Raw genomic sequence first — 57457 nt, forward strand, 5'->3', positions numbered from 1 at the left:
AAAGATGAAGCAGGAACTATCGATTCCATTGATCACGACCAATCGTATCAATACGCCAGAGGTTGCGGAGCAGGTGCTGGCTGATGGCCATGCGGATATGGTTTCAATGGCGCGCCCCTTCCTAGCAGATCCGGCGTTTGTCAGCAAGGCTGCAGAAAATCGCGCTGATGAGATCAATACCTGTATCGGTTGTAACCAGGCCTGTCTGGATCACACTTTCCAGATGAAACTGACCTCTTGTCTGGTCAACCCCCGTGCCTGCCATGAAACAGAAGTTGTCGTGGAGCCCGCTCAGCAAGTTAAAACCGTTGCTGTTGTCGGTGCCGGTCCTGCCGGTTTGTCAGCGGCCACTACGGCGGCAGAGCGCGGCCATAGTGTGACTCTGTTCGATTCAAAAGCCGAAATTGGCGGTCAATTTAATTACGCCAAACAGATACCGGGTAAAGAAGAGTTTTTTGAAACCCTGCGCTACTTTAAGCGTCGTATCGATGTTACAGGCGTCGAGCTAAAACTGAATACCCGAGTTGCAGCGGATGATTTAAAAGATTTTGATGAGGTGATTTTAGCCACAGGGATTACTCCAAGAACGCCAGATATTGAAGGTATTAACCATCCTAAAGTGATGACCTATATTGAAGCGATCACTGGAGCGAAGCCTGTCGGCCAAAAAGTAGCGGTGATGGGTGCTGGTGGTATCGGTTTTGATGTGTCTGAGTTAATGACGCAAAAAGGCCCGTCGGCTAGTCTGGATATCGATGAATTTATGCGTGAGTGGGGTGTGGATCTTACGGTTCAGCATCGAGCAGGAATTGAAGGGGTTGAAGCCCATAACCCTGAGCCTGCCCGTGAGGTCTGGTTGATGCAGCGTAAAGCCAGCAAGCTAGGTAAAGGTCTGGGTAAAACCACCGGCTGGATTCATCGAGCTGCTTTACAGAAGCGCCATGTTCATATGCTGTCAGGCTGCGAATACCTAAAAATTGATGATGCCGGTTTGCATCTAACCATCAACGGTGAGCAAGATATTCTGCCCGTGGATAATATTATTATCTGTGCAGGCCAAACGCCCTGTCGTGAATTAGAAGAGGGTTTAAAAGCTTTAGGTCAGCAGCCTCATTTGATCGGTGGTGCTGATGTTGCCGCTGAACTGGATGCTAAGCGAGCTATTGATCAAGGTTTGCGTTTAGCGGTGACTTTATAGCCGACTCACTCAAAGGGTATTTATTAGATTTAGTTTATTAGATTGAAAGGGTGAATTAGGTTTAAAAAAGAGTAATGGGGGAGCTTTGGCTCCCCTTTTTTTTGGCTGCTGTTTTATAATGCACGGCTCGTGAAGAAGTGCTATCGATTCAAGCAAGAAACGCTACCGATTAAAACAAGAAGCACTATCGATTAGAACAAGAAGCACTATCGACTAACACATACCTAAAAGGCCATATTATGCAGATCTGGGTTGATGCGGATGCCTGTCCCAAAGTGATTAAAGATATTTTATTTCGTGCCTCGCAGCGCCTAGAGCTTCCTATGATTCTGGTCGCTAATCAGCCGCTATCCGTGCCGCCAAATTGTAAGATTCGTGCGGTACAGGTACCGCCAGGTTTTGATGTGGCTGATAATTATATCGTGCAAAATCTAAGCGCCGGTGATCTAGTGATTACAGCTGATATTCCTTTGGCGGCAGAGGTGATTGATGAAGGCGGCCATGCACTTAACCCCCGTGGAGAGCTGTACACCAAAAATAATATCCGTGAGCGTCTTATGATGCGAGACTTTATGTCGGATTTACGCAGTAGTGGTGTGCAAACGGGAGGTCCTGCAACGCTGAATCAACGGGATCGACAGGAGTTCGGTAATGCATTGGATAAATTCTTAGCTAAGCACCATAGCGCTTAGGGGGATGATCCTACAGATGGATGCGTTTCAATACTGGATGGATCAACTTAAGCCTGCACCACTGCAAACGGTTGATCACCCTTTGCTAGTAGAAAAAGCCATCGAGCTAAAAATCTTGCGTACCGATCTGGTGCATCCCATTATCTCCGGCAATAAAAGCTATAAGCTGAAATACAACTTGAAAGCGGCCTTAAATCAGGCCGCTGCCGGAGTCCTCTCCTTTGGTGGCGCTTGGTCTAACCATCTTCATGCGCTGGCTTACTCCTGTTATCTGTTGCAACGGCCTTGTGTGGCGGTTATTCGTGGTGAGCCAGAACTTATTGCCAAAAGTGCCATGCTGCAGGATATTCAAAACTGGGGGACAACGCTGCATTTCGTTACCCGCAAAGATTATCGGCTGCGGGATGAATCTGAGTGGTTGGCGCAGCTTGCTGTTCAATACCCTAATTATTATTGTGTACCGGAAGGGGGCAGTAGCGCCTTAGCCCAGCCCGGTGTGATAACCCTTGCCCAGCAACTGGAGCAAGCCTGTAGTGAACAGCACTGGCAACCGAATCAAGTTTGGTGTGCTGTGGGTACGGGAGGCACTTTGGCGGGGCTTATTACAGGTCGAACCGGTAATTATCAGATAATCGGTGTTCCTGTATTGAAGGGGGCTGAATTCTTGTATCGGGTTATTAAGGAGCGGTTGTCTGCGGATCAGAAAAAAAGCACAAGGCTAGAAAACCGCTGGCAGTTACAGCTAGAGGGGCATTTTGGTGGTTATGGTAAAGTTTCACCGTGGCTGCTTGATAACATTGAAGAGCTACAAAACCAGCTTTTTTGCTCCTGTCCTGACAACGCGCTTCTGCTTGATCCTGTTTATACGGGTAAGCTGTTTAGTCACTTTTGGCAAAAGTTAGAGGCCGGAGATATTACGCCAAATAGCCGCGTTATCTTAGTTCATTCTGGTGGGCTGCAAGGGCGGCGGGGTTACGGTTTAGATATGGCACGCTGAATGCTCTATCTGAAATAACAACGCTGGGAAGAAATTAATGCGCTGATCACGTTCGATGCAGCGAGTGCCGTGAACTAATGGCATAATAACCGTTGGTTCAATCACAGGAGAAGGGCTGTTTTATGCAGGATCATATATTGAAGAACGTTCAATCGGGTATTTTGGCAGAATCGAATCAGTACGGTTATTACATTACTTACACGCTAAATTCTGATGATGATCTTTTGCCTTTAGTGCGAGATATGATTGCGCGTTTTCCTGCGATGATTGATGAATGCGCCCGTGTGTTTGAAGTACCGACGTTAAATGGCGTGGTAGCTATTGGCGCTAACGGCTGGGATCGACTCTATCCCGAACGCCGCCCCGCAGCTCTAAAATCTTTCCCTGAAATGAAGCAAGGCTTGCGAGCTGCTCCCGAAACGCCCTGTGATCTATATTTCCAAATTCGTTCTGACCGTCACGATATTAACTTTGTGGTTGCCCGTCGCATCGATGGCATGTTGGGTGAAATTGCCACTTTGCAAGAAGCGATACCGACTTTTCGTTATTTAGACTCCCGTGATTTAACCGGATTTGTTGATGGCACCGAAAACCCTACAGGCGAACATCGTGCAAAAGTGGCGCTTGTTGGCCATGAAGATGATGCTTTTTCTGGTGGTAGTTATGTGCATATTCAACGTTATATCCATAATTTGCCGGTATGGAATAGCGTACCTGTGAAAGACCAGGAACAAGTATTTGGTCGTACCAAATCGGATAACATTGAATTTGAGGGTGATGAAAAACCGCTAACATCCCATATCAAACGTGCGGGTATTAAAGATGAAGAAGGGGATGCCGTTGAGATTTTACGCCAGAGCATGCCCTACGGCACATTAAGTGAGCAAGGGTTGTATTTTGTGTCTTATAGCCGCTTCGCTGATAATTTCACTCGTATGCTAGCCAGTATGATCTATAGCGATGTCCACGGGCATTTCGATCATATGTTGAAGTACACCGAGGCGGTGACGGGAGCGGCTCTTTTTGCGCCTTCCCGTGAATTCTTAGCTAAATATGTAGGGGCTGCGGCAGAAGCTGAGCAGTTGAAAAGAGAGAGAATCGCCGCTAATACTGAGCGGCTAGCAGAAGCAGAGGCTGAGTTAAACTCTACACGTTCAGAGCTGCAATATACGCCGCTAAGTGACGCGATTGTCAAGCCTGATGCACTGAATCCGGTTGACCCTGAGCTTCTTAAGGAGCCAGAGGCTAAAGATAGAGGTGCAGACGCGGAGTCAAACCCAACACCAGAAGTTAAGACTGTACAGCCGACCAATACTGGAGGCCGCCGGTACTCCGCCAGTTTTTATCAAGCTATGCTGGAAGATGACGAAGAAGAGAAACAACAGCAACAACAGGTTAAAGGCGAAAGTAAGAATTTGAAAGAGAAGCCGGGCCTGCCGTGGACCTTAACCGAAGAAGGCAAAAAAGGTCGACAAGACGATTAACCGTTTTTTGAAAGAAAAGAAACGTGTCTTGATTGAAGCTTATGTTGATCGAATGCTGTGTTGATTAAATATCATGTTGATTGAAACCTGTTCTGGTTTTAATTCAAACCCTGTTCCTTTTATTTAGGGCTGTATTTTTGCTGAATGTTGCTAATACAGTCTTAAATATCAAATATTGAGAGCGTTAATGTTTTCTATTTTCCGTACCGACAAGCGTTTAACCGCTGAACTACAAGCTAAAATTGATACTAAAACTAAACCGCTAGGCGCACTAGGCCAGTTGGAAGATGTGGCGCTTAAAGTGGGGCTAATTCAGCAGAGTTTAGAGCCGGTGCTTAATAAGCCTCATATGCTGGTTTTTGCAGGTGATCATGGGATTGTTGAAGAAGGTGTTAGCCCTTTTCCGCAAGAAGTAACGCCACAAATGGTCTTGAATTTTCTGAATGGTGGCGCGGCTATTAACGTATTTTGTCGCCAGAACAATATTAACCTAGAAGTGGTTAATGCTGGTGTTGCTAGCGATTTACCCGAGCATCCAAAATTGTTTGATGCTTGTATCGCTAAGGGAACCCAAAGCTACCTAACAAAGGCTGCCATGACGGACGAGCAAGTTAAGTCAGCTTTTATTCGCGGTGGTGAACAGGTTAAGCGAGTGGCTAAAGGTGGCTGTAACGTTATCGGCTTTGGTGAGATGGGAATTGGCAATACTTCATCGGCAGCCTTGCTGATGCACCGTATTACAGGGGTTCCACTGGTCGAGTGCGTAGGCCGTGGTACGGGCTTGGATGAAAAAGGTGTGCTGAAAAAACTGTCGATTTTACAGCAAGCGGCTGCGAATCATCCAGATGATCATAACCCATTGCATACGCTTGCCCGCTTTGGTGGCTTTGAAATTGCAATGATCTGCGGTGCAATGCTGAAAGCGGCAGAGCTAAAGATGTTGGTTTTGATCGATGGCTTTATCGCAACCAGCGCTTTGCTCGTGGCCCATGCATTGTATCCTGAAGTATTGGATTATTGTGTGTTTACCCATCAATCTGATGAAAGCGGCCATCGTCACATGTTGAATTATTTAAACGTGCAGCCCTTGTTACAGCTAGATTTGCGTTTAGGTGAAGGTAGTGGTGTTGCGGTGGCCTATCCGTTGGTGGCTTCTTCCGTTGCCTTCCTAAATGAGATGGCCTCCTTTGCGGATGCAGGCGTTAGTACGGATGAAGATTAGTCATTTTTGGCAAGAGCAGTGGTACTTGCTACTGGCGGCTATTATCTTTTTTACCCGTATTCCGGTTAAAACTCAGGTACCTGATCAGGCATTACAGTTAAACCGAGCCGCGCGTTTTTTGCCTGTTATCGGCTTGATCGTTGGTGGGCTAAGTGCCGTCGCTTTTGTCGGTTTTTATGCGCTTTGGCAGAGTAGTTGGCTGGCGCTTTTGCTGAGTACCGTGGTAGGCGTGTTGCTCACTGGTGCTTTCCATGAAGACGGTTTTGCTGATTCCTGCGATGGTTTTGGCGGAGGTTGGCAGAAAGACCAAGTCCTAAGCATTATGAAAGACTCTCGGCTAGGTACTTATGGCGCTGTGGGATTAGGTTTGATGATGGCGATTAAGTTATCAGCACTGTTTCTGTTATCTGTGGAGATAATTCCTTGGGCGTTACTGCTGGGGCATAGTTTAAGTCGAAGCTTCTCCGCTAGTTTTATGTATACCCTTAATTATGTCCGTGATGAGGTCGACCGGAAGTTTTCTGGCCATAGCGAGCGTATTACAAAGGGAGAGCTGGCTTTTATTGCGGCTACGGGCCTATCCGGTATGCTGTTTCTTTCTCTTGGTACTGGAATCGCTATTTTATTGGTGCTGTTTGCCTTGCATCGATTGCTTACTTGGTACTGGCTAAAAAGAATTGGCGGCTATACAGGGGATTGCCTTGGTGGTGCTCAGCAGCTAGCAGAGGTGTTTATTTATCTGGTGCTTTGCGCCGTCCCTTTAAGTTTGAGCTGAAAATTGGGTATTAAAAAAAGATTAAGTAGTAAAGTATTAAGTAGTAAAAGCTTGAATAGTAAAAAGATTGACTAGTAAAAAAATGGAGCATGAAAAAAGGTGAATCATTAACATGCCGCTCAAGCAGTGTGATTATTTTCTAGTCCGTCATTTAAAGCCGAATGTTGCCTCTGGTACCTGCTATGGCAGAAGTGACTTGCTCGCCGATGAGCCTCCTGATCCTTGCTGGCAGAGGTTTAATCAACTCCCTCAACCTATTTTAACCAGCCCTTTACAGCGAGCATCCCGGCTTGCGGAACATTTAGAGCTCTCTTTGGAACTCTCTTCAGAAGGCCCTCAGACATTGTCATCTTCTATTCGCTCTTCTTCTTTTATTGAGATAGATCCTTGCTGGCAGGAGCTGGATTTTGGACGATGGGAAGGACTGCCTTGGGAGAGCATCAGTGAGCAGAGCATCGTGCAGTGGCAGCAAAATTTATTAGATTTCACCTTTCCTGAGGGAGAATCTGCTCGTCAGATGCAGCAGCGGGTACTAAGCGGTTGGCAACGATGGAAGCAGCGGCAAACAGGGGGCACTTTGATCTCCCATTTAGGTGTGATTCGTATGTTACTCGGTGACGTATTAGCGATACCTTTTCAACAGCAGTTGATTGTGCAAATTGATACTCAGCATACTCTGTGGTTGCGTCAAAGCTGGATGGAAAATGATCAGGGCGATCAGATCCCAGAATCTGAAGTGTGGCAGTTAAAGGGGCTCAATTTATCCCCCGAGGCTTTGTTAGCTGCTTGGTCGTGAACAGCATCATATATAAAAAAGCACATCTAAAAAGCACATCAAAGGAGCGCGTATGACCGAACAAGAAGGCGTTATTAAGTACCGGCTGGATTACCGATTAAGCCCCGCGTGTGATGAGGCTTTGTTAGAGAGTCTTCAGCAGTGGCGTTTAACACTAAACCAGTTGGGTTTGATTGGTCAGGATGACCGACGCTACGGTGGTCTGGGTTACGGAAATATCAGCATTCGCCATAAAGATGGGTTTATTATTAGCGGCACTCAGACGGGGCACTTAGATCGACTGACTCCAGAGCATTACGCCTTTGTTGAAACCTGTGACCCTAAGGTTAATCATATTGTCGCATCTGGCCCTGTAAAGCCTTCTTCTGAGGCGTTAACCCACGGGGCTGTTTATCAGCTAGATGATACGATACAGGCAGTTATCCATGTCCATAGCCCTGAAATTTGGTCGTTAAGTGATCGCTTATTTCTTCCTGCTACTCCGGTCGATGTGCCCTACGGCACGCCGGAAATGGCGGCTGCGGTGGCCCAGTTATGGTGTGATGATCGGTTAACGCTTAGCCCTGTGTTTACCATGGCGGGGCATCAAGATGGTGTTGTTAGTTTTGGACGAGATATGACAGAGGCTGGGATGGCACTATTAAATACGTTCCAGTGGGCGCGAGCTTTTGAACTTAATGATGCACTTGAGGTGGATGATGCTCATTAGCCTCATCCACCTCAAGTGGCTGTTGTTTGTTTTTGAATAATAAGCTTGAACGATCAGCTTGAAGGAACCGTTTGAAGGTTTAGTTTGAATAGACGACTGCGGCCATAATTGATGATTAGCAGTGCTAGAATGAGAGCGGATGTGAGCATAATCCCGTGAGGTAATAGATGCTGACTGGCGGCTAACTGCACTTTAATATCAATTGCGAAGGTCGCCACTAAAGCGTTTGTGATTAAGCCCGCAGCAAAAGCGACGCTCAATACGCCCGCAAGATAACAGGCGACAGCTCGTGTACCTAGCTCCCGCTTAACAATGCCGATTGTTGCCATATTGGTTGCAGGCCCTGCTAACATAAAGACTAAAACCGCTCCAGGTGAGATGCCTGACAATAGTAAGCCTGCGGCAATAGGTGTAGAGGCCGTGGCACAGATATACATCGGAACCCCAACTAAAGCCATGACTAACATAGCGCTAAAACCATCACCCCACTGTATTAGAAAGCTTTCAGGTACCCATGTCAGGGTCATCGCCGCTAGTAGTAGTCCTACCAGTAACCAGCCTGCCATATCATTAAAAATATCGACAAAAGCATAGCGTTGCCCCTGAATAAATCGATCAAATATGCTGGGGGTGGCATCGGCCTTTTGCGTTGCACTCGAACCGCAGCTTTTTTTACTGCAACAGCTGCTGGCTTCAGTATTGTTTTCTGTTGTATTGCTTTCTGTATCTACGGATGAGTTTATCTCTGAATATAAGGGATCGTTTTGAAACGTCTTTTCTTTAAAGATAAGGGTTAATATACCGGCGGCAATCGCACTTAGTATCGCAGAAATAGGCCGAATAATAGCCATAAAAGGGCCAAGTAAGGCATAAGAGACGGCAATGGAATCCGCGCCCGTTTCTGGGGTTGAAACTAGAAATGAAACGGTAGCACTACGGGAAGCTCCGTTGCGGCGTAGGCTAATAGCGGCAGGGATAACACTGCAAGAACATAGCGGTAGCGGCGCGCCAAACACGGCTGCTTTCGTTATGGCTAGAAGGCTATCTTGTCCTAGATGCTTGGCTAATGTTTCTGTGGCAATAAAGCTATGAATCAAACCTGCGATAACCAAACCGCCCAGCAGCCAAGGCGCGGCATCTAAAAATAAGTCGTAGAAATTATCCAGCAGTAACATGAGTTGACTCCTCTTCGGTATTACCTTCAGCAAGGGCGCTTAGAATGGTGCAATGGCTCGCAGGCAAGGAGCCGCCACAGCAAGCGTCCGTTATTTGCTTTAGGGCGTTACGCATCTGTTCTAGCTCTTTAATTTTCGCTTCGATATCGGCGAGTTTCTCTTCCGCAAAGTTTTTTACGGTCTTGCAGGTTTCCTGATCACGGTTGACCTCAAGGGCTAACAGGCCAGAAATATCCTTTAGCGAAAACCCCACTTCTTTTGCTCGTAGGATAAAAGCGACCTGATTTAGGGCGATGGTGGGATAGAGACGATAACCGGCCTCTGAACGGTGTGGCCTAGGAATTAACCCCTGTTTTTCATAAAAACGCAGGGTTTCAACTGTAACGCCAGTCTCTTTAGCGAGAGTGCCTATCTTGTAAAAGTCAGACATTTTTCTGTTTCCGATAGTGGTGATACCTATATTGTAAAGCCTGTAGTTAACTTTAGGGTCAAGAGTGAATTGTGAGATAACAAGATATAATGATCTGCTTATTCTGTTTTAAGGCGAACGTGTGTCGGCTTAAAATTATGTTAATCTATCCGTCAATAGACAGATTTTTTCTGTCAGAGAGTCACATTTCTAATGATCAGCACTTACAACAGAGGTTAACTGATGAAAAAGCGTACCCTTGCCAGCGCTTTGGCCGTAATGGCTGCACTCGCTTCTATCCCTTCCGAAGCCGCTCCAGTTTATAGTCAAACCCGTGATAGCGCTCAGCGAGTCAATGTTTATCAGCAGTTATACACGTATGCTGCCATCGATATGATGAACTGGACTTATAGCACCAGTACGACGGCTGCTGATGGTACTGTAACAACGGGTTCTGAGTCAGGTAAGTCAACTCGATTAACATTTGGTCAGCGCTTTGATGAGTTTGTTGCCGCAGAAGCCCAGTTTGCACTGGGTGGTGATGAGCATGAGTATACGGTTGGTGTTTATGCTCGCTGGGGTTTGCCTTTGGATCGAATCCAAATTAAAGGCTTAGTGGGGGTTGCAGCGTCACAATTTGATAATGCTGGCACTATTGAAAGTGATACCAGTATCTCTTTTGGCGGTGGTGCAGAGTTAACCCTTTGGCGTGATTGGTATTTTAATGCCGATTATATGAATTATGGCTCTGATTTAGATTCAATCAATATTGGTATCGGCAACCGATTCTAATTAAGAGTCGCTGCCCAAATCAAAAGTCAGCCTTGCTGGCTTTTGTCGTTTCTGGGCTAATATTAATAAGTCAGTACAAACAAGTATAAGTAAGTATAAATAAATAGGAGTGACGGATGGTCGCGACAGATTTTTTCCAATACTGGCCAGAGTTTTTAACGGTCGTGGTTATTCATTTTTTGGCCGTGGCAAGCCCCGGCCCTGATTTTGCGGTTATTTTACGACAGAGTTTATGTGCGGGTAGTCGTTCGGGTGTTTGGACGGGGATCGGCATTGGTAGCGGTATCCTTGTGCATGCCACGTATTCACTGTTAGGTTTAGGTTTATTGATCGCTCAATCGACAACGGCTTTTACCCTTTTGAAAATATTGGGAGCAGCGTACCTCTTATGGGTGGGCTGGCAGTGTCTTAAAGCTAAGCCCGATAATGGCAAAGAGATAGATCTAACACAGGAAGTGAGCCATTCAGGAACGGCATGGAAAGCATGGCGGCTGGGTTTTTTAACCAATGTGTTGAATGCCAAAGCAACGTTATTTTTTGTCTCTTTATTTTCAGTGGTGATTAGCCCGACAACACCGATTCTTGTTCAAGGTTTTTATGGTCTCTGGATGACGGTTATTACCGGTGCTTGGTTTGTGGGTTTGGCCTTATTTTTATCTCGACCACAGGTTCGGACTTTTTTCCGTAAAATTAGTCACTGGATTGAACGCGTTACCGGAGTTGCTTTAATTGCATTAGCGGGAAAACTTGCTACGGCTTCACAAAGTTAAACCAATAGGCTTTGTATCTTGTTTAAATAATTTCAGTAAGCGTATAAGCTTTTTTATGTATCAAACATGCTTTTCAGCGATTTCTGAAAGCTATCAATCCACACCAACTGAAAGATAAGACGGCAGATGGAACAATTTAAAAATATTGGCCTAATTGGGCGACTGGGTAGTACCAAGGTTGTGGATACTATGAAGCGGTTAATCCGTTATCTTCAGGATCGCAACTTGCATATTATCTTGGAAGATCAAATTGGTGAGGTGATGCCGGGGCACGGTTTACAGGAAGCCAGTCGTAAATTAATTGGCGAAGTGAGTGATCTGGTTATTGTTGTCGGTGGTGACGGTAGCCTATTAGGCGCTGCCCGCGCAATTGCCAAATATAATACCCCTGTATTAGGCGTTAATCGTGGCCGCTTAGGCTTCTTGACCGACATTTCACCAAGCGAGCTTGAAGAGCGTGTAGGTGAGGTTTTGGATGGTAAGTACATCACCGAAACGCGCTTTATGTTGGATGCCGAGGTGTATCGTAATGGTGAGCCTGTAGGTAATGCTGTTGGCTTAAATGATGTGGTTTTGCACCCAGGTAAATCGGCTCGTATGATCGAGTTTGATCTTTATATTGAAGGTCAGTATGTCTACAACCAACGTTCTGATGGCTTGATTGTATCCACACCGACTGGCTCAACGGCTTATTCTCTTTCAGGTGGCGGGCCTATTATGCATCCTAAACTGGATGCGATCGTATTAGTACCGATGTTCCCGCACACCCTGAGTAGCCGTCCTATTGTGGTGGATGGTAATAGTGAGGTGAAGATTATTATCGCAAAAGATAATGATGCCTACCCTCATGTTAGCTGTGATGGGCAAACGCACCTAGTAACCAAGCCTGGTGATGTACTGTACGTGAAAAAACGTCCTTATAAACTGCGTTTAATCCATCCGGTTGATCATAACTTTTATGAAATTTGCCGAACAAAGTTGGGCTGGAGTAGTAGTTTTGGCGACCAATAAGCCTTTTCAAAGCCAGTTGCCTGAGGCCGCTGGCTACGACCTTATCGGTGATATTCACGGTTGCGCCCATACACTGAAGCGCCTGCTGTTTCAGATGGACTATCGCAAGAGCAATGGTGTTTGGCGGCACCCTGAACGTAAGGTTATCTTTTTAGGGGATATCGTTGATCGAGGCCCTAGAATTCGTGAATCCTTAGAGCTGGTGTATAGCATGGTTCAAGCGGGTGAAGCAGTTTGTATCATGGGTAACCATGAACATAATGCATTAACCTATTGTACCCCCGCGCCAGAGGGTTTTGCCGATGACTATTTACGCAGTCATAATCCACGGCATACTCGTCTTATTAAAGAGACGTTAGAGCAGTTTGAGACCGCTCAAGATGAGTGGGCGATCTATCTTGACTGGTTTAAGACATTACCTCTGTATCTTGAAACGGATCAATTCCGAGTGGTACATGCAACTTGGAATGACCGTTTTATTCGCACCTTACAGGAACACTATCAAACCGATACGCTGACCGATGAGCTTTTAATCGAATCGGTTCAGCCTGAAAGTTTTGGTTTCAGGCTGATGGAGCACTTAACCCGAGGTAGTCATATTCGATTGCCTGATGGCGTGCAAATCTACGGCGGCGATGGCTTTAGTCGACGAACGTTCCGCACGCATTTTTGGGCAGAAGATCCAGCAACTTACGGTGATGTGATTTTCCAGCCAGATAATCTTCCTGGTTGTTTGGAGGATCAACCGTTAACGGCTCTTGAAAAAGAACAGCTGCTGTATTATTCCCGCCATGATCGTCCATTATTTATTGGCCACTACTGGTGTGAAGGGGTTCCAGCTTTGGTGACACCCAATATCGCCTGTTTAGACTACAGTGCGGTGAAGTATGGCAAATTAGCCTGCTATCGGTTTAGTGGGGAAACCCAGTTGGATGCAAGTAATTTTGTTTGGATCTCGGTTGATCGAGATTGGACCTCTAACGATACCTCTGTCTGAGAGGTGGTGGCGGAATGATTTGAACAGACTAAAGCGACCAGCCTGAAACGTTGTTTTATGAAATTTTATCGTAGCCCCCTTGGAACTTTATAAAATGGACGCATACTAATAAGTAAGGTTATTCGTGGCGAGTCGGTTGTCCACGAAGCCTACTGGTTAATTTACTGGTTTAAAAAGTCTACTGGCTCTAAATATATTATTCAGGTGTGCTAACAGTAGATAGCGAGTGAATCCGGCAGCACGTACCATGCTGCCGGATTTTTTTTGCCTTATTTTATTCAGAAGGTTAAATGTGAGCCATGATAAAAGTTTTAGAGCTGCCGCATAATAAAGACCTGTCAGAACTAAGCCATGAACTTTGGGCGAGAAAGATAGGGCATCAGATTCGCCAGAGTAAAGATAGCCAAGAGATTTGGCTGGCCAATCCTAAAGATTATCCAGCGTTACTGGTCATGGTTGAGGAGTGGCAGCGGGGTGAGCTAGCCTACACTGTTGATTCTGAACCGCCCTCTTTTGACGGTATCAAAAATGGTCTTACCGATGCTTTACGTTGGCCGTTGACCTTTGTATTGTTGCTTATTAGCGCACTGATAACCGCTTTGATCAGTTTTGATAGCCAGTCCCATATTCTAAGTGCATTAAGCATTGTTCCCTTTCACCAGGTTCCTCAAGGACTCTCTTATCTGCCTTTAGAGCAAGCACTTAAAGCCGGTGATATTTGGCGGCTGTTAACACCAACATTTTTACATTTTGGGCTTTTGCATCTGATTTTTAATGGTCTTTGGGTGTGGGAACTCGGCCGAATGATTGAGAAAAGGCAGTCGACAATCCAGTTGGCGGTGCTTTTTTTGATCAGTGCTATAGGTGCTAATCTGACTCAGTACATGATGGGCGATATTCTGTTTGGTGGTCTATCGGGTGTGGTTTATGCCTTGCTAGGTTACTGCTGGTTCTGGGATCGTCTGGCCCATCCGCCTATTTTTTATATTCGTAAGCCCGTTTTTATTCTGCTTCTCGTTTGGCTGGTGTTCTGTCTGGTGGGTGGCTCTAGTCTGCTAGGTTTTGGTAATGTCGCTAACGCTGCTCATATTGCGGGTTTGGTCTCTGGTAGCCTATGGGCGTTTATTTTGGTCAAGTTCAAAGGGGAAGGTAAGAGAGCCTCTAAATCGGTATAATCTCTTCTTGCCTGGGTTCACGCCTAAATACTTATCGTAATGGCCGTCTTAATAGTAATGGCAGCCTTAATAGCAATGACTGTCTTAACCGGAGGTCCTATGACCCTGCAAGAATTGATTCAGAATATGACACCTGATATTTATTCTAACTTACGCCAAGCGGTTGAACTGCGTAAATGGCCAAATGGTATTCGTTTAACCGAAGAGCAAGTTGAGCTTTGCATGGAAGCCGTGATTCGCTTTGAGATTCAGCATGATATGCCGGCAGAAGATCGTGTTGGCTTTATGGAAGAACAGTGTGAGAGCGATAAAGATCACGCCGATATTATTAAAATAATGCACTGATTGCTGGAGCCTTCATGACGGTATTTTCCGGTCAGCTACACAAGATGTTTACCCAGGATACGCAACCCGTTAGTTATCAGCTTGAACTGGCGGGTCAGAAGATTACGTTAAATGATCTTATCGGTAAAACATTAAAATTCAGTTTTCATGGCGCAATTAACTGCAGCCACTGTGGGCGTAAAACCAAGAAAAGTTACTCTCAAGGCTTTTGTTACCCTTGTTTTAAGGCGTTAGCCCAGTGTGATTTATGTATCATGAGTCCAGAAAAATGCCACTATCATTTAGGCACTTGCCGTGACTCTGAGTGGGGGGAGCAGTTTTGTTTTCAGGATCATATTGTCTACTTAGCAAACTCTTCTGGTTTAAAAGTAGGCATCACACGGGAAACTCAGGTTCCGACACGCTGGATGGATCAAGGCGCTTTAACAGCCCTGCCTATTTTTCGTGTGAAGACGCGTTTGCAGTCTGGCCTTGTTGAAGATGCAATACGTCAACATACCTCTGACCGAACCAACTGGCGCAATATGCTAAAGGGTATTAGCCCCGATATTAATTTGTTAGACGAACGTGATCGCCTATTAGAGCTGGCCAAAGATGATATCGCTCAACTACAACAGCAGTTTGGTTTGGATGCTATTTATCCATTGCTTGATGCGCGTCCTTATCAGTTTACCTATCCCGTAGAGCAACATCCTGAAAAAGTAGTCGCTCATAATTTGGATAAAACGCCAGAAGTTGAAGGTATTTTGAAGGGAATAAAAGGCCAGTATTTGATTCTTGATAGCGGTGTTCTAAATATCCGAAAATTCAGCGCTTACCATGTTGATCTTCACGTTATGCCTTAACCATTACATACTTTAACTGTTTTTGTTATAGCCGCCTGAGTATTGTCTCAAGGCGGCGATGGTATTCTGTGGCTAAGACGCGCATCAGCTCGGCGATTTAGTTTGATTGGGAATAATTTTGTGCCCAGCTGATAAAGTTCTCTTGCGATAGGGGGGCTGTATAGAGGTAGCCTTGGGCCATTTGACATTGACTGCGAATGAGAAGCTCTGCTTGATATTCTGTTTCCACACCCTCCGCAATAACCTCAAGAGCTAAGCTATTCGCTAGGCCGATAACGGAAGAAATAAGAGCAAGGTCGTTTTGGTCTTTGGCGCTTTCAGGCATAAAGCTACGATCAATTTTTAGACGATCTACTGGTAAACTTTGTAGACGCCCTAGGGATGAATAGCCGGTGCCAAAGTCATCAATAGCGATCTGAATCCCCATCCCTCGGAACTGCTGTAGCACTTGAACCACCTGATCATTTTCCTTCATTAATGATGTTTCGGTGATTTCAATTTCCAATGCTTGAGCAGGCATTCCGGTCTGCTGCAACGTATCTAAAACATCCTGATAGAAGTCGCTACGAAGTAGTTGAACCATAGAGACGTTAACGCAGACACGTTCGATACCCATGCCCATTTCTTGCCAGATCAAAAAATCGATACAGGATTGTTTTAGAACTTTTAAGCCCAGCTGGATAATAAGCCCTGTGGCTTCTGCTGCAGGAATAAAGTGATCAGGGCCGATTCGATGGCCATCTTTATGTTCCCAGCGTACAAGCGCTTCAGCACTGCATACCTTGCCGGTGCAAAGATCGATTTGTGGCTGATAAAAAACAACAAATTCTTGTGGGGACTCTGTAATAGCTCGGCGTAGATCCAGCTCTACTTCCATTTTTTGGATGGCGTTACTCGTTAATTGAGAGGTATAGAACTGAAAATTATTTTTCCCGGTATCCTTCGCACGATAAAGCGCGGTATCAGCATTACGCAGAAGTGTTGTACTGGCTGATCCATCATCTGGATAGCAGCAAAGGCCAATACTGGCGGTAATAAACAGCCGGTGAGTCTCAACATTAAAAGGCGCTTCAAAGGCGTTGAGCAGTGTTTGAGCGAATTGATGCATTTGGCCATTAGCGGCAAGATTACGACCTAATACAATAAACTCATCACCGCCTTGGCGAGCAATTAAATCATCGTCACCAATAATCTCGGTAAGACGCTGAGCAACAGCTTGTACGAGTAAATCGCCTACTTGGTGACCAAAACTGTCGTTAACGGCTTGAAAGTTATCCAAATCGATATAAGCGATGCAAAATAATTCATTGTTCTTTTCTGCTTTAGGGATAATGCTACTTAAACGATCCCGTAGCTGGGGTAAATTAGGTAGCTGAGTCAGGTCATCAAGTCCGGTATCTTTAAGGCTGTTGATTTCATACATCATCGATAAATATTTTTGTACATGGCCTGAGGCATCTTTCATCGCCATAATTTTTTGCCAAATATGCAGCTCTTTACCGGATTTGCTCAGATTTGTAACTTCTCCCTGCCATTGCCCACGTTTGAGCAACTGGTTCCAAAGCCCTTTGTAAAAATTGGCATCATGTTTACCTGATTGAAGAATACTGGGGGTTTTACCTTTAACATCTTCCAGTTCATAACCGGTTATACGGGTAAACGCAGGGTTGATATTTAAAATACGACTGTGCACATCGGTAATAAGATACGCTTCGTCGGACATTTCAAAGACAAGTGCCGCTTGGTCTATTTCCTCCTGCCTTTGCTGCTGCTGGCTGATATCATGTACTGCGGCAGTAATCGTATCGATTTGACCTGAGTCATCAAGAGTCACCGTCCAGTCGAAGTGCGCCGTAAAACTGTGGTTCTTCTTATGTTTTTGAGGTAATCGAATATGGCCCTCTAGCTGGTTTTCTGATGCCAGAGCTACAATATGGCTGGTGAGGTGTTTCGCATCCTCCGCCGATAAGCAGAGTTCTTGCAGATGACCGGGTAAGCCTTGATCATCATAACCAAAGACTTTGCAGGCCGCATGATTAGTGAATATTAACTGGCCATTGGCGCGATATTGCAAAATACCATGACTAACACTTTGCAGGACTTGCTGCAAAAATAACGAGTGTCGATCAAGTTTATTTTGCATCACATTACGTTGGCGTAATCCCTGTGCGGTTAGGGAGAAAATTAAAGCGCCAGAAATCAGTACAAAAAAGCTACCTTTGTATATCTGAATATCAGAAAGCAATACTGGGTTTGTGACTATACCTGACAAAATACGGTCTGAGAAATAGATCCACAGCAGAGAGAAAGAGACATAAACTGACGCTACCTTGAATGGCAGAGTCAGCTTAGAGTATTTTGTTCGTGATGGTGCTTGTTCCATGAATAATGTTTAGCCTATCTTCTGTTTGAGTGCATTTGCCGTGTTTACAGTGTAGCGTTAATTGAGATGGTGCGTTTATATCTGCTTTGATGTGTTATTTTTCATTAGAATAGTCTAAAAAAAGTCTCTAAAGCATACTAGTACAGCCTTTGGCTGAAGCCCTATTCATTGGGCACTCTAACGTCATTAATCTTGAGAGTCTAAAGCAATATCAAATATTGATATATATAATTTAAATCTAACTATAGTTTTGTAATGTGAGTGTGTTATGACACAGGTAAATAACGACGTAATTTATTTGAAAGACTATCTGTCCCCCGCTTTTTTAGTCCATTCCGTTGCGCTGACTTTTGACTTGGAGCCTCATCAAACTCGTGTTCATTCGCTGATTCAGTTTGAGCGTAATTCCAAACGTGAGGTAGGGCTACCATTAGTCTTGCATGGTGTTGATTTAAAACTCATATCGGTTGCGGTTAACGGTACGCCTTTGAGTGAGTCGGATTATCAGGTGACGGCTGAACAGCTTGTTATTACTCAAGTACCGAATGCCTTTGAGTTAGCGGTTGAGGTTGAGATTGATCCTGCTAATAACACGTCCTTAGAAGGCCTGTATCGCTCTAACACTATGTTCTGTACTCAGTGTGAGGCTGAAGGCTTTCGAAAAATCACTTATTACCCGGATCGTCCAGATGTGATGGCTGCGTTTACGACCAAGGTTATTGCCGATAAAACGGAATATCCTGTGCTGCTTTCTAATGGTAATCCGATTGATAAGGGAGAGCTGGACAACAACCGCCATTTTGTTACTTGGCAAGATCCTTTTGATAAGCCAGCTTATTTATTTGCTTTGGTGGCCGGTGATCTGCAAGTCGTGGAAGATAGTTTTATAACGATGAGTGGGCGCAAGGTTGCGCTGGAGATTTGGGTAGAGCCTGAGAATATTACTAAATGTGATCATGCTATGGCTTCTTTGAAAGCCGCGATGACATGGGATGAAGAGGTCTATGGTCGTGAGTACGACCTTGATATCTACATGATCGTCGCAGTGAATGATTTCAATATGGGCGCTATGGAAAATAAAGGGCTAAATATCTTTAACTCCTCCTGTGTGCTAGCGCGACCTGATACGGCTACGGATGGGGCTTTTCAGCGTATTGAAGGTGTGGTTGCTCATGAATACTTCCATAACTGGTCAGGCAATCGTGTGACCTGTCGTGATTGGTTTCAACTATCACTAAAAGAAGGTTTTACGGTCTACCGTGATCAGTGTTTCTCCGCAGATATGAACGATGAGGCGGTTAAGCGTATCGAAGATGTTGCTATGCTGCGTACAGCGCAGTTTGCCGAGGATGCTGGCCCTACCGCGCACCCTGTACGTCCAGATCACTTTATTGAGATTTCCAACTTTTACACACTAACGATCTACGAGAAAGGTTCTGAAATTGTCCGTATGATCGCTAATCTACTGGGGCCAGATCTGTTCCGTAAAGGAAGCGACCTTTACTTTGAACGTCATGACGGGCAAGCGGTAACCGTAGAAGATTTTATTGCGGCAATGGCTGATGTTTCTGGCATTGATTTCACTCAGTTTATGGGCTGGTATAGTCAGGCGGGTACGCCAACGTTAAGCGTTAGCGGTGTATTTAATCATGATTTGAATCAATACACGCTCACGATTAAGCAACAGACAGCACCAACAAAAGGGCAGGCGAATAAACAAGCGCTGCATATTCCTGTGAAAGTAGGGCTGCTGAATGCCGTTGGTGAGGATCTGCCTTTAACGCTCTCAGCCGGTGATGCCTCAGGTGCTCAGGGCGATACTGATCGTGTTTTGCATCTGCGGGAAGCGGAACAGAGCTTTGTTTTTGAAAATATCACAGAAGAGCCTGTGCCTTCACTGCTACGGGGCTTCTCGGCTCCAGTAAAACTGAGTTTTGATTATACGCAGGATCAACTCTTGCATCTGATGCAGCATGACTCCGACGGCTTTAACCGTTGGGATGCAGGGCAACGGTTAGCTATTGCAGCATTAAAAGAGATGATTGGCCAGTTTGAATCTGGCGAGATGCCGACGTTAAATCCTGTTCTGATTGAGGCATACCGTGGCTTGTTTGATGCGGGATTGGAACCGGCTATTCTGGCTGAAATGTTAGTCTTGCCAGGTGAAGCCTATCTGTCTGAGCAGTTTGATATTGTGCCTGTGGATGGGATTCATGCGTGTCGCAATATTGCCTGTAAAACCCTTGCCCAAGCCTTAACGGTAGAATTAGAGCAGGCCGTTAACGATAATCAGCTCTCTGGAGATTATCGTCCGGTTGCAGAAGATATTGCTAAGCGTCGTCTGAAAAATACCTGCCAATCTTACTTAATGGCACTGGAAACCGAGTCTGCTGTTGAGCGCAGTTGGCAGCAGTTTAATCAGTCAGACAATATGACCGATGTGCAGGCTGCCTTGATGCAGTTAGTGCATTCTAAGCAGGACGAAAAAGCTAATGCTGCGTTAGAAATCTTTGAGCAAGAGTGGCAGCAGGACGCTTTAGTGATGGATCAGTGGTTTCAGGTTCAGGCTAGCCGCCCCCACCCAGATGCTTTAGCGCGAGTAAAAGCCCTGATGGAGCATTCTGCCTTTAGTTTGAAAAACCCAAACAAGGTGCGTTCACTGATCAGCGTTTACTGCAATCAAAACCGAGCCAATTTCCACAGTATTGACGGTTTAAGCTATCAGTTCTTGGCGGATGTTGTGCTAACGTTGGATGAGATGAATCCGCAGATCGCATCACGCCTGATTACCCCTTTGACCCGTTGGCAGAAAATGGACGGTAAGCGTCAGAAGTTGATGCAAGCCGAGTTGCAGCGAGTTGCAGCGGCTAATCTGTCGAAGGATCTGTTTGAAGTCGTACAAAAAGCCCTGCCATAATATTCAGGCTTAAAAAAACCAAGCCTAGGCTTGGTTTTTTTATCTCAGGGGGCATTCAAAGCGGGGTACTTAATAAAGAAAATACATACTTAAAACATCGCCCAGAGTGACTGATCAATAAATTAGTGATCAGTGCTGGTGACCACCTGCGCCGTGAACATGGCCATGTTCTAGCTCTTCTGCAGAAGCTTCACGTACATCAACAACTTCTACGTCAAATGTCAAAGTAACGCCCGCTAAAGGATGGTTTGCATCAATCGTTACATTGCCATCTTCTACTTTAGTAACGGTTACAGCAATAGGTTGACCTGTGTTAGATTCAGCATGGAACTCCATACCAACTTCGACTTCTTCAACCCCTTGGAACATTTCTGCAGGTACTTCTTGAACCAATTCAGCCATATGTTCGCCGTAACCGTCTGCTGGCGCTACAGTGACATTAAGCTTGTCGCCAGACGTTTTACCGACTAGAGCATCTTCTAAACCTGGGATGATATTTGCAGCACCGTGAAGGTATGCCAGTGGCTCTGCATCTGCTGATGAGTCGATAGTATCGCCAGCTTCGTTGGTCAGCGTGTAATGAATGGATACAACTGAGTTATCCTGGATTTGCATGGAGTGCCCCTTAACTTGAACTGTATTTAGCGTTTAAGCGACGCAGGATAACATGGTAAATAGGCATTTATGCAAGCCAGAGAGCCATTTTATCGTGATTAAAGTTAAAGAAATGGCAAAAACATTACGGTGGGAATGGGTTTTAGCTAGCTTACGGTTCAAGCTATCGTTAGTATCCAGATAATTAAAAACAAAAAAAATTACAAAACATTACAAGTTGCAGGTAATCTTAAAATCCGACTGGCTCAGGATTCGTAAAATATAAAAATAATACTGCGATATATAAAAACAATGATCGCCTGTGAGCGTGTAACACTTTGCCTTAATGAACTAGCAACAGGATGCTGCAAAATGAAACAAAATCTGCCTGTCACTCAGGTTGAGAGAAGCTTTCCAGATAATATCCCACTTGTATCGACGACGGACTTAAAAGGAAAAATCACCTTCGTCAATGATGCCTTTGTTCAGATCTCAGGCTTTACTCGCGAAGAGTTGATGGGAATGGATCATAATATGGTTCGTCATCCTGATGTGCCGCCTCCCGTTTTTGCTGATATGTGGCGTACGCTGCAAAGCAATAAACCTTGGATGGGCGTGATTAAAAATCGTTGTAAAAATGGTGACTATTATTGGGTGAATGCTTTTGTAACGCCTATTTTAGATAACGGTCAAGTGATTGGTTACCAGTCTGTGCGCTCTAAACCTAATCTTAATCTCGTTGAGCGCACAAAAGGGATATATGAACGTGTTAGCCGTGGAGGAAAACGGATACACCTGAATGATATTAACTTAAGCTCAAGTGTGCCCGTTTTGTTAGCGGCTTCGACTTTAATTCCTGTTGGCTTAAGCCAGTGGTTTAATTTTTCTAATATCGCCACTTTAGGTACCTCTGTTGGTGTTGCCTGTATTAGCTTATTGGCCCTGAATGGTTTGATGGCTCCGCTAAAAATGGCAACGGCTAGAGCCAAGAACTATATCGACAGTGAACTGTTAAAAGAGATGTACGCGAATAGCACGGATGAAGCTGGACAGATGTATCTCGCGGCAATTATGCGCGAAGCTAATGTTAGTGCGATGACGACCCGAATTAGTCATTCCGCAAAAGAGTTGTACGCCTTAGGTGATGAAACCACGCGTATTGCCGATCATGCTGCGGAAGCGATTAATCGTCAGGCCGCAGAAGTAGAGCAGATTGCTACTGTGATTAGTCAATTGTCTGGGGCTATTGATGAAGTAGCTACAAATGCTAATTCCGCTTCTGACGCGACCCATCAAGCGAATGAGCTTGCTCATCAAGGCCGTAGCGTGGTCAACGATACGGCTCAGTCAATTAATGATCTAGCTGCGGCAATCGAGCAGGCAGTTGTTCAAGTAGAAAGCCTGCATCAGGCAACGGATGATATTGCCAGCGCAATCTCAGTGATTACCGAAATTGCAGATCAGACCAATCTGCTGGCGCTTAATGCGGCCATTGAAGCAGCTCGTGCAGGGGATCAAGGTAGAGGTTTTGCCGTGGTTGCCGATGAAGTGCGTGCCCTTGCGCAGCGTACTCAGAGTTCTACCGGTGAGATTTACGGTACCCTTGAGCGGCTAAAGAAAGAAACGGAAGAAGTAGTACGCGTGATGAAATCGAGTCAAGTCAGTGCTAGTGGCTGTGTGGATCAAGCGCAAGTAGCCGGTGAAACGCTTGATGCGATCAGCCAAACGATGCAAACCATTACTGATATGAGTCAGATGATTGCAGCGGCTGCAACACAGCAAAGTGCTGCATCTGAAGAGATTCGGCATAACCTAGATTCAGTTAACGAGGCCGCGGCAGAAGCTACAGAGTCTTCGATACTTACCAAAGAAGCCTCAAATAATCTTATCGATAATGTACGACAGATTATGCAAAGTATTGCGCGTTAGCTTGAAGGTATTGCGTGTTAGCTTGCCTTAAGCTTTTAAATGGAGGCTTATTAGCCTCTATTTATTTACGCATGGATATGCGTTTCTAAACAGATGTCGTTTTTTGTTGAGTATTTGAAGTGCTTAATCATAAAGACATGAAGCTGTCATATACTAACCCTTTGCCAATGAGTTAAATATTGTAGGTTTTAAGGGTGATTATGCAAATGCAAGAACGGCGGGCGCTTTATCTAAAAATCAGAGATTATCTTGCGGCGGACATAGCCGCGGGTAAGTGGTCAGAAAATGATAAGTTACCCTCTGAACGTCAACTGACAGAACAGTTTTCCACTACCCGTGTTACAGCTCGTCAGGCTCTGGCTCAACTAGAGGCTGAAGGGCTTATTTTTCGTGCTAATCGTCGCGGTTGGTTTGTTACTCCTCCACGTATTAACTATGACCCAAGTCGAGATGTTGGATTTGTCCGTTATGTTCAGGAGCAAGGCTTCAGTGCTCGGACTCAGACTCTGGATAAGCAGTTGGTCGAATTACCGGATAAAATCGCCGATGAGGTTGGTCTAGAGCGTGGTACGCCTGTGTATGAAATTCTGCGTCGACGTTATATTAATGACCGCCCTTGCCTCATAGAAAAAATCTATCTGAACCCGAAAAACTGCCCCGGTGTGTTGCAGTATTCATTAGATGGCTCTCTTTGGAACTTGCTACGAACAGAGTATGAGCTAGAGCCCGTAGAGCGCCACTTAGAGATCTACCCGCAAACTCTAGAGCACCGTATTGCTGATGCATTGGACGCAAATACTGGCACTACTGGTCTCTATATTCGACGTATTTGCCGAGATCAACATGGAGAGTTTCTTGAGTTGGATGAAGAGTTCTGGTTGCACAACGCCTTAAAAGTGGTGGTCAGCGTTAGTCCATTCTGAATTTAAATATTCATTTTTTCTGCTGTCTTATTTCTGTCAACGTACTGTCATTATTGTCTTTTATTATCTGGTGTATACCAGATTTAAGCAGCTTGCATTGGCAGCTGTAAAACAGATAGTAGGCGAGGTATAAAGATTTGGCTTGTTGCACTAAACGCAGCGGTTAGCAGGGACGTATTGGTTGATATCTATAGCGTGAATGGTTTTTTAAACCACTTTTATAAACTTTAATCTTTCGTTAATTGAATTGAAATATAGGCTTGCTAGATTCTGGTGTAGATCAAAATAAATTTAAATAACCGAGCTCTCAAGTCAAAAGGATAACCACAATGAATCTGACCAAATCATTCAAAACCGCTACCGCAGGCCTCGTGGGTGTAATGGCGTTAATGTCCGCTAATGTACAAGCTGCGACAGAGCTTAAAGTGTATACCGCCTTAGAAAGTGAGCAACTACGCCCCTATGCCAAAGCATTTAATCAGCAGTACCCGGATATCAAAATCAAATGGGTACGCGACTCCACCGGCATTGTCACCGCCAAGCTGCTGGCTGAGAAAAACAACCCGCAGGCGGATGTGATCTGGGGGCTGGCTGCTACCAGTCTGCTGGTTCTGAAAGATCAGGATATGCTGCAACCCTATGCACCTAAAGGTCTGGAAAAACTATCACCTAAGTTCCGTGATAAAGCGGCAACACCTTCCTGGGTGGGTATGGATGCTTGGATGGCTTCTCTGTGTTTTAACACCATTGAAGCGAAAAAACTGGGGTTGCCAAAGCCTACCAGTTGGGAGGATCTGACTAAGCCTGTCTACAGAGGCCATGTTGTTATGCCTAATCCAGCATCATCCGGCACCGGCTTTTTGGATGTGTCCTCTTGGTTACAGCTGTTTGGTGAAGACAAGGGTTGGGACTATATGGACCGCCTGCACAACAATATTGCTCGTTACACCCATTCTGGTTCCAAGCCATGCAAACTGGCCGCAGCGGGAGAAGCTCCGATTGGTATCTCCTTCGCATACAGAGGTGCGAGTCTGAAGGAGAAAGGTGCTCCACTGGATGTGATCTACCCACAGGAAGGACTGGGCTGGGATATGGGAGCCGCCAGTATTGTTAAAGGTACTAATAATCTGGATGCCGCTCAGAAGCTGATGGATTTTGCGGTAAGTAAAGAAGCAAACAAACTGTACAGCAAAAGCTTTGCCGTTGTGGCTTACCCAGGAGTTGCGCAACCGATTCCACATTTCCCGGTTGATGCTGAGCGTCTGATGATGAACAACGATTTTGAGTGGTCCGCCAGTAATCGCAAACAGATTCTGAGCACCTGGCAGAGCCGTTACGACAGCAAGAGCGAACCTAAGTAATTCAGAGGCTCTGATCTATTTTTTGAATGGGAATATGGTCGGTTGGCAGAGACGGTGATGATCGTCTCTGTCATATCACTGACATGCTTTCCCCTGAGACTGAGATTGATGTCACATCTTCTTCATTAAACTGACTTTAACTTGATTTAACAGAGCAGCTAAATGCACGTCAGGCTGCCCTGATAACGGCTACCCGGAGACGCTTATGATGGCGCAACCCCAACAACCGATCACTTCAGCTTTTACCCCGTTGGTTAAGCGAAATAACGCCCCTTATCTGCAGGTAAATAAAGTTTGGAAACACTATGGTAATTTCGCCGCTCTAAAAGATGTTTCTCTGGAGATTAAGGATGGGGAATTTGTCTGTTTTTTGGGGCCATCTGGTTGTGGTAAAACAACCTTGTTAAGGGCGATTGCAGGCCTTGATCCGCAGAGCCGAGGTGAGATTGTGCAGGGCGGTCAAACGATCTCCTTACTGCCTCCAGAGCAGCGGGATTTTGGTATTGTATTTCAATCCTATGCCTTGTTTCCTAACCTTACAGTAGCGAAAAATATCGCCTATGGCTTAAGAAGCTTAAAGTTAAGTCGAAATCAAATTGAAGCTAAAGTCACTGAACTGCTTAACACTATTGGTTTATCTGATATGGCGTATAAATATCCAGCGCAACTATCAGGGGGCCAGCAGCAACGTATAGCCTTGGCTCGCGCATTAGCGACAGAACCTAGTCTGTTATTGCTTGATGAACCTCTTTCGGCCCTTGATGCTCGGGTGCGTCTGCATCTGCGTCAGGAGATTCGTAAACTGCAACGAAAGTTAGGCATTACTACAATTATGGTGACTCATGATCAGGAAGAGGCTCTGGCGATGGCTGACCGTATTGTGGTGATGAACCATGGGATTGTTGAGCAAGTAGGTACGCCAGAAGAAGTCTATCGCCGCCCTATTAACGCCTTTGTTGCCAACTTTGTCGGCACGATGAATTTATTACCAGTAAAGGTTTCGGGCAATAAGCAGGTGCGTCTACAGGAGCGGTTAATTAACTGTCGACGTTATAAAAAGCAGCAGACGGCTGCTGCTTGGTTAGCATTTCGTCCTGAAGTTGCAGCTATTAAACCGGCAGGTTTGCATGGGGACGATAAGCATTATGAATACTTCAATGGCACTGTGCTGCACACCGAATTTATGGGTAATTTCCTGCGTATTGAAGTGAACCTGTCTGATTTTCAGCAGAGTGTTCAGGTTGACGTCAGCAGTCAGCATACGGATCTGACTTTGTGTATGGCAGGGCATCAGGTATCGCTGGCAGTGCCTGTTAATGAACTTCAGGTCTTTGATCGTTATGACAACTCGGCGGCGACCGGAGATGCGGGCCATTCGGCCGTGGCAACAGATGAGGTTGCGGCATGAGTGGTATGGCATCTGACCATCTGTCTGGCGGTTTCCAGAATAAGGAACTTGAGGAACAGGGTGCGATTAAAGCTGATAAGGTGCGTCTGAGCCGTCAGGATTATATTCAACGTGCAGCGGTATTGCTGGCGGTACTCTTTCTTTTCGTGGCTTTGATCCTGCCTTTGGGCACCATGCCGATTAAAAGCCTGCAGAATGCCGAAGGTGATTTTATCGGGCTGGCGAACTTTGCCAGCTATATCAGTAACCCCGCGCTGTTCCAGTCGGTGCTTAACTCCCTACAGATCGCGTTGATCTCCACCGGTGTGGTGCTGACGCTGGCCTTTCTGTTTGCCTACGGATTAACCCGAACGTGTATGCCGGGTAAGAAAACTCTTCGTGCCCTGACTCTTTTGCCTCTGTTTGCTCCTTCACTGTTACCGGCCATTAGCCTGATCTATCTGCTGGGAAATCAGGGCATCTTTAAAGAGGTACTGATGGGGGCATCTGTTTACGGCCCTATCGGTATCGTGATCGGCATGTGTTTCTGGGTGTTTCCCCATGTGTTGATGATTATGGTGACAGCACTTTCCAATTCAGATGCTCGTCTGTATGAGGCCGCTCAGGTGATGAAGGCCTCACCATTGCGTACCTTTTTTACCGTGACGCTGCCGTCTGCTAAGTACGGCCTTATCAGTGCAGGTTTTGTCGCCTTTACTCTGGTGATTACCGATTTTGGCGTTCCGAAAGTGATCGGTGGTGACTTTAAGGTACTGGCGACAGATATTTACAAACAGGTGGTGGGCCAGCAGAATTTCCAGATGGGGGCTGTGGTATCGGTAATTCTGTTGCTGCCAGCGGTATTCTCTTTTGCTGCAGATCGTCTGGTACAGAAAAAGCAGGTGGCCATGCTGTCAGCCCGTGCGGTGCCTTATATACCAAAACCGAACCCAGTTAAGGACAATCTTTTCCTGGCGATCTGTCTGCTGGTTGTATCGGCTATTCTGCTGGTGATCGGCACAGCAGCTTACGCCTCTTTTGTCAGCTTCTGGCCCTACAATATGGAACTGAGTCTGCAGCACTATGACTTTGAATCGGTGGGTTCCAGCTGGGATTACTACTTTAACTCTATCGAGATGGCGGTATGGGTTGCGCTGATTGGTACGGGTATTGTCTTCTTCAATGCTTATCTAGTGGAAAAAGGTCGTGCTTTTGAACCGGTGCGTAACCTGCTACATCTGATGGCGATGATTCCTATGGCGGTACCGGGTATGGTACTGGGTCTGGCGTATATCTTCTTTTTTAACCAGCCGGATAACCCGCTTAACTTTATCTACGCGACCATGGCGATTCTGGTACTGAACAGTGTGGTGCATTTTTATACCGTCTGTCATCTGACCTCGGTAACGGCGCTGAAGCAGATCGATGGTGAGTTTGAGTCGGTGTCTGCCTCCCTAAAAATTCCGTTTTATGTCACTTTCTGGCGAATCACCCTGCCGGTTTCTTTGCCTGCGGTGCTGGAAATCTCGGTCTACCTGTTTGTTAACGCCATGACCACCGTATCGGCGGTGATCTTTATCTACTCCAGCGACACCATGTTGGCCTCAATTTCGGTACTGAATATGGACGAAGCGGGTAATACCGCCTCTGCAGCAGGTATGGGCGTGCTGATTCTGCTGACCTGTCTGACGGTGAAGGGGTTGCACTGGTTGCTGTCTCAGCAGATTTTGGGGCTGACTCAGGGCTGGCGTAACCGATAAACCTGTTTTCAGCGGGTGGTCTGAGCTTTTACCGCGATGAACATATAACGTGATGAGCGAAGACCGCCCTATTTTTTAGTTTTAAATCTGGTCTATGCCAGATTGATTTAAAGTGAGCGAGTTCTGTATGTCTGAATTTGAAAACCTGTCACCGCAAGCAGCGGGTAAACCTCCTTATCTACTGACCCCAGGGCCGATCACCACCACGGATACCGTAAAAGCGGCCATGCTGCGAGACTGGGGATCCTGGGATGGTGATTTCCGCCAGATGACCCGCCAACTGTGTGATCAGCTACTGGATGTGGCCAATGCCAAAGACAGCCATGTCTGCGTGCCTATGCAGGGTAGTGGCACGTTTGCTGTTGAGGCAACACTGGGCACTCTGGTGCCGAAAACCGGCAAGGTTTTGGTACTGATGAACGGCGCCTACGGTAAACGTCTGGCCCAGACACTGGATTATCTGGGCCGTGATTACGTCACGCTGGACAAGGGCGATTACTTGCCACCGATGCCGGATGAAGTGGAAAACATTCTGAAAGCGGATGGGGAAATTACCCATGTGGCGGTGATTCATTGCGAAACCAGCTCAGGCATTCTTAACCCAATTCCTGAAATTGCTGAGGTGGTCGCCCGTCTGGGGCGTCGTCTGATTATCGATTCCATGAGCGCTTTCGGTGCGATTCCGGTGGATGCGAAAAAAACTGCCGTTTGATGCTCTGATCTCTTCTGCCAATAAGTGCTTTGAAGGTGTACCGGGTTTTGGTTTCAGTCTGGTTCGACGTTCTGCGCTGGAGCAGAGCAAAGGCAATGCGCACTCCCTGAGTCTGGATCTTTATGAGCAGTCGGTCTATTTGGAAAAAACCGGTCAGTGGCGTTTTACCCCGCCAACCCATGTGGTTGCTGCTTTCCTGCAAGCGATGAAAGAACATACCGAAGAAGGCGGTGTTGCCGGTCGACTGGCCCGGTACAGCCGTAACCAGCAGCGACTGGTCGCGGGTATGAAAGCGCTGGGTTTCCGTACTTTGCTGAATGAAAAATGGTTGTCACCAATCATTGTAACCTTCCTGTCGCCGCAGCATGACAATTTTGATTTCAACACCTTCTACGATCGCATCAAGGCAAAGGGCTTTGTGATCTATCCCGGCAAACTGACCGTGGTGGACAGCTTCCGCCTAGGTTGTATCGGTCAGTTGTATGACGAGCAGATCGATCAGGTACTGGCCGCTATTAAAGTGGTGCTGGCGGAGATGCAGATCGATAACGGCTACGCCGAACTGCCGGAAGAGAATGCGGTGACGGCAGTCTGATAAATCGCCTTATTAAGCCTTATTAAAGAGACGTGACACAGCCAGAATTTTTACTTATTTAGCTTAAGGATTTTTATTATGTATCAGTTTACCCGTCGTTATATGGGCCCCCTGCAGGCAGTGATTATGGATTGGGCCGGTACTACTGTGGATTTTGGTTCTATGGCACCGATTCACGCTTTCCGTCGCCTGTTTGAACAGAATAAAACCCCGATCACTATCGCCGAAGCTCGTGCCCCTATGGGAGCAGAAAAACGTGAACATATCCGTCAGCTGTGTGCGATGCCTCGGGTGCGAGATGCCTGGACAGCTGCCCACGGTTCTGAGCCGATAACTGCGGATATTGACCGTATGTATGAAGAATTTGTGCCGCTGCAGATCGACGCGATCGCCCAGTGTGGTCAGCTGATTCCGGGTCTTAAGGATACGCTGGCCTGGTGTCGTGAGCAGGAGATCGCTATCGGTGCCAACACCGGTTATGCCGACCGTATGATCGAAGGTTTGCTGGCCTCCGCTGCCGAGCAGGGTTATAGCCCGGACAGTAACGTCTGTGCCACTGATGTGCCCAAAGGCCGCCCTTATCCGCATATGGCGCTGAAAAACGCCATCGAACTGGGCGTGAGCGATGTTGCTGCCTGTGCCAAAATTGACGACACCCTGACCGGTATCGATGAAGGCCTGTCTGCCGGTATGTGGACGATTGGTGTTGCGGTTAGTGGTAATGAAGTGGGGCTGTCCCTTGAGGAATGGCAGGCACTGCCAGAAGAGGAGCAGCAGATACGTCGCCGTGCAGCGTATCAGCGCTTTTATCAGGCCGGTGCACATTATGTGGTGGACTCTATCGCCGATGTCGTGCCTTGTCTGATGGAGATCCAGGAACGTCTGGCCGCCGGTGACGCGCCTTGAGTACCCAGGCTCTTATATTGGTATTGATTTCGGCCTGCCTGCACGCAGGCTGGAATCTGATCGGTAAGCGCACCGCACAGACGGTGCGTTTTTATGCCTGGGCGATGGCCGCCGGTGGTCTGATGTTCAGCCCGCTGTTGTTTTGGGTTTGGCCTGAGGTACTGCGGTTGCCGCTGAGCTTCTGGCTGTTGCTGCTGGCTTCCGGTCTCTGTCAGACCCTGTATCTGACGGGTCTGGCCAAAGCCTACCGCCACGGCAACCTCAATCTTGTCTACCCGCTGGCTCGGGCGCTGCCGGTGTTGATAGTACCTGTGGCGGTGTTGATGGTTTATGGTCAGAGCGAATTGGAACAGCAGGATTTGCTGGCATTGGCGTTGATTTTCCTCGGTTCTCTGGCGCTGCCTCTGACTCGCTGGCGGGATTGGCACTGGCGGGATTATCTGACCCCAGCCATCGGCTGGGCTTTATTGGCGGCCTGTGCCACGGCGGGCTATTCCCTGTTTGACAGTATCGCTCTGCAGATCATGAAGCAGCAGGGTATGAGTGCCTTTGAAGCCGGTAGCAGTTTTGCTGTTCTGCAGGCGGGAGCCTGCCTGGTCTGGATGCTCCCGCTGATCCACTTTGTGTTGGGCGAATCCCTGCGGGCATTGCCGGACCGTGGCTGGACGCTGTTGGCCGGTTTTTTCATTATCGGCACCTATCTGCTGGTACTGGTCAGTATGACGCTGGTTAGCGAGGTCAGTTATATCGTCGCTCTTCGCCAGATCAGTATTCCGTTGGGTGTTCTGATCGGCCTGATCTGGCTGAAAGAGCCTATTTCTGCCCCTCGCTTGCAGGGACTGGCGCTGATGCTGACCGGGTTGGTGTTGGTTGCATTAGGTAAATAATTTGTGGATTTTGAGGCTATTTACAATGAATTGGTAAATATTCTTCAGATACAAATGGAGTAAAATTAGCTGGCCATTTTATAGAGAATGAGCAAAGGATTTTGTACTGATAGGGTGCGTCAAGGTTTACTCTTTCAATATAAAACTCAGCGTTTTCATCGTTTTCTAAAGTGATAAGTTTTTTAATGTCTGATGCTAAATATCTAGGGCAGAATCCAATTTTTGAGTTGCTTTCATCATCAATATGCAATGAGATAGCATTTTCATCATGAATGTTTGATTCGTCGATTTTGTATTTTAATTTTTGTTTTTTATTAATTTTTTCAATTCTTTTTTTTACTTTTTCCTCAATGTATCTAATTCCATTGATAAGGAATTTTAATTTATATTTTCCATTTTCTTTTTCTGGTAAAGGAACAACCATATAGCTGTCAGTAATACGTGCGCCGCCAGAGATTGCAAGATAGACTAGAGGGTCGAACTCTTGGTTCTCTAGATCAAGCCATCTGAGGATTTTTTTAAACTCAGGTCGATTTTTGGGCAGAATTCTATTTTTAAAAAAAGGGAAAATATCTTCAGAATAGTAAATTTTTCTCGTATCCTGCATTCTTGCAAATGGTTTGAATCTAGGAGATGAATTAATTCCTTTTGTATAGCCTAGCTGATAAGTACCATCGGCATTGGTCAGTTTAGCCACAGGGTGCCACATCCTTGTAACTTCATCTTGCCATACAATATATACACTATTCACAATCTTTACTCTTATTTATATAGGCTTTGGTTTTCTCGAATTATTAGTAAATTTGACCTATTGGCACAGATCAATTTTAGAGTAAATTCTTTGGATGTTCTCGACATTCTATTATTTGGTATTTTTTCTATTATTTCTTTTATGTTTTCTGGTGTTAATTTTTTAAGTCTTTCTAGCCAAGCATCAGATGCAGGTTTATTGATACTTCTGAATATTTCAAATAATTCTAAGTTTTTAACTCGCTTCCCTTTAGCGTTAAGAAGCTGGGATCTTGACTTTGTTACATATTTTTCAATACGTTGACCTAGGTCCTTTGTTTCCATTCGTATTTTACGAATTTCATCACTTTCATTTCTTCCAAGGCTAGCTGCATGGTCATAAGAAGGAGCTAAATGAGCGCTTTCATCAGATATTATCATTCCCCAGTTTTCATCATGGCGATCTTGGTTGGAAACGAGAGCATCCAACATTACATAGCCACAAAAAAAGTCAAGTGCACTTTTTATTTCTGGAAGACTATCCCAGCCTAATGGCTTGTTTTGAATGATATAATGAAGTGCTGCTACAACCCTTGAAACCTTATGGCCTTTGTTTCTCTTTTCTACAGGTTTTTCTCCTGCAGCTTTCATGATATGTGCTATCAGTTCATTTCCATGAACCATTGACTGGTTGCTTTTTACAAAGTTATCACTAATTACGCCATATTGGTCATCGTTTAGAGCCAGTTCATATTGAGCACAAGGGATAGAAAGGTAGTTAGCAATTTCACATACAATTTTTTCAGCCCAGTCTTCGCCCGGTCTTTGTATATCATTTCCTGAGCTATCAGATGCAACGGTCGCTTTGAATAACTTTTTATCCCCATTCTCATCTACAAACCAGAACTTCGATTTAGTACCCATTGCCTCGTAATTCGACAAGTCCATCTCAGAAACGTCGTAAACTGGGTAGTATTTATCCGTCATTAGCTCCAAATACTCCATTTTGACTGAGCCAAAGAATAGTCTTAAACACTGGAAGTTTACCATTGGCTCAGGATTTTATCCTAGCCCTATAGCATACCTATCAAGCATGAATAGGCCCAGCTAGCGTGTTGAAAATGTTTTATAGGTTGGCTTTCAGCCAGCTGCGAAAGGCGGCGGCCTTAGGTGACAGCGCTTTATTGGGTGTCACCAGGTAGTGTGCGCCGGTAGCTTTTAGGGTAAAGGGGTGCACCTGGACCAGTTGGCCGCTGTCCAGTAGAGGTTGCAGGGTCAGATTGCGCGCCAGTAATACTCCCAGCCCCTGACAGGCGGCATCAAAGGCGGCGGTGCTGGTGTCACACTCCAGCAGTGGCATCGGTTGAGTGTCTATGCCCTGCTGCCGGAACCATTGGGGCCAGTTCTCTTTGCCACCAATAATGCTGATTAAAGGTGCTTGTATCAATCGCTCCAGCTCGCCCTTGATCGGGTCACGGGCAAGAAACGCCGGGCTGGCTACGGCCATCAGGTGCTCGTGGGAGATCCGTTCTACCTGCATACCACTCCAGTCACCGTAACCGTTACTGATCTCGATATCCGCTTCCTCTACCTGTTCTTCCGATGGCCAGACCGCCGATAACAGTCGTAGGCGTATCCCCGGATGCTGCCGATAAAAATCCTTCAACCGGGGCATCAGCCAGCGTTGCAGAAAGCTGCTGCCACATTTGATCTTCAATAACACTCGGTGGTCATTGCCAAACAGTTCATTGGTACCGGTCTGCAGCAGCGCGAACGCTTCGCTAAGTACCGGCAGGTAGGCTTGGGCGGCACCTGTCAGCTCCAGCCCCCGGGGCTTGCGGATAAAAAGTGGTGTATCCAGATAATCCTCCAGCAGTTTCACCTGTTGACTAACCGCACCCTGAGTCACGTGCAGTTCTTCTGCTGCCCGGGTCAAACTACGGAGTCGAGCGGCGGCTTCAAAGTTTTTCAGCGCCTTCAGAGGTGGCAACGGCTGATTTGATCTTAATAGGATGGGTTGAGGCGTATCAGGGGGCGTGGCCGCCGGCTGCGGTAGCAGGGCGCTGGGGTTCGTTGATCGTGACATAGGGGGCTGAATATTCCTTAGAAAAGCTCAGGGCTGTTTTAACTAAAGCTCAGTGCTGCTTTCAATAAAACCACCAGTCATACCAGCGGTTTGTGACACTTTCGTGTCGGTTAGTAGGGCTTTCAGGCTGTAGAAAAACCTAACAGGCTCTGGTTATTGAGAATTTATCGCGCGCCTACGTTGATTTAAGAGTATTTGGCGATGAAAACTGTCCCAGAATTCACGTAGAAGCGTCATTTTTAGTACAAAAAATGATCAATTTTTGAGGCTGAGGTTTTTCTACAGCCTCTTTTGGTTCATAAAGGGCGGGTTATTCTTTTTTTGGCTGGGTTGTCGTGGGGAAAAATCGGTTAAAGCCAGAGACTAGGGGTCGGTTGTAGTCGGTATTAGTTTTTCTCGGTCTTGTGCACAGAAAGGCTCCATTTTCGGCAGCCTGAGTACTGGGCACAATGCGGTTATCGAAAGCATACGGTATCCGCAACTCCGGTGCTTAACGTTTTATAACCGAAATGGATAGAGATCATGTCTGTTGAATCACAACAGGAACGTCCGGCTGCTACCGCCCGCCAGCAATGGATGGCGGTACTGGCTAAATCTGACAGCGACCGGTTGCAGCAATACTGGCAAGGGTTAGCGCTGTCACCTGATTATCAGTTTATCCGCAAGCCGGAAATAGGCCTAACCATGCTGCGCGGTCGTATCGGCGGTGGCGGCCAGCCGTTCAATATGGGGGAGATGACTCTGACCCGTTGTGCGGTTCGTCTGGCCAGCGGCACCCTGGGTATCAGCTATGTGGCGGGTCGACATCCTCAGCATGCGATTACCGCAGCATTGGCGGATGCTTTGCTGCAGGAAGACACCCGCCAAAACTTATTGCAAAAGCAGTTGATCGAGCCACTGCAGGCCGAGCTGGAAGCCGGGCGCCAGCAGCGTGCGGCCCAAGCCAACAGCACCCGCGTGGATTTCTTTACTTTAGTTCGGGGAGAAGACTGATGCCTGTTTCCAGCCATGAACTAATCGCCGGTTTTGCGGAACCGGTGGCGGCATCTCAACAGGTGTTCCGTGCAGCCCTTAAGGTGATGAGCGAGCCGGGCACGCTGGTCGAAACTGATTATGTGGAGCAGGCACCCAAGGGCTTGGACCTGTCCACTTGGCAGCTGGCGTTGAGTCTGCTTGACCCTGACACCCGCGTTTGGCTTAGCCCGACATTGGCGGCTAATGACGCGGTGATCAGCAATCTGCGCTTTCACTGTCAGTGCCCCCTAGTTGACGCCCCGAAAGAGGCGGACTTTGCCATCGCACTGCATAACGAACTGCCGGATCTGGCTGAACTGAACTGGGGTACGGCGGAATACCCGGATCGCTCCACCACGCTGTTAGTGCAGGTGCCTGGGTTGAACTCTGCGCCCTTCTGGACCCTGAGCGGCCCCGGTATCGAACAGACCCGCACGTTAAGTATCGCCGGATTGCCGGAGACATTCTGTGCCGATCTGATCAAAAGCCGCCAGCGCTTCCCGCTGGGAATCGATATTTTCTGGTGTTGTGGCAACCGGCTGACCGCCCTGCCGCGCACGACGGCTATTAAGGCGGGTATGACCGAGCCGTCGCAAAACGATAAGGAGACTTGCTGATGTACGTAGCCGTAAAGGGTGGTGAAAAAGCGATCGATAACGCCCATGCCCTGATGCGCACGCAGCGCCGTGGCGACAGTGCCATTGCCGAATTGAGTGTTGATCAGATCCGGCAGCAGCTGCCGTTGGCGGTAGATCGCATCATGAATGAAGGCTCGGTTTATGATCCTGAGTTGGCGGCGTTGGCGCTGAAACAGGCCAGTGGTGATGCGGTGGAAGCGATCTTTCTGCTGCGCGCCTACCGTACCACGCTGCCGCGCTTTGGTTACAGCGAGCCGCTGGATACCGAGCAGATGCAAGTCGAACGGCGTATCTCCGGCACCTTTAAGGATCTGCCGGGCGGCCAGATTTTGGGTTCCACCTATGATTATACCCACCGCCTGTTGGACTTCAGCCTGCTGGCGTCTGGTGAAGCGGAAGTGGCGCCGAAAGAAGCCAATGCCCTGTCTGAAGCACTGGCTGCCGGCAACAGCTGCCCGCGCGTGCTGGAGCTGCTCAATAAAGAAGGATTGATCGAACAAAGTCGTGAAAATGGAGAAGGTGATCAAACGCCACGTGATCTGACCCGTGAACCGATCGACTACCCTGCGGAACGTGGGGTGCGTCTGCAAAATCTGATTCGTGGTGATGAAGGTTTCCTGCTCTCCCTGAGCTACGCCTCTATGCGCGGTTATGGCGACAGTCACCCTTTTTCCGGCGAGATGCGCACTGGTTGCGTCAGTGTTGAGCTGGTGCCGGAAGAGTTGGGCTTCCCGATCGAAGTGGGTGAAGTGCTGCTGACCGAGAGCGAGATGGTCAACCAGTTTCAGGGTTCCAAAGATCATCCGCCGCAGTTTACCCGTGGTTATGGTATCGCCTTTGGCCGCGCTGAGCGCAAGGCGATGTCTGTGGCGCTGGTGGAACGCGCTCTACGCGCCGACGAGCTGGGGGAAGAGGTGCTTTATCCGACACAGGATCAGGAGTTTGTGCTGCCGCACACCGATTGTGTTTCTGCTAATGGTTTTGTCTCACACCTGAAGCTGCCGCACTACGTTGACTTCCAATCGGAATTGGAAATGATCCGTCGCCTGCGTAAAGAGCAGAGGGCGGGCGATGAAGGCATGATAGAAAAGGAACAGGAGGCCGACGTATGAGTACGGCAACAGGCTATAACTTTGCCTATCTGGACGAGCAGTCCAAACGCATGATTCGTCGTGCCATTCTTAAGGGTGTGGCGATTCCCGGTTATCAGGTGCCATTTGGTGGCCGTGAGATGCCGCTGCCCCACGGTTGGGGCACCGGTGGTATGCAGGTGACCGCCAGCGTGATTGGCGAGGCCGACAAACTAAAGGTGATCGACCAGGGTGCTGATGACACCACTAACGCGGTCAGTATCCGTCGTTTCTTCGCCCACACTGCAGGTGTAGAAACCACCGAACAGACCGCTGAAGCGACGCTGATCCAGACCCGTCACCGCATCCCTGAGCGCCCGCTTAAAGCGAATCAGATCCTGATCTATCAGGTGCCGATCCCCGAGCCGCTGCGTTTTATCGAACCGCGCGAGAGCGAGACGCGCAAGATGCACGCCCTCAGTGAGTACGGTGCTATGCAGGTAAAACTCTACGAAGATGTGGCTCGTTTTGGGCATATTGCCACCAGTTACGACTACCCGGTGATGGTGAACAACCGCTATATGATGGATCCGTCACCGATCCCGAAATTCGATAACCCCAAGATGAGCATGATGCCCGCACTGCAGCTGTTCGGCGCGGGTTTTGAGAAACGTATCTACGCCGTGCCGCCGTTTACACGGGTGGAGAGCCTGGACTTTGACGACCATCCGTTTGAGGTACAGAGCTGGGAGGAAGCCTGTGCTATCTGTGGTTCTGATCACAGTTTTCTGGATGAAGTTATTACCGATGATAACGGCAGCAAGATGTTTGTCTGCTCTGATACTGATTACTGCGGTGACCGCGTGGCGCAGGGTTTTGTGGGTTCCGCAGCTGACCTGCCCATTGCTGAAATGGAGACCGAACAATGAACACCACCGCAGATCTGCTGACGCCAACCCGCGAATGGCAGGATATCGCGCCGCTTTTAAGCGTACGCGAACTGAACAAATTTTACGCACCGGGTAAGGGCTGTGGTGATATCAGCTTTGATCTTTATCCGGGTGAGGTACTGGGCATTGTCGGTGAGTCCGGCTCCGGTAAGTCAACCCTGCTCAGCGCGCTGTCGGCACGACTGACACCGGACTCCGGCAACGTAATCTACAACAGCGAACAGTTCGGCGAGATGGATCTGTATGCCTGTGAGGAATCCCTGCGCCGGGTCTTGATGCGTTCCGAGTGGGGTATTGTGCACCAGCACGCCCGTGATGGCCTGCGCATGAATGTCAGTGCCGGTGCCAATATCGGTGAGCGCCTGATGGCGGTGGGTGAGCGTCACTATGGCCAGATCAGAACCAGGGCTGAAGAGTGGCTGACCGCAGTAGAGATTGATACCAGTCGTATCGATGATCGCCCCAGCCAGTTTTCCGGTGGTATGCAGCAGCGTCTGCAGATCGCCCGTAATCTGGTGACCCACCCAAAACTGATCTTTATGGATGAGCCCACCGGCGGGCTGGATGTGTCGGTGCAGGCCAAGCTGCTGGATCTGCTGCGTAATCTGGTATCCCGTCTGGGGCTTTCGGTGATTATCGTTACCCACGATCTGGCGGTGGCACGTTTGCTGGCGCACCGCCTGATGGTGATGCGTCGTGGCGAAGTCGTTGAGACCGGCCTGACCGATCAGGTGCTGGACGACCCTCAACACCCCTACACCCAGTTGCTGGTGTCATCCATTCTGCAGAATTAGGAGCCTGTCATGACGGCAAATCAATTGATGATCGATGTGTCCGGGGTGGAGAAAACTTTCACTCTGCACAACCAGGGCGGCGCCAGCTTCGGCGTGCTCGACAGCGCCAGTCTGCAGGTACGGGCCGGTGAATGCGTGGTACTGCACGGTCAGTCTGGTGCCGGTAAAAGTACCTTTCTGAAAGCTCTGTACGCCAACTATACGGTAGACGCTGGTGAGATTCGTTTGCGTGACGGTGAACAGATGGTGGAGATCACGCAGGCTCTGCCGCGGCGCATTATCGCTCTGCGTCGGCAGGCACTAGGGTATGTGTCCCAGTTTCTGCGGGTGATTCCCCGCGTGTCTACGTTGGAAGTGGTGATGCAGCCGCTGTTGGACCTAGGAGTGGATACCGCCCTCTGTGAAGCCAAGGCGAAAGACCTGTTGCAGCGGCTTAACGTGCCGGAACGGCTCTGGTCGCTGGCGCCGGGCACCTTTTCCGGTGGCGAACAGCAGCGGGTCAACATCGCCCGCGGCTTTATCGTTGACTACCCGATCCTTCTGCTGGATGAGCCTACGGCCTCGCTGGATGCGGCCAACCGCAAGGTGGTGGTGGAATTGATCTGTGAAGCGAAGGCTCGAGGAGCAGCCTTGGTGGGTATTTTCCATGATGAAGACGTACGGGAAGCGGTCGCTGACCGTCTTGTCGACATTAGGGCTATCTGAAGAGCTATCTGAGCAGGCAGCGCGATCTGAACTGTATCAAACGTAACAGGATAAACAGGACATGAACGAACAGATTTTAACCAACGCCCGCCTGATTCTGCGGGATGAAGTGATCACTGGTACGTTGGTGATCCGCGATGGTGAAATTGCCGAGATCAGTCAGGAGATCAGCCCGCTGCCCCAGGCGGATAATCTGGGCGGTGAATACCTGATGCCGGGTCTGGTGGAACTGCACACCGACAATCAGGAGAAGTACTTTACTCCACGTCCCAAGGTGGACTGGCCTGCACATATGGCGATGGTGACCCACGATGCCCAGTTAGTTGCAGCGGGGATTACCACCTCGTTCGATTCGGTAGCACTGGGGGATATTATCGGTGACAGCACCCGTGTCGAGAAACTGGATGCCATGATCAGGGCGGTTATCGAATCTGAGCGCACGGGTATCAATCGTGCCGACCACCTGCTGCACCTGCGTTGTGAGGTGAGCTACCCCGGCTTGATGGCTCTGTTTGAGCGCTACATTGGCAAAGATCTGGTCAAACTGGTTTCGGTGATGGATCACGCCCCTGGTCAGCGCCAGTTTCCGCCGGAGAATATCCCTAAGTATCGTGAATACTATATGGGTAAGTATGGTCTTGCTGAGGCTCAAATGGATGATTTTATCCATCTGCAGCAGGCTAATAGCGCTAAGTACGCTGATGCTTTCCGTCGACGTATCTGTGACGTCTGCCATGATCGGGGTATCGCGATTGCCAGCCATGATGATGCTACGCTGGCCCACGCACAGGAATCGTCAGATCTGGGGATGCAGGTGGCTGAATTCCCGACGACGCTGGAAGCGGCGAAAGCATCTCATAAACTGGGGCTTAAGGTGCTGATGGGCGCGCCCAATATTGTTCGGGGTGGTTCTCACTCGGGAAATATTGCAGCTAAGGATCTGGCCAAAGCCGGTGTGCTGGATATTCTCAGCTCGGATTATTATCCCTCGGCGTTGGTGCAAGCGGCCTTTATGGTTGCGGACAGGGATGATAACGATTACGACCTGGCTCGGGCAATTGGTCTGGTGACAGCTAACCCTGCTGCTGCTGCCAATCTGCATGACAGGGGCGTACTGGAGGTGGGGCGTCGTGCTGATCTGGTGCAGGTTAAGCGCCATTCGGTGATGCCGCTGATTGAGCGGGTCTGGTGTAAGGGCAAACGGGTATTCTGATGATCAGAGGCACTCTGTTTTATTTGGTCGGGGCTTCCGGTTCCGGTAAGGATTCACTGCTGGAGGGCTGCCGCAAGCGGCTGCCCGCTCAGCTACGTTGCTGTGTCGCCCATCGATATATCACCCGTAGTGCCGACGCCGGTGGTGAAAACCATATCCATCTGAGTGAAAGCGAGTTTCAGCTACGGGAACAACTGGGACTGTTCGTCATGAACTGGTATTCCCACGGTTATCACTACGGCATCGGCAACGAGATCGATATCTGGTTGGATTCCGGTGCGAATGTGCTGGTTAACGGTTCCCGTGAATATCTTTCCCGTGCGATGACAATGTACGACGAGCTGGTGCCGGTGCTGATCGATGTGGACAGTGACACACTGCGCAAGCGTCTGACCGTGCGCGGCCGGGAAACGGCAGAGGAGATTGAGCATCGCCTGACCCGGCATCAGCAGATGATCGCCCGAATGCCGGAGTGTACCTTGCGTATCTGTAATGAGGGTGCGCTTGAAGATGGCGTTCAGGCACTGCTTGATGTGATTCATAAGCACGGCGTACATAGCCAGACCTCGGATACCACGGCTAAACCCGACCGGTCAGGCCCAAACCGTAAAGCGCTTCCTCTATGATGGCACTGACTTTTCTTGGCACTGGGGATGTACGGCAGGTGCCGGTTTATGGCTGTGATTGTAGTGCCTGTGTGGCCGCGCGGGCTGATGAGCGCCTGCGCCGTCGGCCCTGCAGTGCCCTGCTGGAGGTGCAGGGATCCAAAGGAAAAAAAACAAAGGGACAAGAGTTTGCGGGAAAGAATCAGCGGTTGTTGATTGATGGCGGCCTGACGGATCTGGCCGAGCGTTTTCAACCCGGAGATCTGCAGGCGATTCTGCTGACCCATTATCATGTGGATCATGTACAGGGGTTGTTCCACCTGCGCTGGGGGCTGAATGACCGTATTCCGGTGTACGGCCCTGATGATCGCGAGGGTTGTGCTGATTTACTGAAACATCCCGGATTGCTGGATTTTCGCCCGCCATCTGAAGCGTTTAAAGCGTTTCGTCTGGGCGATGTTCAGGTGACACCCTTACCGTTGAATCACTCAAAGCCCACTTTCGGTTATCTGTTTGAGTGTGGCCGCCAACGTATCGCTTATCTGACCGATACTGTCGGTTTGCCGCAGGCAACTGCCGACTTTCTGGCCTCGCTGACAGACCTGACTCTGGTGATCGACTGTAGTCATCCACCTGCTTCGGCACCACCTCGTAATCATAATGATCTGAATATGGTGCTGGATATTCATCGGCAACTGCAGTCGAAAACCACCTGGCTGACCCATATCAGTCATGAAATGGATCGCTGGCTACAGCTTCACTCTTTACCTGATGGTGTTTGTGTTGCCCAGGATGGTGAATCTTTTATCGTGGGCAGTGGCTGAAAATAAAAAAAGCGATGCTTTTTACAAAGCATCACTTTTTATTCAGACTCCATCAACAATCTGCTGTTGCTGAAGGATATTGATCAATCGCTTGTCGGCTTTTTGACTCTGAAGGTACTTAGTAATCCCGCGTCTTGCGAGGTGTTGGGTTGTCCCAACGATCTTTACGTACATAATCCGCTTTAACACGAATCGCTTTAGGTTTTTGAGTCATCTGTTGCAGGCTAACCCATAGGCCAGCACCAACTACTGCGGTTAAAACCAGTGAAACCATCAATTCTAGGGCCATGGGACATCTCCAAAAAAGTGACTCAGTTCGTGTTGCTTTAACGCTTAACTGCAGCGTTTAAGAAACCCCATAAGAGCGACTTGAAATAATAAATAAAACGGTTTCCCTAAATGGGATATTACTAATTCCGCCTGACATTGAATAATTGACTATACCTTGAGACTAACTCATAGAAGAAAAGTTGCCAACTAAATGACCTTTTTTCAGGCTAAAGTGTTAGATCATTCTCGCTATTTTGCCCTATGGGCTGTATCTCACGTCTGTTTTTACTGATTGCGTCGAACTGATTGCGCGGAAAGAGACGAGCGACTAGGCTTCTGTGCTTGTATTTGCTATCTAACCTATTTTGATGTGGACTAAACCATAAAGTGAAAAACCGGATAAAGAAAAATCAATAGGTTACGTCACTTTTTAAACCATAAGCTGAAATACAATTTAAACCATAAGTTGAGAATTTTTTTGATGGTTTCTGCTAGTGTGAAAAAGTCCGAGAAAACTCCCAGGCTTTTGACTGTATTTAGCAACTGCCTATGTGGCAGATTGCAGGGTGTGTTCGCCGGGTTGCAAGAAGGAAAATAAGATACGCCTACTCATAACTTTGTTTAGCTGGATTGAAAGTTTTTAATTAATCCCCATAAAAAGAGTGTCTACCCCTTTACTCTTTTAGTATGAGGCACTTATGAACGACGAGTCTCCCCCTTTCCAGATTTTATCTCTGAGCGGCGGCGGTGTGAGAGGTTTGTACACGATAAGCGTCCTGGCTGAGCTGGAAACATATCTTGCTGAGGGTTCTGGTAATCCTGATTATTGGATTGGTCAACATTTTGATTTGATCTCCGGTACTTCCATTGGTGGCATTCTCGGGCTGGCATTGGCCTCGGGGGTAACAGCACGGCAGCTTCAAGAGGTCCTGGATACAAATCGCAAGTCGATTTTCCCCAAACGACTTTATGGCACCAGCTGGTTTCATCAGTTGGTATTTGGGAAATATAATGCAGAACAACTCCGTAAGGTCATTTCTGACGTTGTGGGTGACAAGACGCTCGGGGAAGTCAAGACACGGGTGTTGGTACCCGCGATTAACGCCAGCACTGGTTTGGTTCAAACCTTTAAGACCCCTCACCATGTCGATTTCCGAAGGGACTGGAAATATAAAGTCGTTGATATAGCCCTCGCTACGAGTGCCGCCCCTACATACTTTCCTCCTCATAAAATTGATAGCACTACCTACGTTGACGGCGGCTTGGCCGCAAACTCTCCTGCGTTAATGGCATTTCATGAGGCCCGGTATTTTCTTGGCCAACAGACTCAAAATATTCGATTGGTTTCTGTTGGAACAATGGGGCAGGCGTTTACCCGATCAGGAAAATCAAAGCGCACGCATGGCTATTGGAGCTGGGGTATTGGAAAGGATTTAATCTCCATGTCTATGTCTTCAACGGAAAGCCTTCATAACCAGATTACTGGACACTTGCTGCCTGAGACACAAAGGATATTGATCGACTCTGCAAACACTCCTGATAACTCTAAAATTGGTTTAGAGCTGGATAATGCCTCGGATAAAGCAGCTGATGTGCTTAAGGCGCAGGCGCAAAAAGACGCTCAGTACAAAATTAATGATCAACTTCTGAAGGCAGCGTTTACCCATGTTGCCCCCACACCATCTTTCTATCATGGACCACAGAAAAACGTTGCTACCCAGGAGAGTGACCAATGAGCCAGAAATTTAATGCTTCTAAAGTTTTTTATTGCCCAAGCGGCTCCACAGGGCGTTTCCTCAACGCGATCTCAATTCCTGATACTGAAATTAAATTACTTGAGCAGCTTCGTGATAGTGTCCGGAAGGAAGTAAAGAAGGCTTTCAAGGGTATTCGTGAGAATGGCCTACCAAAAGAACTGCTCGATCTGCTGCTTGGTATGGACTATACCCGAGAGGACATCGAAGAAGCCACTCGCTTGTCTCCCAAGTTTTTCACACAAGGCAGCTTTGCTTACAAGACGCTAAACAAGCCGGCAATGACCCCGCCCCAGCAGATTGATATCGATGATGGCGTTTATTTTCCGATGAAAGTCGTTGAGAAGAGTCCTGTTGTCATAAAAAATGTCTTGTTCTATTTGGTGGATGAAATTCTCAAAGATTTAGCTGCCAAGAATGACTGGAAATTTAAAGAGAAAGATACCTGTGCCCAGTTGGAAATAAATCCTGGTGTTCACATGGATATCCCTCTTTATGCGATTCCTGAAGAGAGGGCTCAGCATCTTGAAGAAGCCCGATTGAAGGCAAGCCACCTTACTATGGAAAATTATGCTCAAGACTCGTATATCGACTTCTGGGACTCAATTGCCCTCGATCCAAACGAAGTCTATTTGGCTCTGAGGAACGAGAAACACTGGACGATATCCGATCCAAAAAAAATCAGAGATTGGTTTTTAAATCAGAAAAAACAATTTGGGGGAACGATCGTTCGTGTCTGTCGCTATCTTAAAGCATGGCGAGATCACACTTGGCCAAATGGCGGAGGCCCATCTTCAATTTGTTTGATGGTCGCTGTCGCAGAGACATTCAACTCGCGGCTAAACCAAAATCTCCCAGACTTTGCCTCTGACTGTCAGGCGCTTTTGGATGTGGCCAAAAATTTACCCTTCCAGTTCGCAGATCAAATTATGAACCCGGCTGAAGAGGGGGAGATTATGTTTCCGCGAAATCATTCAGAAAAGGATCTGCAGGAAATCAGAGCAGAAATTGTTAAGTTTGCTGGAAACATTCAACAGGCACTTTGTGGGGCCAACGATGAAAGGGAGGTCATAAACCTACTCATTCAGACCTTTGGTGGCCGGTTGCCCAATTTACCCCAATACGTGAAGCGAATTACAGTCGCTCAGACTGTGCGACAACAGCCAATTCAGCAACAGCAGATTCCAGCGCCACCACCGAGCCAGAGGTCAGCTTGATGCAGCCGGTTGTTGAAAACGCTCTACGTCGGATGCAGCAGGCATTTTTAGAAAATGGCTATAAGCGAATTGCAGCTGGTGTAGAAGAACGTTGGGAGGGCACCATCACTATCGATGGTGTCCTTTTTCATCTTATTGTTACCCAACTTGATCACACTTTTAAAACGATACCGGTTGTCAAACTTAAGGATATTCCTTCCGGTATTGCGCAGAACCAGCCACACCTGGAACCCGGCAACAGGCTCTGTTATCTGGATAAAGAGTCTGTTTTTCTTGATCCGTATGAGCCTTACCGGACAACGCTTGCCATTATTGGAGCGATTAAAGGGCTACTTGAAACATTTGTGGGTTCAAACAAAAAACACCGAGAATTAGAGTACGCAGGTGAGTTTGATAGATATTGGCAACCAGAGAGAGTTTGTTTCATATCAGCCTCCGAAAAAGTTTCAAACTTTTTTACGTATGACCGCATCAGGTTATCTGGAGAGGAATACTCAGAGGGTGTCATCGCGGATTCTGAAGCGATAGCCACCGATTGGGTTAAAAGAAGAGATGGTAACGCAGATAAACTGAATCGTATTTGCAAAGCCTATTCTATAAAGTTGACCAGCCAGCCAGCGGTGCCACTGTCTAGCGAAGAATGGCCCCCTGAATCATGGAAAGCATTTATGGGCTGGCTCCTATCATGCGACCCTGCAGCAGAGAATGAACTCCTAAAAAGTTTGATAGCAGATCCACCGACAGGCAATTCTTTTGTCGTTTTTTTGTATTCTGATTTAAGTGGTCCTATTGGGGTCTATGCTAAATTCACAACCAGTATGTCCGCTCTCATAACTCGTTTCACAAGTCGTAAGTCGAACCGAAGTAAATCCAAAGGTGGGCAGCCAGCTCCGCCACCTAAAATAAGTAGATTCCGGCAAATACTGTGCAGTAATTCTGTTAGTCTGGAGCTAATTCGTTGCGCTGCTGTTGATGTGACTCCTGAGTTCATTGTGGACCGCAATCTGAGAACCCCTTCCCTTAAGGGTAAAAAAATTGCCCTTATCGGCTGTGGAACGGTCGGAGGGTTTGCCGCGGATCTGCTAGTGAAGGCCGGAGCCGGTCAGTCAGGTCAGTTTATTGTTTTTGATGGAGACCTTTTAAGTAGTGCAAATCTTGGCAGGCACTTGCTAGGAACAAAATACCTCTGTGAAAAGAAAGGCGAAGCTCTTGCGCACTATATCAGCGATAGTTCTTCTGTTTCTGTGGATATTAAGGGCTATGGTGACTTTGATTTAAGATCACTCCACCTTCTTAAAAAATTCGACTTGGTTATTGATGCAACCGGTAACGAGAACTTCTCCACACTCCTTGCTCACTATACCCACCAGGAGCGCCGTAATAACCAATGGGGAGTACCGATACTTCACGCGTGGATTGATGCTGGTGGTAAAGCTGTCAGAGGATTGATAGATGATGGTGTATATGCCTGTTATCGATGCCTTCTAATCCCTAAGCCCGGTAGCGATCTTGGGGCTGTGCAAGAACGTTTTTCTTTGTATAAAGATCCTGCCGAAGCACTGATCAGCGTCAGACACCAGCGGTGTGGTGACAGCTACATTCCATTTGCTGCAGGTGTATCAACACACGCAGCTTCCATGGTTCAGCTAATGTCACTGGATGCCATATTTTCACCCAAAGCACCACGCTTCCGACATATCAGCCTAGACTCGACAATCCGGGATAACAAGGATAAGAGTTATAAATTCAAAGGGTGCCCATGTTGCCAAAAACAGTGATGACGGATGACTTTGTAACCCACCTACCCAAAGGGGGATATTTGGTAATCCCCTCTCATATACTGGATACGCTTTCTAAGTATCGCCAGCGAAATTCTAGCCAACCTGAATCTGGCGGGACCTTTATTGGTTGCTTTAGACAAGGCAGTGATGATGGCCCGATCAGTATAGAAATAGTTTCCTATACGGAACCCTCTAAAATGGATTCTGCAAGCCGGTATGGGTTTGTTAGAAAAAGCAAACACCATATCCAGAAAGTGCTTAATGCATGGAAACGATCAGGCAGAGGTCTTACCTATTTGGGGGAATGGCATACTCATCCTGAAAGTAAGCCTAATCCATCTATTGTTGACATAGCTAACTGGAAAAAAAATTTGAAAGGGAAAACAGCTATATTGATGATTTTTGGAATGGAGTCTGACTGGATAGCAATTTGGGACGGTTCGGAAATAACCGAACTCCCACCGTTGATACCTGACCAGCCTATTTAAAAAAAGGGACAATCCCGCTCAGTCTCCTGACGAAGCACTGCTGAGCAGCCCAGTTTAGCTGTGAAAACCCATAAAAAGAGAAGGTCCTTAAGGATAGTGAGTTTTTCACCTTTTGGTTTATTTTTTTCACTTTATGGTTTAATTCACATTTGAAATTAGAGCTGAGTAAGAGATTTAGGCATGGAATATGAGATTATCCCTGTAACGGGCTTTCAACAGAACTGCACATTAGTGTGGTGCAGTAAGACTAAAGAAGCGGCTGTTATCGACCCTGGTGGTGATCAGGATAAAATTCTGGCTCGGGTTGATGCGCTACAGTTAGCATTGACTCAGATTTGGCTAACCCACGGACATATTGATCATGCGGGAGCTACTGGTGACTTAGCAGAGAAACTTAATCTGCCTATTATTGGCCCACAAAAAAACGATGCGTTTTGGATTGAGGCATTGGCTCAGCAAAGCCAAATGTTTGGTTTTCCTGCAGCCAAACCGTTTACTCCCAGCCGATGGTTAGAAGATGGTGATACGGTTCAGGTTGGCGAGCAGGTTTTTCAGGTACTTCACTGCCCAGGACATACCCCCGGCCATGTTGTTTTTTATCATGCCGATACCCAGCTGGCTCAGGTGGGTGATGTATTGTTCCAAGGCTCTATTGGCCGTACAGATTTTCCCCAAGGCAATCACGACGATTTAATTCGTTCTATTCGTGAGAAGCTGTTTCCTTTAGGTGATGATGTGCGCTTTATTCCTGGGCATGGTGCCATGTCGAATTTTGGCCGTGAGCGGACAAGTAATCCATTTTGTGGCGATGCCCGCTCTTAAATATCAGCAACATAGAATATATTGATCTATATGGTTTTTATTATCCTTTGTTATTGATAACTGTTTTCATTAATTTAGAATAGCCCTCTCTGAATCATCTCTAGTGAGGGTTATCGATGAATGCAAAGGTAGAGCTAGGGCGTTTTACAGGTGGTGAGCGAGACGGGTTGCATTGGCAGCGCGGACAGCCGCTACAGGTTTTGCTTATTGAAGATGATTCCGATGTCAGTACGCTGATTTCTAAGGCACTGATCAAGCACGGTTATCAGGTTGATCTCTGCGAAGATGGTGAAGCGGGTTTGTTAGCGGCATTAACAGGCCGATATCAAATTATTCTATTGGATGTCATGTTGCCGAGTTTAGACGGTTTAAGCCTACTTAGCCGATTGCGCTCTGGTGGTAAAGAAACGCCGGTTATTCTTCTATCTGTGTTAGGAGAAGAGCAAGATCGTATCAACGGTTTCCATTCTGGGGCTGATGACTATTTACCCAAGCCTTTTAGCCTGCAAGAGCTGCAACTTAGAATTGAAGTACTACTCAAGCGCTGCTATGCCAAATCAGCAATTGATGACTTATCCAGCATTACCGAAGATCCCCTCAAGCTTTGTCGTAAAGATAAGCGGGTAGAGGTAAAAATTGAAGAGAATAAATGGCAGTCCGTGGAAACCACTCCGGTTGAGTTTGAGCTGCTTTGGCAGCTACTGAAAAGCAAAGAAGATGTGCTTAGCCGTCCCTATCTGTACCAAGTCGTTTTAAATCGAGCATTTAGTCGCTACGATCGCAGCCTTGATATGCATATCAGTAATTTGCGCCAAAAACTTAAGCAGTGTCTGCCCTATGAAGGCTTAATTAAAACGATTCGAGGTCAGGGATATCGTTATCGATGAGGTTGCGCCTTTATCTCGTACTGATTCTGTTTGTGTGTATCGGTAGCTTAGTACTGTTCGCCATCTTGCATAAAACAGATCAGCATCTGTCCAACCAACTCACCCGAATAGCCCCACAAAACCAGGCTGAATTACAGGGCTATGCGCAGGCAGCGGCTCGGTTTCATCGAAACCAAGATATTCAAGGTATGCAGGCATTGGTCGAAAAGATTGAGCGGCGGCATAATACTTGGGTCGCTATTTTGACCCAAGACCTTAGATCGAGCCTTGGAACGCAAGCCCCCCCTCAATATCTCTCAAGGTTGAGTTTTCAGCGACAGCTTCATTGGCCGGTGCATTCGATGTGGGATGAGGTGCTTATTGGTATTCCTTTTCCTGATCAAAGCGCAAGCCTTGTGATACGTTTACCAGAAAGTATGCGGCCAAAGCCAAATCTGATGCTACTGCATGTTGGTCTTACATGGCTGCTTCCCTTAATTATTTTACTGATCTTTACCCATCGATTTTATTTCTACCTGCTTAAACCCATCAATATTCTCAAGAATGCTGCAATGGATTTAACAAATAAAGAGTCAGCTGATCCTGTGCGTCCCCAGTTGGGGCGACGACAGGATGAACTGGCTCAGCTCGCGACAACCTTTGATCAGATGTCGAGTCGTATTCAATCTCTTGTTCGCTCACAAAGACAGTTGATCGGTGATCTTTCCCATGAGCTAAGAACGCCCCTCGCTCGAATGCGACTGGTGTTGGATAGTGATTGGCCTCGGGATGATTGCGATAGCAAAATGATTGAAGAAATTTCAAGACTAAATCACCTGATAGACGATGCGATGACTGTTGCCTGGCTTGATAGTGATCAACGGCACCGGCTGCCACCAGAACAGCAAGAACAGGTTCAGCTGAGTCAGCTTTTAAATGTGATCTGTGATGATGCTGAATTTGAGTTTTCCTCCCGCCATATTATTCGTAATTACCCGAATGATCTTGTTCTAGAAAAATCCAATGGGCTAGCACTGAGTCAAATTCTAGAAAATATTATCCGCAATGGCTTAATCCACAGTCCGGCCAATACGGACTTATTGGTTAGCGGTGAATGGGTTTTCAGTTATGAATCAAAGGGGCTAAAAGTCTGTATTCAAGATCAAGGGCTGGGTGTACCTAGTGAGCAGCTGGAAAAAATATTTGAGCCATTTTACCGATTGGATAAAGCCCGTATGCGTAAAAATGGTGGTTTTGGTCTCGGCTTAGCCATCGCCCAAAAGCAAACAGAACGTTTAGGCGGCAAGCTATCCGCTAAGAATATTCCTGCAGGCGGTTTAATGATGGTTGTTGAGTTACCAGCAGATTAGCCCTATGGGTTACTCCATCTCTCCTTCTTACTTTTAAAAGCATGTTTAAAAAAATCACCTGTTTTACAGAAACGTAAAGAGTGTAAATTTCATTTTCGATAGCTCCCTCTCTCTCCATAATAACCTCCGCATTGAGAATCATTATCAGTTTTATCTGGTCAGCCATCGTAATGACTTCTTACCGTATATTTTGTTTTAAGACTGGAAAAGGCACAGGAATACAGCGTGTTAGCCAAAAGTAAGGTGCAGGTCATAAATACCATCATGGATAAAATGGCAGGGTTATTTCCTGCGCGAATAGTACGTGTCGTCCATATCTACAGCTCTATGTTTATGCTGCTGATCATGCTTTTTTTTACATTAACGGGTATCACGCTTAATCATCAAAACTGGTTTGGAGCCTCCGCCGAGTCTCAGTTAGTTGAGCGCCTTATACCGGATGATCTGGTTCAGCGGGTTCAACCATTTTTAGAGGCCGAGCAAGACGCTAATTCAGGCTCAGCCTCTAATCCTAGTTCTAGCAATCCCGTGAGCGAAATAGCCATTGCGCTACCTTTAATCGAATGGCTAAGAAGTGAATATCAGGTTCAAGGGCAGGAAATCCGACTGGATTGGGATAGCGAAGAGCAACTGTTCGTTGTGGATATTCAGCAGCCAGGCGGTTATAGCATTGCAGAATTTGATCTTGCCGCTGGTGAGCTGGTGTTGGAGCTTAAGTATTCAGGCCTGATTGCTCAGCTAAATGACCTGCATAAAGGTCGTCATACCGGCGCGTTGTGGCGAGGGTTTATTGATGCCTCTGCGGCGGTGCTTTTGCTGTTTACCCTAAGCGGCTTCTGGTTGCTATTGCCCCAGAAAAAGCGCCGCACGCGAGCAATCGGTGTGGGCGGACTAGGTGCCGCGATGTTTCTTTTTCTTTATTGGCAAACGCTCTAGGAGCCTTATCCATGTTTTTAACTGTACCGACCATCCTGCTTCGATCAATAGGCTCCGCTGCTTATACCAAGCGTTTTTGCTTGATGATCGCCTCTATTCTTATTTGTCTGCCATTGATGGCCGGGCAAGCTATAGCTAATGCTGATAGCAGTGCTAAGAAGAAGGCCGATGAAAAACCTCTGGATATTACGTTTACCCTGCCTGAAATAGCCACAGGCCAGTATCAGCGCCCCTATGTGGCGGTCTGGATTGAGAACAGTAAAGGTAAGTCTGTTAAAACACTGGCGGTGTGGCACGGGGATAAAAAATGGCTAAAAGACTTACGACGCTGGTGGCGCAAGGCTGGGCGTTATATTGAAAGCTCTTCAACCCCTGCTGACAAAGCCTTGTCCGATAGCTTCACGGGTGCCACCCGTAGTCCTGGTCGCTATAGCCTTTCTTGGGATGGGCTAGATGATGCTGGCCAACCTTTGGCTGATGGTGATTACCAGCTGGTGTTAGAGGCGGCAAGAGAGCACGGAAGTCGAACCTTACTAAAGCAGAAATTTAAGCTGCCTGACACCAATACACGTTTTCGTATTAAAGCAGGAAAAGAGCTTGGCCCAGTTGAGATTGTTCAGCCCTAGGGCGCTCTGTATCGCTTTTTGAAGCGAATCTTATTCAATACGCCCTGCGTTACTCTTATTAAAAAGGAAAATATGATGTCTTATAAACTGCCGATGAAATTAAAGCACTGGGGTAAAAAAGCGGTAGGAGTGACTGCTCTAGCACTGAGTGCTGCAGCCATTAACCTAAGTGTTGCTGGTTTAGCTCAGGCGCATCCTGTGTGGTTATTGCCCCATGAATTTAATCTCTCTGGTGATAAAGGCGAGTGGGTAACGGTCGATGCTTCCGCTTCACACACTATTTTTAGTCCTGATAAAGCACTGTCGTTAGATCGTGTTGCTATTTTTACGCCAGAAGGTGGCAAGCAGCGTTTAGGCAGCTATTTCAAAGGCCAGAGACGTAGCGTGTTTGATCTGGATATTAACCAAGCTGGTACTTGGAAGTTAGCGGCAGATCGTGCTCCCATCTACTTTACGTTCTATACCCACGGTAAGCGGAATGCGAAGAAACGTTTATTTGCAGACAAACAAGCCGCTCAAGCTCAGCTGCCTGAAGATGCTAAAAACGTTGTCACCAAGCTGATCAGTGTGAGTGCCGTTAGCTATATTACTTGGCAAGCACCCAGCCAAAAGGTGTTAGAGCTGAAAAACAAAGGTCTCGAATTGGCAGGCCCTACCCACCCAAGTGATGTTGTTGCAGGCGATGAAGTCAGTTTTCAATTCTTTATTGACGGTAAGCCCGCAGCGAATGTGAATGTTGAACTAACACCTCACGGCACTAAATATCGCAACGATCGTTTAATGCAAAAACTAAAAACTGGCAAAGATGGCCTGTTGGTATTTACGCCTGAAATCGTAGGCCCTTGGTATCTATCGGCTCAGCTAGAGCGTGATATTGCAACGGATAAAGCGGATAGCGAAAGTCATATGCTTTATATGACGTTTGATGCGCAACTGCCTTAAGAGCAAATAAGACGTTAAGCCTGAATAAAGAGGAGAGGTTAAGCATGATGCATTTTCAAATAGCCCAATCGTTGATCCCTCGTCAAATAAGAGGGGCTGGTCGCTTAAAGCCAGTTGCCGTTGCACTTATTATCGGCTTGGCAGCAAGTTTAAACAGCACTATGTCACTGGCTCATTATCCATTAATGAACTGTGAAAAAAACGCTGATACGGTTCGTTGTGAAACGGGCTTTAGCGATGGCACGTTAACGGTGAATAAGCCGGTTACAGTACTGGATTACGGTGATCAGGTTTTACTGCAATTGAAAACGGATGAGGCATCTGCTGTGCAGTTTTCAGCGCCTAGCGGAGAGTATTACATCCGTTTTGATTCGGGCCATGAGTCACCGGTAGAGATCGACTATGACGAACTCTAGCCCTGCGTCTGCTGAGTCTAGAGCTAGCGGCCGGTACACGGAAAGCGTCAAGCCTCTTAATGGCCAGCAGGAAACCGTTTGGTGCCTGCTGGCTTTAGTGGTGATTTTGGCAATTGGCAGTGTTGGTGTCTTACTGAACCAAGCGCCTATTCCTGAAACGGCAAAGCATTTAAGCCTTGATTCATCGGAAAAAGCGCTACTGACTCAACTGAGCAGCGCTGCCAGTGATATTCGCTTTATGGCTGAAACGGATCATCAGTGGCCCGATATTGAGGCCCTGAAGGCCTACGGCATACCGCCTTTTGCCCAAGGACTGACTTTTTCTCAGGAACCGTCAGCAGAAAAGCATGACGCGGCTTATCACTGGTTAAACCCTGCGGTAGGTTGTTATATCGGGCAAGGCGGGCATAACAATCACCCACATAGAAACAGCCCTCATAACACCAGCCCGCTTAACTTTATGCTGCTACTGCCTCAGGACTTTGGCCTTCCGGCGAAACTATATAGTTTTTCTGGAACATTAATGGCAGATCCTTGCCATCAAGATGAGCTGTGGCAGCTACAACTGTCTGGGTTTTAATGTATAAATTGATGATCTAGGAGTTCTATCGTGCGTATTGTGCGTGTTGTATCTGTCCTTTTTGCTTTATCTCTGAGCTTTTTTTTGCGGTTATTCTCTCTCTTTTCAATCAATAAATTACGGACAATCCGTCTCACTGGGTATGGTATTAGCCTGCGTCAAAGGTTTTTAGCGGCTATATTGGTTCTCTATGGTGGGCAAGTGCTTTTAGGCGGTCAGGTACTTGCGGCACCTTTAAAAGTGGGCATCACCCTGCATCCTTATTACAGCTATGTGGCTGAAGTTGTCGGTGATCGAGCAGAGATTGTGCCTTTGGTTGCCTCTGGCTTTAACCCCCATAGCTACGAGTTACAGCCTTCAGATTTAAACCGATTAATGACGATGGATGCCTTGGTGCTTAATGGCATCGGCCATGATGAGTTCGCGGTACATGCGGTTGATAAGCTGCTAAAAAGTCAGCCGAAATTAAAAGCGCAATTAACGCTGATTTACGCGAATAAAGATGTGCCTTTACTGGCGGCGGCAAACACCCGCAACGCCTGGAATCCTCATAGTTTTGTCTCTATTGATGCGGCGATCCGTCAGATTTATACCATCGCCAGAGAGCTAGGTCAGCTAGACCCAGATAACGCGCGTTATTTCCAGAAAAATGCGATGAATTATGCGCGTAAGTTACGCCAGCTAAAAAATAAGCATATGCAGGCGCTGCAGCAAAAAAATCTAACACAACTACGCATCGCTAGTACGCACAACGCCTATGGTTATTTCCTACAGGAATTTGGTATCAGTATCGACACGGTGATTGAACCGGCGCACGGAGTAGAGCCAAGCGCCACTCAGCTGCAAAAAACCATTGATCGTATTCGTACCGCCAACGTTAACTTGCTGTTTACGGAGTTGGATATGGATAACCGCTACGTAAAAACGATTGAAGAAGCGACAGGTGTTGGTTTGTATCATTTCTCTCATATGACCTTTGGTGAATATGAAAAAGATAAAGTATACCGTGAGATGGAACAGAACTTAGAAACACTGTCTCAAGCACTTTTAGACGCATTAGATGCAACTTTTCAGCAACAAGGAGCGCATTAATATGGGCCCTGGGATAGAGCTGAAGCAACTGAGCCTAACGTTAGGTGAAAATAGGCTGCTAAAGCCAATGGATCTATATTTAGAGGCTGGACAGTTGCATCTATTAACCGGTGCAAATGGTGCGGGGAAATCGTCTTTACTAAAATGTATGGCGGGGTTAATGCCTCATTCTGGTGAGGTTCTACGTCACTGGCCCGCTCAAAAGACAAATCAAGACAAGCAGACTGTAGCGTATATTCCTCAACTAGAAGCCTTTGATGCAACGCTTCCAATTACGATTCGAGATTATCTAAACGCCAGTATTCATGCTCGGGTATTTTTCCGTCGTATTAATCGTCAGCAGCAGGCGCGTATTGATCAGATATTAGCTCAGGTCGGATTGTCTGATAAACAAGACCGCAAGCTAGGCCAGCTTTCTGGCGGTGAACGTCAGCGTTTGCTCTTTGCTCGGGCATTGGCTCAAGAGGCTAAACTCTGGTTTTTAGATGAACCGATGACAGGGTTAGATCAAGAGGCTCAAGCACAGATACAAGCGCTGATTTTGCGCTTAAAGGCTCAAGGCTGCACCTTGATTATGGTGCATCATGGTGATGCTTTTGTGCAGCAGTATGCTGATCAGGTGGTCGAGGTTTCAGAAGGGCTGAAGCGGGTTTTTGTACCGAATAGATCGATAGATGACCCTGTTATTCACCCCGCAAGCGAACAGGAGGTGTTGGCGTAATGCAGGCTATTTCAGATTACCTACAGCAGGGGATCAACGACGGCTGGCTACCGGAGATGTTTCAGTACAGCTTTGTCCTTTACGCCTTAATTGCCGCACTATTAATTGGTCCTTTATTAGGTGCCCTAGGCACTTTAGTCGTGGTGAAGCGCTTGGCTTTTTTCTCCGAAGCCGTAGGACATGGGGCATTAACCGGTGTTGCCATTGGTATTTTATTAGGCGAGCCTGCCAGCCACCCTATTGCCGCTCTATTTAGTTTTTGTCTCTGTTTTGCACTATTGCTGCATTGGGTGAAAAGCCGAACCCAAGTGCCCTATGATGCTCTAGTGGGGGTTTTTCTCGCCTTTGCCATCGCGCTTGGCGCGGCTTTATTACTTTATGTTGCGAAAAAAGTGAATGTGCATATTTTAGAAAATGTGCTGTTTGGCTCTATTCTAACGGTTACACCAAGTGATCTGATTTTACTCGGGATTATCTCTGTGATCAGTTGGTTACTGGCTTGGCGTTATGGTAATCAGGCTTTGATGTCTGCTTTACAGCCAGAGCTGGCACGTATACAGGGTGCCGGTGGCACGCGGGCTAATGTGACATTACTGGACTACGGTTTTGTACTGCTTATCGCGTTAATTACCGTTGCAGCAGTAAAGATTATTGGCGCGGTTTTGGTGGGAGCACTGTTGCTTATTCCTGCAACAACGGCACGCTTGATCAGTCATAATCTTCGCGACTTCTTTATCCGCACGCTGTTGATCTCAACGACCTGTTGTGTCGCAGGGGTTTTATTGCCCATGGGGTTAGAGATTCCGATTCCTTCTGGTGCGGCCATTGTTTTACTGGCTAGTAGTCTGTTCTTAAGCATCGTTTTGTTAAAGCAGCTCAAGCTTTTAAAGTCTGTCAGCTAAATTTGAGAATTAAATTTATGATCACTCCATATACCATTAAGCGGCGGCTGCAGCGTTATAGCGGCTTGAGTTTAATACTCTTCTTTGTCATGGGAAGTGCGGCTGTTGTAGCAGATTCGCCTTCTCCTGCACACTCTCCCGCAAGAGTGGCTACTTTTTTACCGGTAACCCATCTGTTAACTCAATCATTATTGCAAGATACGACTGTTGAGGTGGATTATTTACCGTCTAAACGCTATCCGCTAAGTCGTATCCGCTATTGGCTGGAGCAAAAACTGCCTCAAGATATCGCGCAATTAC

The 57457-nt window shown here is 47.2% G+C and carries 58 protein-coding genes (2 of these 58 only partly in view); 50 read left to right on the plus strand and 8 right to left on the minus strand.

From position 1 onward, the window contains the following. The 8 genes from G517_RS0114880 to G517_RS0114915 all read left to right on the plus strand — a co-directional run. On the plus strand, positions 1–1198 hold the 3' portion of the coding sequence (locus G517_RS0114880; RefSeq protein WP_028305062.1) for an NADPH-dependent 2,4-dienoyl-CoA reductase. Its footprint begins 848 nt before the window's first position; the window shows 1198 of its 2046 coding nt (coding positions 849–2046); the start codon falls outside the window, past its left edge; the stop codon is at positions 1196–1198. Positions 1199–1437: 239 nt separating this feature from the next. Next, positions 1438–1890 (plus strand): YaiI/YqxD family protein, encoded by a 453-nt coding sequence (locus G517_RS0114885; RefSeq protein WP_028305063.1) that lies wholly within the window; start codon positions 1438–1440, stop codon positions 1888–1890. Between the two features lie 16 nt (positions 1891–1906). Then, entirely contained in the window at positions 1907–2887 is a 981-nt protein-coding gene (locus G517_RS0114890) for a 1-aminocyclopropane-1-carboxylate deaminase/D-cysteine desulfhydrase (RefSeq protein ID WP_051206457.1), read from the plus strand. A 122-nt stretch (positions 2888–3009) separates the two neighbouring features. Continuing rightward, positions 3010–4371 (plus strand): Dyp-type peroxidase, encoded by a 1362-nt coding sequence (locus G517_RS19425; protein WP_084632301.1) that lies wholly within the window; start codon positions 3010–3012, stop codon positions 4369–4371. Positions 4372–4558: 187 nt separating this feature from the next. Beyond that, entirely contained in the window at positions 4559–5593 is a 1035-nt protein-coding gene (gene cobT, locus G517_RS0114900; RefSeq protein ID WP_051206458.1) for a nicotinate-nucleotide--dimethylbenzimidazole phosphoribosyltransferase, read from the plus strand. Further along, on the plus strand, positions 5583–6368 hold the full coding sequence (locus G517_RS0114905) for an adenosylcobinamide-GDP ribazoletransferase (protein ID WP_028305066.1): 786 nt from the start codon (positions 5583–5585) through the stop codon (positions 6366–6368). Before cobT ends, G517_RS0114905 begins: the two co-directional genes overlap by 11 nt. A gap of 112 nt (positions 6369–6480) precedes the next feature. Next, positions 6481–7164 (plus strand): histidine phosphatase family protein, encoded by a 684-nt coding sequence (locus tag G517_RS0114910; RefSeq protein ID WP_028305067.1) that lies wholly within the window; start codon positions 6481–6483, stop codon positions 7162–7164. Between the two features lie 52 nt (positions 7165–7216). Then, on the plus strand, positions 7217–7873 hold the full coding sequence (locus G517_RS0114915; protein ID WP_028305068.1) for a class II aldolase/adducin family protein: 657 nt from the start codon (positions 7217–7219) through the stop codon (positions 7871–7873). Positions 7874–7926: 53 nt separating this feature from the next. On the opposite strand, the gene G517_RS0114920 is transcribed toward G517_RS0114915, so the two are convergent. Both G517_RS0114920 and zntR read right to left on the minus strand, forming a co-directional pair. Further along, positions 7927–9048, minus strand: a complete 1122-nt coding sequence (locus G517_RS0114920) for an SO_0444 family Cu/Zn efflux transporter (RefSeq protein ID WP_028305069.1) — start codon at positions 9046–9048, stop codon at positions 7927–7929. After that, positions 9032–9478, minus strand: coding sequence for a Zn(2+)-responsive transcriptional regulator (gene zntR / locus G517_RS0114925; protein WP_028305070.1), 447 nt, complete (start codon positions 9476–9478; stop codon positions 9032–9034). Before zntR ends, G517_RS0114920 begins: the two co-directional genes overlap by 17 nt. 222 nt (positions 9479–9700) lie before the next feature. Between zntR and G517_RS0114930 the strand changes: the two genes are divergently transcribed. From G517_RS0114930 to G517_RS0114960, 7 genes are all read left to right on the plus strand, one after another. Continuing rightward, positions 9701–10249, plus strand: coding sequence for an outer membrane beta-barrel protein (locus tag G517_RS0114930; RefSeq protein WP_028305071.1), 549 nt, complete (start codon positions 9701–9703; stop codon positions 10247–10249). A 116-nt stretch (positions 10250–10365) separates the two neighbouring features. Beyond that, a complete protein-coding gene (locus G517_RS0114935; RefSeq protein WP_028305072.1) occupies positions 10366–11019 on the plus strand; it encodes a LysE family transporter in 654 nt (217 codons plus the stop codon). Positions 11020–11145: 126 nt separating this feature from the next. After that, entirely contained in the window at positions 11146–12030 is an 885-nt protein-coding gene (locus G517_RS0114940) for an NAD(+) kinase (RefSeq protein ID WP_028305073.1), read from the plus strand. Further along, positions 12017–13027 (plus strand): metallophosphoesterase, encoded by a 1011-nt coding sequence (locus tag G517_RS0114945; RefSeq protein ID WP_245543266.1) that lies wholly within the window; start codon positions 12017–12019, stop codon positions 13025–13027. Before G517_RS0114940 ends, G517_RS0114945 begins: the two co-directional genes overlap by 14 nt. 299 nt (positions 13028–13326) lie before the next feature. After that, positions 13327–14202 carry a rhomboid family intramembrane serine protease gene (locus G517_RS0114950; protein WP_028305075.1) on the plus strand — a complete coding sequence of 292 codons (876 nt, stop codon included), beginning with the start codon at positions 13327–13329 and terminating at the stop codon, positions 14200–14202. 99 nt (positions 14203–14301) lie between these two features. Then, positions 14302–14547: a DUF1315 family protein gene (locus G517_RS0114955; protein ID WP_028305076.1), complete on the plus strand. Its 246-nt coding sequence runs from the start codon at positions 14302–14304 to the stop codon at positions 14545–14547. Positions 14548–14561: 14 nt separating this feature from the next. Then, positions 14562–15392 (plus strand): DUF2797 domain-containing protein, encoded by an 831-nt coding sequence (locus tag G517_RS0114960; RefSeq protein ID WP_028305077.1) that lies wholly within the window; start codon positions 14562–14564, stop codon positions 15390–15392. 97 nt (positions 15393–15489) lie between these two features. Here G517_RS0114960 and G517_RS19430 read toward each other — a convergent pair whose 3' ends face one another. Next, positions 15490–17775 carry an EAL domain-containing protein gene (locus G517_RS19430; protein WP_051206459.1) on the minus strand — a complete coding sequence of 762 codons (2286 nt, stop codon included), beginning with the start codon at positions 17773–17775 and terminating at the stop codon, positions 15490–15492. A gap of 268 nt (positions 17776–18043) precedes the next feature. Between G517_RS19430 and pepN the strand changes: the two genes are divergently transcribed. Further along, a complete protein-coding gene (pepN, locus tag G517_RS0114970; RefSeq protein ID WP_036591779.1) occupies positions 18044–20692 on the plus strand; it encodes an aminopeptidase N in 2649 nt (882 codons plus the stop codon). A gap of 129 nt (positions 20693–20821) precedes the next feature. Here the strand turns inward: pepN and G517_RS0114975 are convergent, their stop codons facing one another. Continuing rightward, a complete protein-coding gene (locus G517_RS0114975) occupies positions 20822–21307 on the minus strand; it encodes an FKBP-type peptidyl-prolyl cis-trans isomerase (protein ID WP_028305079.1) in 486 nt (161 codons plus the stop codon). A gap of 351 nt (positions 21308–21658) precedes the next feature. Here G517_RS0114975 and G517_RS0114980 point away from each other — a divergent pair, with 351 nt between their 5' ends. The 9 genes from G517_RS0114980 to G517_RS0115015 all read left to right on the plus strand — a co-directional run bounded on the left by G517_RS0114980 (position 21659) and on the right by G517_RS0115015 (position 31746). Further along, complete coding sequence (locus G517_RS0114980) at positions 21659–23215, plus strand: methyl-accepting chemotaxis protein (protein ID WP_028305080.1); 1557 nt, start codon at positions 21659–21661, stop codon at positions 23213–23215. 200 nt (positions 23216–23415) lie between these two features. After that, positions 23416–24138, plus strand: coding sequence for a UTRA domain-containing protein (locus G517_RS0114985; protein WP_245543267.1), 723 nt, complete (start codon positions 23416–23418; stop codon positions 24136–24138). A 329-nt stretch (positions 24139–24467) separates the two neighbouring features. Continuing rightward, positions 24468–25499 carry a putative 2-aminoethylphosphonate ABC transporter substrate-binding protein gene (locus tag G517_RS0114990; protein WP_036591782.1) on the plus strand — a complete coding sequence of 344 codons (1032 nt, stop codon included), beginning with the start codon at positions 24468–24470 and terminating at the stop codon, positions 25497–25499. Positions 25500–25704: 205 nt separating this feature from the next. Beyond that, positions 25705–26907 carry a putative 2-aminoethylphosphonate ABC transporter ATP-binding protein gene (locus tag G517_RS19435; RefSeq protein ID WP_102043382.1) on the plus strand — a complete coding sequence of 401 codons (1203 nt, stop codon included), beginning with the start codon at positions 25705–25707 and terminating at the stop codon, positions 26905–26907. Further along, positions 26904–28646, plus strand: a complete 1743-nt coding sequence (locus G517_RS0115000; protein ID WP_245543268.1) for a putative 2-aminoethylphosphonate ABC transporter permease subunit — start codon at positions 26904–26906, stop codon at positions 28644–28646. The genes G517_RS19435 and G517_RS0115000 overlap by 4 nt, the downstream gene beginning before the upstream one ends. Before the next feature lie 127 nt (positions 28647–28773). After that, positions 28774–29358, plus strand: coding sequence for an aminotransferase class V-fold PLP-dependent enzyme (locus G517_RS21315; protein WP_342662517.1), 585 nt, complete (start codon positions 28774–28776; stop codon positions 29356–29358). Continuing rightward, positions 29336–29953 (plus strand): hypothetical protein, encoded by a 618-nt coding sequence (locus tag G517_RS21320; protein WP_342662518.1) that lies wholly within the window; start codon positions 29336–29338, stop codon positions 29951–29953. The genes G517_RS21315 and G517_RS21320 overlap by 23 nt, the downstream gene beginning before the upstream one ends. Before the next feature lie 78 nt (positions 29954–30031). After that, positions 30032–30859, plus strand: coding sequence for a phosphonoacetaldehyde hydrolase (gene phnX, locus G517_RS0115010; RefSeq protein ID WP_245543269.1), 828 nt, complete (start codon positions 30032–30034; stop codon positions 30857–30859). Continuing rightward, the gene (locus G517_RS0115015; RefSeq protein ID WP_028305085.1) at positions 30856–31746 is read left to right on the plus strand and encodes an EamA family transporter; all 891 of its coding nucleotides are present in this window, start codon (positions 30856–30858) and stop codon (positions 31744–31746) included. The genes phnX and G517_RS0115015 overlap by 4 nt, the downstream gene beginning before the upstream one ends. Positions 31747–31762: 16 nt before the next feature. Here G517_RS0115015 and G517_RS0115020 read toward each other — a convergent pair whose 3' ends face one another. The 3 genes from G517_RS0115020 to G517_RS0115030 form a co-directional block, all read right to left on the minus strand. Further along, entirely contained in the window at positions 31763–32443 is a 681-nt protein-coding gene (locus G517_RS0115020; protein WP_157833202.1) for an HIRAN domain-containing protein, read from the minus strand. A 65-nt stretch (positions 32444–32508) separates the two neighbouring features. Then, positions 32509–33462, minus strand: a complete 954-nt coding sequence (locus tag G517_RS19445; protein ID WP_157833203.1) for a HipA domain-containing protein — start codon at positions 33460–33462, stop codon at positions 32509–32511. 139 nt (positions 33463–33601) lie between these two features. Continuing rightward, positions 33602–34561, minus strand: coding sequence for a LysR substrate-binding domain-containing protein (locus G517_RS0115030; protein WP_051206461.1), 960 nt, complete (start codon positions 34559–34561; stop codon positions 33602–33604). A gap of 522 nt (positions 34562–35083) precedes the next feature. Between G517_RS0115030 and phnG the strand changes: the two genes are divergently transcribed. The 9 genes from phnG to phnP all read left to right on the plus strand — a co-directional run bounded on the left by phnG (position 35084) and on the right by phnP (position 42374). After that, entirely contained in the window at positions 35084–35554 is a 471-nt protein-coding gene (gene phnG / locus G517_RS0115035; protein WP_036591786.1) for a phosphonate C-P lyase system protein PhnG, read from the plus strand. Beyond that, on the plus strand, positions 35554–36192 hold the full coding sequence (gene phnH / locus G517_RS19450) for a phosphonate C-P lyase system protein PhnH (protein WP_051206462.1): 639 nt from the start codon (positions 35554–35556) through the stop codon (positions 36190–36192). The genes phnG and phnH overlap by 1 nt, the downstream gene beginning before the upstream one ends. After that, complete coding sequence (locus G517_RS0115045) at positions 36192–37325, plus strand: carbon-phosphorus lyase complex subunit (protein WP_028305089.1); 1134 nt, start codon at positions 36192–36194, stop codon at positions 37323–37325. Before phnH ends, G517_RS0115045 begins: the two co-directional genes overlap by 1 nt. Continuing rightward, positions 37322–38212: an alpha-D-ribose 1-methylphosphonate 5-phosphate C-P-lyase PhnJ gene (locus G517_RS0115050; RefSeq protein WP_028305090.1), complete on the plus strand. Its 891-nt coding sequence runs from the start codon at positions 37322–37324 to the stop codon at positions 38210–38212. The genes G517_RS0115045 and G517_RS0115050 overlap by 4 nt, the downstream gene beginning before the upstream one ends. After that, complete coding sequence (gene phnK / locus G517_RS0115055) at positions 38209–39027, plus strand: phosphonate C-P lyase system protein PhnK (protein ID WP_051206463.1); 819 nt, start codon at positions 38209–38211, stop codon at positions 39025–39027. The genes G517_RS0115050 and phnK overlap by 4 nt, the downstream gene beginning before the upstream one ends. 9 nt (positions 39028–39036) lie before the next feature. Then, entirely contained in the window at positions 39037–39732 is a 696-nt protein-coding gene (gene phnL / locus G517_RS0115060) for a phosphonate C-P lyase system protein PhnL (protein ID WP_211224310.1), read from the plus strand. A gap of 61 nt (positions 39733–39793) precedes the next feature. Continuing rightward, positions 39794–40945 (plus strand): alpha-D-ribose 1-methylphosphonate 5-triphosphate diphosphatase, encoded by a 1152-nt coding sequence (phnM, locus tag G517_RS0115065; protein WP_028305093.1) that lies wholly within the window; start codon positions 39794–39796, stop codon positions 40943–40945. Beyond that, complete coding sequence (gene phnN, locus G517_RS19455) at positions 40945–41571, plus strand: phosphonate metabolism protein/1,5-bisphosphokinase (PRPP-forming) PhnN (protein ID WP_084632308.1); 627 nt, start codon at positions 40945–40947, stop codon at positions 41569–41571. Before phnM ends, phnN begins: the two co-directional genes overlap by 1 nt. Next, a complete protein-coding gene (gene phnP, locus G517_RS0115075; RefSeq protein ID WP_245543270.1) occupies positions 41568–42374 on the plus strand; it encodes a phosphonate metabolism protein PhnP in 807 nt (268 codons plus the stop codon). Before phnN ends, phnP begins: the two co-directional genes overlap by 4 nt. Positions 42375–42492: 118 nt before the next feature. Here phnP and G517_RS20770 read toward each other — a convergent pair whose 3' ends face one another. Further along, complete coding sequence (locus G517_RS20770) at positions 42493–42663, minus strand: hypothetical protein (protein ID WP_157833204.1); 171 nt, start codon at positions 42661–42663, stop codon at positions 42493–42495. 679 nt (positions 42664–43342) lie between these two features. Here G517_RS20770 and G517_RS0115085 point away from each other — a divergent pair. The 16 genes from G517_RS0115085 to G517_RS20295 form a co-directional block, all read left to right on the plus strand. After that, on the plus strand, positions 43343–44380 hold the full coding sequence (locus tag G517_RS0115085; protein WP_036591789.1) for a CBASS cGAMP-activated phospholipase: 1038 nt from the start codon (positions 43343–43345) through the stop codon (positions 44378–44380). Then, positions 44377–45615 (plus strand): CBASS cGAMP synthase, encoded by a 1239-nt coding sequence (locus tag G517_RS0115090; RefSeq protein WP_028305096.1) that lies wholly within the window; start codon positions 44377–44379, stop codon positions 45613–45615. The genes G517_RS0115085 and G517_RS0115090 overlap by 4 nt, the downstream gene beginning before the upstream one ends. Continuing rightward, positions 45615–47393: a ThiF family adenylyltransferase gene (locus G517_RS20290; protein WP_028305097.1), complete on the plus strand. Its 1779-nt coding sequence runs from the start codon at positions 45615–45617 to the stop codon at positions 47391–47393. Before G517_RS0115090 ends, G517_RS20290 begins: the two co-directional genes overlap by 1 nt. Further along, complete coding sequence (locus tag G517_RS19465) at positions 47375–47884, plus strand: Mov34/MPN/PAD-1 family protein (protein ID WP_051206464.1); 510 nt, start codon at positions 47375–47377, stop codon at positions 47882–47884. Before G517_RS20290 ends, G517_RS19465 begins: the two co-directional genes overlap by 19 nt. A 180-nt stretch (positions 47885–48064) precedes the next feature. Beyond that, positions 48065–48706 carry an MBL fold metallo-hydrolase gene (locus G517_RS0115105; RefSeq protein WP_028305098.1) on the plus strand — a complete coding sequence of 214 codons (642 nt, stop codon included), beginning with the start codon at positions 48065–48067 and terminating at the stop codon, positions 48704–48706. A 116-nt stretch (positions 48707–48822) separates the two neighbouring features. Further along, the gene (locus tag G517_RS0115110) at positions 48823–49593 is read left to right on the plus strand and encodes a response regulator transcription factor (RefSeq protein WP_051206465.1); all 771 of its coding nucleotides are present in this window, start codon (positions 48823–48825) and stop codon (positions 49591–49593) included. Beyond that, positions 49590–50942 carry a sensor histidine kinase gene (locus tag G517_RS0115115; RefSeq protein WP_028305100.1) on the plus strand — a complete coding sequence of 451 codons (1353 nt, stop codon included), beginning with the start codon at positions 49590–49592 and terminating at the stop codon, positions 50940–50942. The genes G517_RS0115110 and G517_RS0115115 overlap by 4 nt, the downstream gene beginning before the upstream one ends. Positions 50943–51167: 225 nt before the next feature. Next, positions 51168–51878: a PepSY-associated TM helix domain-containing protein gene (locus G517_RS0115120; protein ID WP_028305101.1), complete on the plus strand. Its 711-nt coding sequence runs from the start codon at positions 51168–51170 to the stop codon at positions 51876–51878. A gap of 11 nt (positions 51879–51889) precedes the next feature. Further along, a complete protein-coding gene (locus G517_RS0115125; protein ID WP_211224311.1) occupies positions 51890–52504 on the plus strand; it encodes a DUF2271 domain-containing protein in 615 nt (204 codons plus the stop codon). 75 nt (positions 52505–52579) lie between these two features. After that, positions 52580–53446: a DUF4198 domain-containing protein gene (locus G517_RS0115130; RefSeq protein WP_051206466.1), complete on the plus strand. Its 867-nt coding sequence runs from the start codon at positions 52580–52582 to the stop codon at positions 53444–53446. A gap of 44 nt (positions 53447–53490) precedes the next feature. Continuing rightward, positions 53491–53862 carry a hypothetical protein gene (locus G517_RS0115135; RefSeq protein ID WP_051206467.1) on the plus strand — a complete coding sequence of 124 codons (372 nt, stop codon included), beginning with the start codon at positions 53491–53493 and terminating at the stop codon, positions 53860–53862. Continuing rightward, entirely contained in the window at positions 53849–54442 is a 594-nt protein-coding gene (locus tag G517_RS19470) for a DUF6162 family protein (RefSeq protein WP_036591792.1), read from the plus strand. Before G517_RS0115135 ends, G517_RS19470 begins: the two co-directional genes overlap by 14 nt. A gap of 30 nt (positions 54443–54472) precedes the next feature. After that, complete coding sequence (locus G517_RS19475; RefSeq protein WP_245543271.1) at positions 54473–55534, plus strand: metal ABC transporter solute-binding protein, Zn/Mn family; 1062 nt, start codon at positions 54473–54475, stop codon at positions 55532–55534. Between the two features lies 1 nt (position 55535). Beyond that, the gene (locus G517_RS19480) at positions 55536–56255 is read left to right on the plus strand and encodes a metal ABC transporter ATP-binding protein (protein ID WP_051206468.1); all 720 of its coding nucleotides are present in this window, start codon (positions 55536–55538) and stop codon (positions 56253–56255) included. Then, complete coding sequence (locus G517_RS0115155; RefSeq protein WP_028305105.1) at positions 56255–57157, plus strand: metal ABC transporter permease; 903 nt, start codon at positions 56255–56257, stop codon at positions 57155–57157. Before G517_RS19480 ends, G517_RS0115155 begins: the two co-directional genes overlap by 1 nt. 17 nt (positions 57158–57174) lie before the next feature. Then, a protein-coding gene (locus G517_RS20295; protein ID WP_051206469.1) for a hypothetical protein crosses the window boundary here: on the plus strand, positions 57175–57457 show its 5' end (the start). Its footprint extends 605 nt past the window's final position; only the first 283 of its 888 coding nucleotides appear in the window; the start codon lies at positions 57175–57177; the stop codon falls past the right edge of the window.

Origin of the sequence: Oceanospirillum maris DSM 6286 (assembly GCF_000422865.1) — a bacterium.
Classification (GTDB): Bacteria; Pseudomonadota; Gammaproteobacteria; order Pseudomonadales; family Halomonadaceae; genus Oceanospirillum; species Oceanospirillum maris.

Bases quoted from the DNA above. Each gene is read 5' to 3' on its own strand.
- G517_RS0114885 (WP_028305063.1), top strand. From the start codon at position 1,438: ATGCAGATCTGGGTTGATGCGGATGCCTGTCCCAAAGTGATTAAAGAT.
- G517_RS0114890 (WP_051206457.1), top strand. From the start codon at position 1,907: ATGGATGCGTTTCAATACTGGATGGATCAACTTAAGCCTGCACCACTG.
- G517_RS19425 (WP_084632301.1), top strand. From the start codon at position 3,010: ATGCAGGATCATATATTGAAGAACGTTCAATCGGGTATTTTGGCAGAA.
- cobT (WP_051206458.1), top strand. From the start codon at position 4,559: ATGTTTTCTATTTTCCGTACCGACAAGCGTTTAACCGCTGAACTACAA.
- G517_RS0114905 (WP_028305066.1), top strand. From the start codon at position 5,583: ATGAAGATTAGTCATTTTTGGCAAGAGCAGTGGTACTTGCTACTGGCG.
- G517_RS0114910 (WP_028305067.1), top strand. From the start codon at position 6,481: ATGCCGCTCAAGCAGTGTGATTATTTTCTAGTCCGTCATTTAAAGCCG.
- G517_RS0114915 (WP_028305068.1), top strand. From the start codon at position 7,217: ATGACCGAACAAGAAGGCGTTATTAAGTACCGGCTGGATTACCGATTA.
- G517_RS0114920 (WP_028305069.1), bottom strand. From the start codon at position 9,048: ATGTTACTGCTGGATAATTTCTACGACTTATTTTTAGATGCCGCGCCT.
- zntR (WP_028305070.1), bottom strand. From the start codon at position 9,478: ATGTCTGACTTTTACAAGATAGGCACTCTCGCTAAAGAGACTGGCGTT.
- G517_RS0114930 (WP_028305071.1), top strand. From the start codon at position 9,701: ATGAAAAAGCGTACCCTTGCCAGCGCTTTGGCCGTAATGGCTGCACTC.
- G517_RS0114935 (WP_028305072.1), top strand. From the start codon at position 10,366: ATGGTCGCGACAGATTTTTTCCAATACTGGCCAGAGTTTTTAACGGTC.
- G517_RS0114940 (WP_028305073.1), top strand. From the start codon at position 11,146: ATGGAACAATTTAAAAATATTGGCCTAATTGGGCGACTGGGTAGTACC.
- G517_RS0114950 (WP_028305075.1), top strand. From the start codon at position 13,327: ATGATAAAAGTTTTAGAGCTGCCGCATAATAAAGACCTGTCAGAACTA.
- G517_RS0114955 (WP_028305076.1), top strand. From the start codon at position 14,302: ATGACCCTGCAAGAATTGATTCAGAATATGACACCTGATATTTATTCT.
- G517_RS0114960 (WP_028305077.1), top strand. From the start codon at position 14,562: ATGACGGTATTTTCCGGTCAGCTACACAAGATGTTTACCCAGGATACG.
- G517_RS19430 (WP_051206459.1), bottom strand. From the start codon at position 17,775: ATGGAACAAGCACCATCACGAACAAAATACTCTAAGCTGACTCTGCCA.
- pepN (WP_036591779.1), top strand. From the start codon at position 18,044: ATGACACAGGTAAATAACGACGTAATTTATTTGAAAGACTATCTGTCC.
- G517_RS0114975 (WP_028305079.1), bottom strand. From the start codon at position 21,307: ATGCAAATCCAGGATAACTCAGTTGTATCCATTCATTACACGCTGACC.
- G517_RS0114980 (WP_028305080.1), top strand. From the start codon at position 21,659: ATGAAACAAAATCTGCCTGTCACTCAGGTTGAGAGAAGCTTTCCAGAT.
- G517_RS0114985 (WP_245543267.1), top strand. From the start codon at position 23,416: ATGCAAATGCAAGAACGGCGGGCGCTTTATCTAAAAATCAGAGATTAT.
- G517_RS0114990 (WP_036591782.1), top strand. From the start codon at position 24,468: ATGAATCTGACCAAATCATTCAAAACCGCTACCGCAGGCCTCGTGGGT.
- G517_RS19435 (WP_102043382.1), top strand. From the start codon at position 25,705: ATGATGGCGCAACCCCAACAACCGATCACTTCAGCTTTTACCCCGTTG.
- G517_RS0115000 (WP_245543268.1), top strand. From the start codon at position 26,904: ATGAGTGGTATGGCATCTGACCATCTGTCTGGCGGTTTCCAGAATAAG.
- G517_RS21315 (WP_342662517.1), top strand. From the start codon at position 28,774: ATGTCTGAATTTGAAAACCTGTCACCGCAAGCAGCGGGTAAACCTCCT.
- G517_RS21320 (WP_342662518.1), top strand. From the start codon at position 29,336: ATGCGAAAAAAACTGCCGTTTGATGCTCTGATCTCTTCTGCCAATAAG.
- phnX (WP_245543269.1), top strand. From the start codon at position 30,032: ATGTATCAGTTTACCCGTCGTTATATGGGCCCCCTGCAGGCAGTGATT.
- G517_RS19445 (WP_157833203.1), bottom strand. From the start codon at position 33,462: ATGACGGATAAATACTACCCAGTTTACGACGTTTCTGAGATGGACTTG.
- G517_RS0115030 (WP_051206461.1), bottom strand. From the start codon at position 34,561: ATGTCACGATCAACGAACCCCAGCGCCCTGCTACCGCAGCCGGCGGCC.
- phnG (WP_036591786.1), top strand. From the start codon at position 35,084: ATGTCTGTTGAATCACAACAGGAACGTCCGGCTGCTACCGCCCGCCAG.
- phnH (WP_051206462.1), top strand. From the start codon at position 35,554: ATGCCTGTTTCCAGCCATGAACTAATCGCCGGTTTTGCGGAACCGGTG.
- G517_RS0115045 (WP_028305089.1), top strand. From the start codon at position 36,192: ATGTACGTAGCCGTAAAGGGTGGTGAAAAAGCGATCGATAACGCCCAT.
- G517_RS0115050 (WP_028305090.1), top strand. From the start codon at position 37,322: ATGAGTACGGCAACAGGCTATAACTTTGCCTATCTGGACGAGCAGTCC.
- phnK (WP_051206463.1), top strand. From the start codon at position 38,209: ATGAACACCACCGCAGATCTGCTGACGCCAACCCGCGAATGGCAGGAT.
- phnL (WP_211224310.1), top strand. From the start codon at position 39,037: ATGACGGCAAATCAATTGATGATCGATGTGTCCGGGGTGGAGAAAACT.
- phnM (WP_028305093.1), top strand. From the start codon at position 39,794: ATGAACGAACAGATTTTAACCAACGCCCGCCTGATTCTGCGGGATGAA.
- phnN (WP_084632308.1), top strand. From the start codon at position 40,945: ATGATCAGAGGCACTCTGTTTTATTTGGTCGGGGCTTCCGGTTCCGGT.
- phnP (WP_245543270.1), top strand. From the start codon at position 41,568: ATGATGGCACTGACTTTTCTTGGCACTGGGGATGTACGGCAGGTGCCG.
- G517_RS20770 (WP_157833204.1), bottom strand. From the start codon at position 42,663: ATGGCCCTAGAATTGATGGTTTCACTGGTTTTAACCGCAGTAGTTGGT.
- G517_RS0115085 (WP_036591789.1), top strand. From the start codon at position 43,343: ATGAACGACGAGTCTCCCCCTTTCCAGATTTTATCTCTGAGCGGCGGC.
- G517_RS0115090 (WP_028305096.1), top strand. From the start codon at position 44,377: ATGAGCCAGAAATTTAATGCTTCTAAAGTTTTTTATTGCCCAAGCGGC.
- G517_RS20290 (WP_028305097.1), top strand. From the start codon at position 45,615: ATGCAGCCGGTTGTTGAAAACGCTCTACGTCGGATGCAGCAGGCATTT.
- G517_RS19465 (WP_051206464.1), top strand. From the start codon at position 47,375: ATGTTGCCAAAAACAGTGATGACGGATGACTTTGTAACCCACCTACCC.
- G517_RS0115105 (WP_028305098.1), top strand. From the start codon at position 48,065: ATGGAATATGAGATTATCCCTGTAACGGGCTTTCAACAGAACTGCACA.
- G517_RS0115110 (WP_051206465.1), top strand. From the start codon at position 48,823: ATGAATGCAAAGGTAGAGCTAGGGCGTTTTACAGGTGGTGAGCGAGAC.
- G517_RS0115115 (WP_028305100.1), top strand. From the start codon at position 49,590: ATGAGGTTGCGCCTTTATCTCGTACTGATTCTGTTTGTGTGTATCGGT.
- G517_RS0115125 (WP_211224311.1), top strand. From the start codon at position 51,890: ATGTTTTTAACTGTACCGACCATCCTGCTTCGATCAATAGGCTCCGCT.
- G517_RS0115130 (WP_051206466.1), top strand. From the start codon at position 52,580: ATGTCTTATAAACTGCCGATGAAATTAAAGCACTGGGGTAAAAAAGCG.
- G517_RS0115135 (WP_051206467.1), top strand. From the start codon at position 53,491: ATGATGCATTTTCAAATAGCCCAATCGTTGATCCCTCGTCAAATAAGA.
- G517_RS19470 (WP_036591792.1), top strand. From the start codon at position 53,849: ATGACGAACTCTAGCCCTGCGTCTGCTGAGTCTAGAGCTAGCGGCCGG.
- G517_RS19480 (WP_051206468.1), top strand. From the start codon at position 55,536: ATGGGCCCTGGGATAGAGCTGAAGCAACTGAGCCTAACGTTAGGTGAA.
- G517_RS0115155 (WP_028305105.1), top strand. From the start codon at position 56,255: ATGCAGGCTATTTCAGATTACCTACAGCAGGGGATCAACGACGGCTGG.